Origin of the sequence: Lagierella sp., assembly GCF_029983815.1 — a bacterium.
Lineage (GTDB): Bacteria > Bacillota > Clostridia > Tissierellales > Peptoniphilaceae > Mediannikoviicoccus.
This window is the reverse complement of the sequence record NZ_JASBYU010000004.1, coordinates 1-57,671: the sequence shown is the minus strand read 5'-3', so window position 1 is coordinate 57,671 and position 57,671 is coordinate 1. Positions and strand designations below refer to the sequence as shown.

The 57,671-nt window shown below is 35.9% G+C and carries 50 protein-coding genes (1 of these 50 running past the window's edge); 33 read left to right on the top strand and 17 right to left on the bottom strand.

What is annotated here, in order from left to right:
• A protein-coding gene (locus Q1K37_RS03085) for an ABC transporter ATP-binding protein (protein WP_300409259.1) crosses the window boundary here: on the top strand, positions 1-850 show its 3' portion. It extends 785 nt beyond the left edge of the window; the window shows 850 of its 1,635 coding nt (coding positions 786-1,635); its start codon lies off the left edge, out of view; its stop codon occupies positions 848-850.
• A gap of 60 nt (positions 851-910) precedes the next feature.
• On the opposite strand, the gene Q1K37_RS03080 is transcribed toward Q1K37_RS03085, so the two are convergent.
• The 8 genes from Q1K37_RS03080 to Q1K37_RS03045 form a co-directional block, all read right to left on the bottom strand.
• Positions 911-6,058, bottom strand: coding sequence for a cell wall-binding repeat-containing protein (locus Q1K37_RS03080; RefSeq protein WP_300409257.1), 5,148 nt, complete (start codon positions 6,056-6,058; stop codon positions 911-913).
• Positions 6,059-6,283: 225 nt separating this feature from the next.
• Complete coding sequence (locus tag Q1K37_RS03075; RefSeq protein WP_300409255.1) at positions 6,284-6,541, bottom strand: GlsB/YeaQ/YmgE family stress response membrane protein; 258 nt, start codon at positions 6,539-6,541, stop codon at positions 6,284-6,286.
• A gap of 102 nt (positions 6,542-6,643) precedes the next feature.
• Complete coding sequence (locus Q1K37_RS03070) at positions 6,644-6,868, bottom strand: DUF3343 domain-containing protein (RefSeq protein WP_300409253.1); 225 nt, start codon at positions 6,866-6,868, stop codon at positions 6,644-6,646.
• On the bottom strand, positions 6,868-7,074 hold the full coding sequence (locus tag Q1K37_RS03065) for a sulfurtransferase TusA family protein (protein WP_300409252.1): 207 nt from the start codon (positions 7,072-7,074) through the stop codon (positions 6,868-6,870). The genes Q1K37_RS03070 and Q1K37_RS03065 overlap by 1 nt, the downstream gene beginning before the upstream one ends.
• Complete coding sequence (gene yedE, locus Q1K37_RS03060) at positions 7,075-8,139, bottom strand: YedE family putative selenium transporter (RefSeq protein ID WP_300409250.1); 1,065 nt, start codon at positions 8,137-8,139, stop codon at positions 7,075-7,077.
• A 195-nt stretch (positions 8,140-8,334) separates the two neighbouring features.
• The gene (locus Q1K37_RS03055; RefSeq protein ID WP_300409248.1) at positions 8,335-11,064 is read right to left on the bottom strand and encodes a cation-translocating P-type ATPase; all 2,730 of its coding nucleotides are present in this window, start codon (positions 11,062-11,064) and stop codon (positions 8,335-8,337) included.
• 210 nt (positions 11,065-11,274) lie between these two features.
• Positions 11,275-12,105, bottom strand: a complete 831-nt coding sequence (locus Q1K37_RS03050) for a type II CAAX endopeptidase family protein (RefSeq protein ID WP_300409246.1) — start codon at positions 12,103-12,105, stop codon at positions 11,275-11,277.
• Positions 12,106-12,115: 10 nt separating this feature from the next.
• Positions 12,116-13,291, bottom strand: a complete 1,176-nt coding sequence (locus Q1K37_RS03045; protein WP_300409244.1) for a M20 family metallopeptidase — start codon at positions 13,289-13,291, stop codon at positions 12,116-12,118.
• Positions 13,292-13,423: 132 nt separating this feature from the next.
• On the opposite strand from Q1K37_RS03045, the gene cls reads away from it, so the two are divergent.
• The 4 genes from cls (at position 13,424) to Q1K37_RS03025 (ending at position 17,400) form a co-directional block, all read left to right on the top strand.
• Positions 13,424-14,992, top strand: coding sequence for a cardiolipin synthase (gene cls, locus Q1K37_RS03040; protein WP_300409242.1), 1,569 nt, complete (start codon positions 13,424-13,426; stop codon positions 14,990-14,992).
• A 49-nt stretch (positions 14,993-15,041) separates the two neighbouring features.
• A complete protein-coding gene (locus tag Q1K37_RS03035) occupies positions 15,042-15,419 on the top strand; it encodes a YkvA family protein (RefSeq protein WP_300409240.1) in 378 nt (125 codons plus the stop codon).
• A gap of 150 nt (positions 15,420-15,569) precedes the next feature.
• Positions 15,570-17,015: an FAD/NAD(P)-binding protein gene (locus Q1K37_RS03030; protein ID WP_300409238.1), complete on the top strand. Its 1,446-nt coding sequence runs from the start codon at positions 15,570-15,572 to the stop codon at positions 17,013-17,015.
• Between the two features lie 139 nt (positions 17,016-17,154).
• A complete protein-coding gene (locus tag Q1K37_RS03025) occupies positions 17,155-17,400 on the top strand; it encodes a hypothetical protein (protein WP_300409237.1) in 246 nt (81 codons plus the stop codon).
• A 73-nt stretch (positions 17,401-17,473) separates the two neighbouring features.
• Here Q1K37_RS03025 and Q1K37_RS03020 read toward each other — a convergent pair whose 3' ends face one another.
• Entirely contained in the window at positions 17,474-18,247 is a 774-nt protein-coding gene (locus Q1K37_RS03020; RefSeq protein ID WP_300409235.1) for an MBL fold metallo-hydrolase, read from the bottom strand.
• Between the two features lie 115 nt (positions 18,248-18,362).
• On the opposite strand from Q1K37_RS03020, the gene ybaK reads away from it, so the two are divergent.
• From ybaK to Q1K37_RS03005, 3 genes are read left to right on the top strand one after another with little or no spacing between them, the layout of a single operon-like run.
• A complete protein-coding gene (gene ybaK / locus Q1K37_RS03015; protein ID WP_366524081.1) occupies positions 18,363-18,833 on the top strand; it encodes a Cys-tRNA(Pro) deacylase in 471 nt (156 codons plus the stop codon).
• 8 nt (positions 18,834-18,841) lie between these two features.
• Positions 18,842-20,140: a glutamate-cysteine ligase family protein gene (locus Q1K37_RS03010; protein ID WP_300409232.1), complete on the top strand. Its 1,299-nt coding sequence runs from the start codon at positions 18,842-18,844 to the stop codon at positions 20,138-20,140.
• Between the two features lie 2 nt (positions 20,141-20,142).
• A complete protein-coding gene (locus Q1K37_RS03005; protein WP_300409231.1) occupies positions 20,143-21,471 on the top strand; it encodes a circularly permuted type 2 ATP-grasp protein in 1,329 nt (442 codons plus the stop codon).
• Between the two features lie 93 nt (positions 21,472-21,564).
• On the opposite strand, the gene Q1K37_RS03000 is transcribed toward Q1K37_RS03005, so the two are convergent.
• From Q1K37_RS03000 to Q1K37_RS02990, 3 genes are read right to left on the bottom strand one after another with little or no spacing between them, the layout of a single operon-like run.
• Positions 21,565-22,320: a DUF1287 domain-containing protein gene (locus Q1K37_RS03000; RefSeq protein ID WP_300409229.1), complete on the bottom strand. Its 756-nt coding sequence runs from the start codon at positions 22,318-22,320 to the stop codon at positions 21,565-21,567.
• Positions 22,321-22,331: 11 nt separating this feature from the next.
• Positions 22,332-23,012: a DNA alkylation repair protein gene (locus Q1K37_RS02995; RefSeq protein ID WP_300409227.1), complete on the bottom strand. Its 681-nt coding sequence runs from the start codon at positions 23,010-23,012 to the stop codon at positions 22,332-22,334.
• Between the two features lie 2 nt (positions 23,013-23,014).
• The gene (locus Q1K37_RS02990; protein ID WP_300409226.1) at positions 23,015-24,247 is read right to left on the bottom strand and encodes a glycosyltransferase family 4 protein; all 1,233 of its coding nucleotides are present in this window, start codon (positions 24,245-24,247) and stop codon (positions 23,015-23,017) included.
• A gap of 180 nt (positions 24,248-24,427) precedes the next feature.
• On the opposite strand from Q1K37_RS02990, the gene Q1K37_RS02985 reads away from it, so the two are divergent.
• The 5 genes from Q1K37_RS02985 to Q1K37_RS02965 all read left to right on the top strand — a co-directional run bounded on the left by Q1K37_RS02985 (position 24,428) and on the right by Q1K37_RS02965 (position 28,681).
• Complete coding sequence (locus Q1K37_RS02985) at positions 24,428-25,054, top strand: hypothetical protein (protein ID WP_300409225.1); 627 nt, start codon at positions 24,428-24,430, stop codon at positions 25,052-25,054.
• Entirely contained in the window at positions 25,051-25,506 is a 456-nt protein-coding gene (locus tag Q1K37_RS02980) for a methylated-DNA--[protein]-cysteine S-methyltransferase (protein WP_300409223.1), read from the top strand. Before Q1K37_RS02985 ends, Q1K37_RS02980 begins: the two co-directional genes overlap by 4 nt.
• Positions 25,507-26,331, top strand: coding sequence for a metallophosphoesterase (locus Q1K37_RS02975; protein WP_300409221.1), 825 nt, complete (start codon positions 25,507-25,509; stop codon positions 26,329-26,331).
• 69 nt (positions 26,332-26,400) lie between these two features.
• Positions 26,401-27,099: an ABC transporter ATP-binding protein gene (locus Q1K37_RS02970; RefSeq protein ID WP_300409219.1), complete on the top strand. Its 699-nt coding sequence runs from the start codon at positions 26,401-26,403 to the stop codon at positions 27,097-27,099.
• Positions 27,092-28,681 carry a putative ABC exporter domain-containing protein gene (locus tag Q1K37_RS02965; protein WP_300409217.1) on the top strand — a complete coding sequence of 530 codons (1,590 nt, stop codon included), beginning with the start codon at positions 27,092-27,094 and terminating at the stop codon, positions 28,679-28,681. Before Q1K37_RS02970 ends, Q1K37_RS02965 begins: the two co-directional genes overlap by 8 nt.
• An 85-nt stretch (positions 28,682-28,766) precedes the next feature.
• Here the strand turns inward: Q1K37_RS02965 and Q1K37_RS02960 are convergent, their stop codons facing one another.
• Together Q1K37_RS02960 and pfkB are read right to left on the bottom strand one after the other, a co-directional pair.
• Positions 28,767-30,683 (bottom strand): fructose-specific PTS transporter subunit EIIC, encoded by a 1,917-nt coding sequence (locus Q1K37_RS02960; protein ID WP_300409215.1) that lies wholly within the window; start codon positions 30,681-30,683, stop codon positions 28,767-28,769.
• Position 30,684: 1 nt separating this feature from the next.
• Positions 30,685-31,608 carry a 1-phosphofructokinase gene (gene pfkB / locus Q1K37_RS02955; protein ID WP_300409213.1) on the bottom strand — a complete coding sequence of 308 codons (924 nt, stop codon included), beginning with the start codon at positions 31,606-31,608 and terminating at the stop codon, positions 30,685-30,687.
• 166 nt (positions 31,609-31,774) lie between these two features.
• Here pfkB and Q1K37_RS02950 point away from each other — a divergent pair, with 166 nt between their 5' ends.
• The 4 genes from Q1K37_RS02950 (at position 31,775) to Q1K37_RS02935 (ending at position 38,729) form a co-directional block, all read left to right on the top strand.
• Complete coding sequence (locus Q1K37_RS02950; RefSeq protein ID WP_300409211.1) at positions 31,775-32,467, top strand: DeoR/GlpR family DNA-binding transcription regulator; 693 nt, start codon at positions 31,775-31,777, stop codon at positions 32,465-32,467.
• Positions 32,468-32,534: 67 nt separating this feature from the next.
• The gene (argS, locus tag Q1K37_RS02945; protein ID WP_300409209.1) at positions 32,535-34,244 is read left to right on the top strand and encodes an arginine--tRNA ligase; all 1,710 of its coding nucleotides are present in this window, start codon (positions 32,535-32,537) and stop codon (positions 34,242-34,244) included.
• An 88-nt stretch (positions 34,245-34,332) separates the two neighbouring features.
• Positions 34,333-34,917, top strand: a complete 585-nt coding sequence (locus tag Q1K37_RS02940) for a manganese efflux pump MntP family protein (RefSeq protein WP_300409207.1) — start codon at positions 34,333-34,335, stop codon at positions 34,915-34,917.
• Positions 34,918-35,093: 176 nt separating this feature from the next.
• Positions 35,094-38,729 (top strand): lamin tail domain-containing protein, encoded by a 3,636-nt coding sequence (locus tag Q1K37_RS02935; RefSeq protein ID WP_300409206.1) that lies wholly within the window; start codon positions 35,094-35,096, stop codon positions 38,727-38,729.
• A 63-nt stretch (positions 38,730-38,792) separates the two neighbouring features.
• Here the strand turns inward: Q1K37_RS02935 and Q1K37_RS02930 are convergent, their stop codons facing one another.
• From Q1K37_RS02930 to Q1K37_RS02920, 3 genes are read right to left on the bottom strand one after another with little or no spacing between them, the layout of a single operon-like run.
• Positions 38,793-40,052 (bottom strand): dihydroorotase, encoded by a 1,260-nt coding sequence (locus Q1K37_RS02930; RefSeq protein WP_300409204.1) that lies wholly within the window; start codon positions 40,050-40,052, stop codon positions 38,793-38,795.
• Between the two features lie 19 nt (positions 40,053-40,071).
• Complete coding sequence (locus tag Q1K37_RS02925) at positions 40,072-41,031, bottom strand: biotin--[acetyl-CoA-carboxylase] ligase (protein ID WP_300409202.1); 960 nt, start codon at positions 41,029-41,031, stop codon at positions 40,072-40,074.
• Positions 41,015-41,545, bottom strand: a complete 531-nt coding sequence (locus tag Q1K37_RS02920; RefSeq protein WP_300409200.1) for a biotin transporter BioY — start codon at positions 41,543-41,545, stop codon at positions 41,015-41,017. Before Q1K37_RS02920 ends, Q1K37_RS02925 begins: the two co-directional genes overlap by 17 nt.
• A gap of 332 nt (positions 41,546-41,877) precedes the next feature.
• Between Q1K37_RS02920 and Q1K37_RS02915 the strand changes: the two genes are divergently transcribed.
• From Q1K37_RS02915 to Q1K37_RS02840, 16 genes are all read left to right on the top strand, one after another.
• Positions 41,878-42,492, top strand: a complete 615-nt coding sequence (locus tag Q1K37_RS02915) for a hypothetical protein (protein WP_300409198.1) — start codon at positions 41,878-41,880, stop codon at positions 42,490-42,492.
• A gap of 40 nt (positions 42,493-42,532) precedes the next feature.
• Positions 42,533-43,225, top strand: a complete 693-nt coding sequence (locus Q1K37_RS02910; RefSeq protein ID WP_300409196.1) for a response regulator transcription factor — start codon at positions 42,533-42,535, stop codon at positions 43,223-43,225.
• A 1-nt stretch (position 43,226) separates the two neighbouring features.
• Positions 43,227-45,431, top strand: coding sequence for a HAMP domain-containing sensor histidine kinase (locus Q1K37_RS02905; RefSeq protein ID WP_300409194.1), 2,205 nt, complete (start codon positions 43,227-43,229; stop codon positions 45,429-45,431).
• A 202-nt stretch (positions 45,432-45,633) separates the two neighbouring features.
• Positions 45,634-47,058 (top strand): hypothetical protein, encoded by a 1,425-nt coding sequence (locus Q1K37_RS02900; RefSeq protein WP_300409192.1) that lies wholly within the window; start codon positions 45,634-45,636, stop codon positions 47,056-47,058.
• Positions 47,059-47,098: 40 nt separating this feature from the next.
• Positions 47,099-47,578, top strand: coding sequence for a hypothetical protein (locus Q1K37_RS02895; RefSeq protein WP_300409190.1), 480 nt, complete (start codon positions 47,099-47,101; stop codon positions 47,576-47,578).
• Between the two features lie 218 nt (positions 47,579-47,796).
• Complete coding sequence (locus Q1K37_RS02890) at positions 47,797-48,561, top strand: AAA family ATPase (protein WP_300409188.1); 765 nt, start codon at positions 47,797-47,799, stop codon at positions 48,559-48,561.
• A 4-nt stretch (positions 48,562-48,565) separates the two neighbouring features.
• Positions 48,566-49,402, top strand: coding sequence for a ParB/RepB/Spo0J family partition protein (locus tag Q1K37_RS02885; protein WP_300409186.1), 837 nt, complete (start codon positions 48,566-48,568; stop codon positions 49,400-49,402).
• On the top strand, positions 49,403-50,047 hold the full coding sequence (locus Q1K37_RS02880) for a cyclodeaminase/cyclohydrolase family protein (RefSeq protein WP_300409184.1): 645 nt from the start codon (positions 49,403-49,405) through the stop codon (positions 50,045-50,047).
• On the top strand, positions 50,048-51,205 hold the full coding sequence (locus tag Q1K37_RS02875) for an aminotransferase class V-fold PLP-dependent enzyme (RefSeq protein WP_300409182.1): 1,158 nt from the start codon (positions 50,048-50,050) through the stop codon (positions 51,203-51,205).
• Positions 51,192-51,692: a DUF4446 family protein gene (locus tag Q1K37_RS02870; protein ID WP_300409180.1), complete on the top strand. Its 501-nt coding sequence runs from the start codon at positions 51,192-51,194 to the stop codon at positions 51,690-51,692. Before Q1K37_RS02875 ends, Q1K37_RS02870 begins: the two co-directional genes overlap by 14 nt.
• Before the next feature lie 10 nt (positions 51,693-51,702).
• Positions 51,703-52,677, top strand: a complete 975-nt coding sequence (gene pta, locus Q1K37_RS02865; RefSeq protein ID WP_300409178.1) for a phosphate acetyltransferase — start codon at positions 51,703-51,705, stop codon at positions 52,675-52,677.
• 106 nt (positions 52,678-52,783) lie between these two features.
• Positions 52,784-53,491, top strand: a complete 708-nt coding sequence (locus Q1K37_RS02860; protein ID WP_300409176.1) for a class I SAM-dependent methyltransferase — start codon at positions 52,784-52,786, stop codon at positions 53,489-53,491.
• Positions 53,492-53,498: 7 nt separating this feature from the next.
• Positions 53,499-54,257, top strand: a complete 759-nt coding sequence (locus Q1K37_RS02855) for a nitroreductase family protein (RefSeq protein WP_300409174.1) — start codon at positions 53,499-53,501, stop codon at positions 54,255-54,257.
• A 107-nt stretch (positions 54,258-54,364) separates the two neighbouring features.
• Complete coding sequence (locus Q1K37_RS02850; RefSeq protein WP_300409172.1) at positions 54,365-55,660, top strand: extracellular solute-binding protein; 1,296 nt, start codon at positions 54,365-54,367, stop codon at positions 55,658-55,660.
• Positions 55,661-55,715: 55 nt separating this feature from the next.
• Complete coding sequence (locus tag Q1K37_RS02845) at positions 55,716-56,576, top strand: sugar ABC transporter permease (RefSeq protein ID WP_300409170.1); 861 nt, start codon at positions 55,716-55,718, stop codon at positions 56,574-56,576.
• Entirely contained in the window at positions 56,577-57,419 is an 843-nt protein-coding gene (locus tag Q1K37_RS02840) for a carbohydrate ABC transporter permease (protein WP_300409168.1), read from the top strand.
• Positions 57,420-57,671 lie beyond the last annotated feature (252 nt).

Sequence of the window (57,671 nt, the reverse complement as noted above, 5' to 3'; positions counted from 1 at the left end):
AATAATGTCCATAATAGTTCCTTTTGTTTATATTAGAACCAGGGAAAAAATCATATATCTGATTATTGTTATATTCATCATCAATATTTACTATCCTACTTGTGATTGCATTTTCCAAATTATAAAAAACTTCAGTGTTTTTGATAATGCAAAAATTAGAATTAATAGATTGTTCAAATTGGAAGATGAAAAGATAGGATTGACAAAATTAAAAGAAAGCATTTCTCAAATAAAAAGTACTAATCTTATTTATAAGTACGAAGCCGCTGATAAACCAATTATAAGAGATTTTGATTTTAATTTAAAGAAGGGAAAGCTATATCTAGTAAAGGGAGAAAATGGATCTGGTAAATCTACTTTTTTAAAAATTCTGATGGGAATTTTATACTCAGAAGACACGAAATTCTATGTAAATAATATTCCATCATCTGAAATTGATTTTAAATTTTTAAGAAAAGAGCGTATTTCTTATTGCGAGCAAGAGCCATATATCATTACCGGTACATTCAAAGAAAATATACTATATAATTCAAGCATGAAGGACTTAGATAAATATAGGGAGTTTGTAACTAACTTATTTGATCATTTGAAGATTAAAGAAGACACAATTCTATATGAGACAAACTTGTCTGGTGGAGAGAAACAAAAAATTTCAATTCTTAGAACTTTATATAAAGATGCTGACATGTATATCTTTGATGAGCCTACTGCATCCTTAGATTTTCAGTCCGGCAAAAGATTAAAAAAAATCATTGAAGAATTATTAAAAGAAAATAAATTGGTAATTATTATCTCCCATGATGATACATTTGATGATTTGACTACTGAAATCATTGAGTTTAGTAAATAAAACAACAATCATAACAAAACCCCCGAAGGTTTAACCAATCGGGGGAATTTGTATGTTTTCTTATTTTACTTCAGCAATGCTGCTTCTACCACCTAATATTATAGAGTCTGTAATCTTATTTTCTCTTAGATACTCTTTAACTGAAAGTGGTATTTCATCTTTTTCAATTAATATAATAGGTGCGCTATATTCTTTTGATAGGTGGGAAGCAACCAGTGCATCGGCATAGGTTCTGGAATTTGCAAAGATCACCTTTTCAGGTTTTTCATTTACAAATTTAGCAAGCTCTATTGCAGTTTCAATTCTAGTCTTTCCTGAAATTCTATTTACATTTAAACCATCATTTTTTAGATTGTTTAAAATGCTATCAGAAATTTGGGAATCTCCACCGACAACTATTACATTTTTAATATCCCAGTTTTTAATAGCCTTAGCTGTTGCAGGGTTTAAAGAGCTATCATTCGTTAAAAGAATTGGAATATTTAATTTTGCCGCTAAACTTCCAGCAGTTAGAGCGTCGATAAAGTTATATCCATTTGCCAAGATTATATCAGTCTTGTTACTAGAGTTCTTTCTAACCTCTTCACCTAACTTAACAGCAGTTTCAAACCTGTCTTTACCTGAAATTCTTTCAGTGTCTATTTTAAGGGATTTGATTTTATTTAACACATCCTCAGAAATCACAGAATCTCCACCGGCAAGAACAACCTTTTTAGGATTAAGTCTCTTAATTTCTGCAACTACTTCATCCATTAAACTATCCTTACCAACAAATAGGATAGGAGCGTTGTTTCCTACACCAAAGGAAGAAGCAGTTAAGGAGTCAATCATCTCTTTATTGGACGCTAATACTACTACATCAGCAGATTTAAAAAGTCTCTTACTTACTTCAACGACTGTAAGTTCACGATTTCTTCCGTAGATCCTATTGGAGGATATCTTTTTAAATACTTCTTTGAAAGTATCAGTATCCTTTATTACATTGCTTTCATCCTTATCAGTTGTTGGAGGTAGTCCTGGAGTGTAAGGCTTATTAGGCTTAGTATCCTCAGAAGGTTTAGTTTCTTCAGAAGGCTTGGTTTCCTCAGAAGGTTTAGTTTCTTCAGAAGGTTTAGTTTCTTCAGAAGGCTTAGTTTCTTCGGAAGGCTTAGTTTCCTCGGAAGGCTTAGTTTCTTCAGAAGGTTTAGTTTCTTCGGAAGGTTTAGTTTCCTCAGAAGTTTCAGTTTCTTCTATGGTTTCACTTGGTGTAGTATCTGATGGTTCGTCAGGAGTTTCTGGTTCTTCTACGTCCTTTAACTTATATACTAACACCAATTCGCCGTTTTTATTTAAAAGTTCTGGCAGGTTCATTCCGTCATAATAGAACTTGTTATGACCAAATCCATCTCTACCAAAAACCAACTCATCGGTGTCCTTAACCTTGTAGCCTTGGAATTCTTCTTTAAATTTGCCATTTTCATCAACTAGTGGAAGACCATAGAACAATGTGTTTGGAGGAAGGTGTTTATACCCCTTGATTGCTTTAGGCTCTACAATATCCTTTCCATCTTGATCCACATGTCTTACAGTTAAATCTATTAAATTGTCTCTTAAGTCCTTAGACTTAGGGCTATTGTCGTCAACAACTGTACCTGTAACGGTAACATCTTCATTGAAGTTTACTCCGTCCGGTGCCACTTCATATTTAAATGTTACTCCTGGTAGGAAACCTTCAAGGTCATCTGCCTTATATGCATTTGGCAAAATCACTTCCATTACCATATTGTTACCATGACCGGACATTCCAAAGGTCTCTTTGTCCTTCATAGCATCCATCATGGTCATCATAACCCTATCTGAAGAGTCAAAGACCGCATCATGAATTGGTGACCAGTAGACTCCAAAGGCATCAATAAGTCTAACCCTTGCCTTTGCAGCATCTAAATTGGTTCCATAAATCCATACCAGACTCTTCTTAGAACCCTGTCCAGTTGGTAGATTTGTATGGGTAATGTCCGCTTCTGTTCCGCCACCTTGGGTGCCATAGGATTGAATTTGTATAAAGTCAATCATTATATCATCAGGATTTGATCCTTTAGGAAGAACTGCAAATACCGACTTAATAAATCTATCTTCTAAAGTGGATAGTAGGGAAGAGGTATAGGTTTTTCCATCATCAAGGGAGACTAAGATCATGTAAGTGTCAACCTTATCTCCGGTATTTTCAGGAGCAGTAAAGGAAATTATCTGATCTGTGTCATTTCCCTCTATAGTCAAGTCTTTAATAATATTGTCAGAACTATCAGAATTGTAGAATTCCCTTTTATCTTTACTATTATCTTGAATTTTTAACTTTAAATTGGATTTATCCCTACCCATCAGGTTAAAACCTTTAACTTCGATGGAAACTTTTCCACCCTTATGGTCAAGTTGATAACCTTCCAAGAACTTGAAGGAGTTTACAACAACGGAATTTTTTGTAATCTTATAGTCTTTTACTTCCCTGTTAAGACCTTGGTGGTTGTAGAAGGATCGCTCTTCAATGTTTAGCTTAAACTCAGGATTTTCTGTTTCAGAAATCTTGAACACAGGTTCTTTAAACTTGATTGTCACTCTGGAATTTTCAATTTCTAGAGTATCTTCAGCACCAAGATTTATGGTCTTACTTCCTGTAATGGTAATGGACTCCTTTAATTTACCAGGACTCACTTCACTAATATCATTGTAGAATTTGATAACTAAAGTGTCATCGCCTATTGTGAAGGACTCCTCAGGATAAATCAATTGAAGACCGTTCATAGTTCCTGTTTCACTTTGTTTAAAGAATAGCTCACGGCTAATGTCGTCAACTTTAACGACTACCTTAAACTCCCTTTCAAGGTTTGTGTCCTTAAGAGGAAATCTTACAGATTGAATGGTATCTGTTCCCATAAACTTTGGTGTCTCAGTTAACTCATATGATACAAAAGAACCGTCTACCTTTTCAAATACTTCATAGGATATATCCTTTGCAAGATTTAAATTACTTCCCTTTATATTTAAGGACTGTTCTAAAGATTTTTCCTTAGATCCCTTTAAAGGCATATTTGGATATAGAAGATAGACATCATCAACATTTGCCTTTTCAACAACCGGTGCTGCCTTAACAGTTAAAGTAAATTCTTCATTTTGAAATTCTGTTTCAGAACCAGTGGCATTAAACTTAATCTTGTAGACTATATCGGAATTTGTAGTATTTTCAGGAATTTCTAACTCAACGGTCTTCCTTGCTTTATCTCCGGAAATGGTGTAGGAAAGATCTTCTACTTGTCCGTCTTTCAAGATTTGTAATTTCACCTTTTCTGGAGAAACTATAGGACTAGTAATCACTGATAAGCTTGTATTTCCGACATTGTGTTCAACTGTCTTTTCGGTTTCCATTAAAATAATAGTAGCTGGTGCAGCTTGATCTAAAGCCTTTTGATTAAATATTTCACTTCCAATTTTATTAAAGGAAGTGTCAGAAATTGAAATTTCATACACTCTTTTAGTGGTTCTATTATTTTTTGGAATGTCCACCACATACATAAGGTCGTGTTCAGACTTATCACTTACTTGGAAACTTCCCTCTAAAGCATAATCGAATTTGCCATCTAATTTGATGGAAGCAACTAAGTCCTCAGGTTTATATTCCTTGGTGTCAATGTAGATAATAGCCTTTCCACCATCTGCTTCTATGATGTTATTTTCAACTAAAAGACTTGTAGTAGGCTCCTGTGGAGTATTGGACTTTGGAGCAACTTTTATAGTAAATTCCTTTTTAATAAACTCTGGAGAATCTCCAGTAGGAGTTTTTGTAATTAAAATACTGTAAACTTCTTCAGTTTCAGCTTGATTTTCAGGTAAGACTACCTTACACATATACTTGTCTTTTCCATTGTCGCTGTCACTGAAAGTTCCCTTTATAGTAGTATCAGAAGTACCCTTTTTAACCTTACATCTTAGTGCATTAGTATCAAAGCCTTCACCACTTATATAAAGTGCTACTTCACCACCAGTACTAGGTAGCTCTGTCTTATTTGGAGTTACAGTAAATTCTTCACTACCAGCTTCACCACTTCCTTTAACAGTCAAAGTTACAGTTTGTACTGTATCTGGTTTATCTACAGTGGAGAAGTTTATCTTATAAACCCAGTCAGTGGAAGTTTTATTTTCAGGTGCAGTGATGATAAATGGAATATTCTTTGAGGATTCTGTAATTTTATCTAGCTTGATTACTAGATTTTCAGCATCAGAAACTTCCTTTGTTACAGTGTACTTGATATTTGTGTCAATTAAATTATCTCCATAAATCTTTCCTGTAACATCCCTTCCATCAGTTGCTTCAATAGTATCCTTGTCAAGTCGAACATTATATATTGTACTTTTCACAGGAGCAGGGTCCTCTGGGTTACTTGGCTTTACGTTTACAGTTAAAGTATGTTTATCTTTTTCTTTACCAATTACATAGAAGTCTATATAGTAAACCCAAGTCTTGGAACTGTTATTTTCAGGAACAGCCACTGAGAACATTACCTGTGTTGCATCTAATGAATAATCAATAAGACCAACCTTAGCAGTAATATCAGGAATATCCGTTGTAGCTTTTCTTATCTCATAACCTATGTTATTAGAAGTCAAACCAGTACCAATAATATTAGTTTTCGCAAACCTATTGGAGCTATCAGCTTCTATATAAATATTTTCTTCTTCTAAATTAGATATTACACTTTCACCTAAAGGCTTTACTGTAATTTCTAAAACATTCTTTGTGTCAAAGTTTGTGTCATTTATTTCCTTTACAAAGATATTGTAGACAATTTCCTTATCCGTATCATTTTCAGGAATCATTGCCTTTAGTTCAGCACCTACAACATAGGAACCGGCTTCACTTACACCTATAGTGAAAGCTAAATCTTCTTTAACTCCATCCTTATAGGTTTCTACTTTAATATCTTCTTTTCTTACCCCTTCCTTAGGGTAGTTGATGTTTACAGCGCCACCAGTAGCACCTATGATATATTTACCATCGGTGTTTACCTTAGGCTCTTCTACGTTGATATGGTACTTACTTGCACCATCAACGGGGGTAGGCATTTCTTCTTGAGCCTGGGTTGCAGTAGGTAGGGCCTGTGCCATGGCTTTTGTCCCAGGAACAATAGCAGATAGAACCATAGCTACCGTAAGAAATAAACTCATTAGTTTTTTCATTAAATCATCCTTTCATATTTTTTTAATCTTCCTCAACAAAAGAGTTGGATTTATTCATTACATGATAATTTTATCACAATGGCTGATTAATGTAAACAATAGTTTAATTAATTTGTAAACATTACAATAATAATAGGTTTAAAGAATTAAGAAATAAAGTTCCATAGAAAAAATCACAAAAAAAAGAAGGTATAGCTTTTAACTACTACCTTCTTTCATGATTTTCTATCTATTTTTCTGAACTGCATTGATAATTGCGAGTAATATTACAGCACCTACGACGGATATTAAAATACTATATAGGTTTATACCATCAGGTTTACCTAAGTCAAAGAATCTATTTGCTATAAATCCACCAATTAATGCTCCAATAACTCCAACAACGACGTTTGCAACTCCGCCCATTTGTTCGTTCTTGCCCATTATCATACTAGCAATCCAGCCGGCTAATGCTCCGACTACTATCCAAGAAATAATTCCCATAATATCCTCCTCAAATTTAAATTAGTAGGAAATTGAATCCTTTCAACTCCCTGTATCTTATAGATATCCAATTATGGGAGATCTTAAACAATTATTTAGAAATTAACAATCTTCATCAGAGTAAATTCCATCGTATTTAAGATCTTTTTCTTCGATAACCCTTTGTACATCCTCTAGTTCATCGGTGGAAATAAAGGCACAGTTACCACAGGAACTACTTAATTTACGGGGAACTGGTCGAAGTTTAACATAAAGATTTCTAGATTTTAGTTCTCTTTCCAGTCGAAGCGCCTCACTAATAGTATGAAAAGTTATTATATGGTTCATTACTTATTAGCCTTGATGGTAATGTCGCTACCGGATTCTAAAACTTCTACCTTAAAGTTTTCAGACTCTAAAAATCTTACTATATTTTCCTTAGCGATATTTGTATCAACCACTATTTCTAAACTCTTATCTCCGGATTTAACTGCATTTTGAGTTTTAATTACGGGTTCTGGACATGAAAGTCCTCTTGCGTCTATGTTCTTCATTTAGTCCTCCTTAGCAAACTTAGTAGTCATAAAAGACATTATGAGCATCACTACGATGATTATAATAGTTGCAATCTTACCATTTGGAGTAGCACCTTCAGGGCTTGAAGCAAGTCCAAAGTTATGGGCAAAAGCTGCACCAATTAAAAGTCCCATTACAGTAACTCCAGCGTCAGTGTCACCTTCAGAAGATAGGATGGTCTGTCTAATAGGACATCCACCTAGAAGTACTGCACCAAGTCCAACTATCACCATTCCAAGGAAGTTCCAAAGACCGTCGGAATGAGCAACAGGTTGGTCGGCAAAGCCTATGTGTAAAGCTCCCTTTGTCAAGATTAGATTACCAACAAGAGCTGCAATGAAAATTCCTAAAATACCCCAGATATAGTGGGTGTCTTTGATTAGGAATAGGTCTCTAAAAGCACCACCAGTACAAAGTCTAGTTCTTTGTAAAATTGCTCCAACTATAAGTCCACCGATTAAAGAGTAGATTATAGGAGCGTGCATGGAACCAGGTCCCTTTTCAGAGAAGAATATAAATGCAGGTTTAGCAAGCAATAATACAAATAACATTATTGCAAATGCCGGTAGGATAAACCCTGCAATTTTAGATTCCTTATAATTTCTTCCTAGAGAATAGCCTTGTTTTAAGAAGAAGATACCTATCAATATTCCTACTACAAATCCTGCAAGACCAACAATGGCATTTAAGTCTCCGCCACCAAGTCTAAAGATCATTCTCAAAGGACAACCTAAAAACACCAAGGCACCTATGGACATAAACACACCATAAACAAATCTTATTAGTGCATTTGAACCACCTCGGGATTTAAAATCCTTAAAGATGAAACTGGAAATTGTTCCACCTAGGATAAGTCCTATGATTTCAGGTCTAAGATACTGAACTACCTCAGCCCTATGTAGACCAAGACCGCCGGCAATGTCTCTCCAGAAACATGCAATACAAAATCCCATATTGCCAGGGTTACCTAAGTACATCAGGATAATACCGATTGCACCTATGAGAAGACCGCCAATAAAAACTTTAACATCTTCTTTTTTCATTTCTTTTCTCTCCTTTTCAAAATATTTTTTATAAAGATTAAATAATCCTTGTTATCATTGTATCATATGATTTTAAAATAAAAAAGGAGATTATTCAATAATTCCTACTTAAACCCTAGTATTTATCAATGTTTAAAGATTATTTCCCATAAAAATAGGGCGTCCAATCCCTTGGACACCCATATTGAATATAGTCTATTTTTTTCTTCTAACCAACTTTACAGCCTCTCCCATAATAAATGGCAATAGGGCAAAAGGAATAATGATTATCCAGTCCCTAAGCACTAGTGGGAAAGTTTCAAATAAGTCATTTAAGAAGGGAACATATACCACTATCAAGGTCAATACCAATGATAGGGAAACCCCTTGAACAAGTCTCTTATTTGACAATGGTCCAAGTTCCCAAAGGGTATACTTAGTCGATCTTACAGTAAATGAACGTAATAGTTCACATAGGATAAGGGTAGTAAAGGCGATGGACCTTGGTTCCCTTAATTCTATTGGATCTAAAGTTCCTGCAGAGTGTAGACTTTGCCATCCTTCAGGAGCATAGAATTTAAGAGCTATAAAGTAGGATGCAAGGACAGCTATGGTTATAGCAATTGACTGTAATACTATGGATACAGTCAGTTCCTTGTCGATTATAGGCTCATTAGGTTCCCTAGGTGGTTGGTTCATAATGTCCTTTTCACCGTGTTCCACTCCAAGTGCTAAAGCAGGGAAGGAGTCAGTTACAAGGTTTAACCAAAGAAGTTGAATTGGTACCAAAGGCACTGGCCAGTTGAAGATGATGGCTAAAAATATTACTAGAATTTCACCAACATTACAACTTAATAAGAAGGATACAAATTTTTTAATATTTGAATAGATTATTCTACCTTCTTCCACAGCGTGGACAATAGTTGCAAAGTTATCGTCTGTAAGGATGACCTCAGCAGTATTTTTAGTAACATCCGTTCCAGTAATACCCATGGCTATACCAATATCTGCCTTTTTAATTGCAGGAGCATCGTTGACACCATCCCCTGTCATAGCTGCAATCTCGCCATTTTCCTTTAAGGCTTTAACTATTTGAACCTTGTTTTCAGGCGAAACTCGGGCAAAGACCCTCTTTGTCTTTACAATCTGACGAATCTCTTCATCGGACATATTGTTTAATTCTCCACCCATAATAGCTTGGGAGTCATCATCTGCAATTCCCAGTTCCTTAGCTATGGCAAGGGCAGTTTCTAAATAGTCACCGGTAATCATCACAGGGACAATACCAGCAGACTTACATTCTTTAATAGCAATTTTTACTTCAGGTCTAGCAGGGTCAATCATTCCTGCAAGTCCAACGAATATCATGTCCCGTTCAATATTTTCAGAGGATATATCAGAAGGAAGATCATCATGAACCCTAAAGGCAAAGGATAGGACTCTAAGAGCTTGTCTTGCAAACTCTATATTTTTATCCAGAATATTCTTTCTCATATCCTCTGTAAGTTCTTCAATCTTTCCATCTATTAAAATCTTATTACATCTTTCAATGACAATATCTGGTGCTCCCTTAGTAAAGGAAACCACCTTTGACTTAATAAAGTTGTCGTGGAAAGTAGTCATCATCTTCCTAGTAGAATCAAAAGGAATCTCTTCAATTCTCTTATATTCCTCATTGGCTGACTCCTTGGTAATTCCAAGCTTTCCAGCTAAGGTCAGCAATGAACCTTCAGTGGGATCACCAATCATGGAATAGCCATCGGATTCCTTTTTTAACTTTGCATCATTGGTAAGTGCACAGATGTTTAAGAAGGTGTATAGAGAACCTTCATTTTCCGCAGAGACCTTATTTTCACCTATTAGAAGTTCGCCCTCTGGTGCATATCCAGTACCAGTTATATTTATCTCTTCATTGTCCACAAAGGCCTTAACAACTGTCATTTCATTTTGAGTCAGTGTACCAGTCTTATCAGAACAAATATAGGTAGTGGTTCCAAGGGTTTCAACGGCAAGAAGTTTTTTAACAATGGCATTTCTTTCAGCCATTCTACTCATTCCCAAGGACAACACTATGGTTACAATGGCAGGAAGCCCTTCAGGAATTGCTGCAACTGCCAAGGAAACGGCAGTTAATACCATGTTTAATAGTTCATGGCCATATAGAAGTCCAACTACCAATACAATTATACAAACGGCAACTGTAAGTATACCAAGGACTTTGGAAAGTCCAGCTAGTTTCTTTTGTAGAGGAGTCTGTTCGTCATCAACTGTGGCAAGTTTTGTTGCAATCTTACCAATTTCAGTCTTTTCTCCAGTTTCTACTACAATTCCCTTTCCTCTACCATAGGAGACTATTGTAGAACTAAAGGTCATGTTGCCCCTGTCTCCAATTCCCACCTCTTCATCATAGGTAAGGGAAGCATTTTTTTCCACGGGAACCGACTCTCCAGTAAGAGAAGCCTCTTCCACCTTTAAGTTTATGGATTCTATCAGTCTTAAATCCGCTGGGACAATGTCCCCGGTTTCAAGTTCCACAAGGTCTCCAGGAACCAACTCCTCTGAAGAAATACTCTTCAGTTCGCCATCTCTAAAGACTTTTGCAGTGGGGGAAGCCATCTTCTTTAATGCTGCAATGGCCTCTTCTGCCTTGCCTTCTTGGTAGATGCTAAGGGCAGCATTTAAAACTACAATTGCAATGATGATAACAGCATCAGACCATTCAGATACCACAGCGGAAAGTATGGCTGCGACGATTAGAATTAAGATCATAGGATCCAAAAATTGCTCTTTAAGTTTCTCTCCCAGGCCCTTCTTTTCCCCTTCCTTTAAAGCATTTGGACCATACTTTTCCAAAAGCTGGGAAGCCTGAGAGGAACTTAAACCGGATTTGGAATTGGAATTTAACTCCTTTTCAATCTCTTCCGGTTTTTTGTTATACCAATTCATTTATTACCTCCTGACATTTTAGGTTTCGCTTATAGAGGACTGTGAAAAACTAGAACTCATTACCTAATAAAAAAGACCTTTGCCTTTACATTGTAAAAGCAAAGGTCTTGCTACCTAATAGGTGTTCAGCCGGGATATAATCCGAAATGACGGCTTAAACGTTAAAGCTACTCCCCTTTTCATTTATTATATATGATTAATCAGTTTGAATCAATTGACATTGTTAATATTGTCCCAGTACTTGTCATAATCCTCTAGAGATAGTTCTCCCTTTTTTCGCCTAAAAGTTAAAGCTATACTTGGAATTACAAATAGTAGGCAAATCATCATGATTATATTAAAGGCCATTTCAGAAAAATTGCCCTCGGGAAGACTGTTTATACTATTGTTTAAAATATGCATTCCAATGGGATACCTAAGGTCATTGATCCTAGAGTAAACCATGCCTAAGAAAATTCCAAAAATCGTCGTGTAAACCATCTGTACCGGATCCTTATGCCATATTCCAAATAGGAAAGCTGCAATGATTATGGAAGTCTTTCTTGAAAAGCCAGTGTTTAAAACATTTATTAAAATTCCTCTAAATAGTACTTCTTCAACCAATGGACCTAGGAGGACCACAGAAATAAATATCCATAAATATTCACCAGATAAAAGATTGGACCAGGTTTCACCAAAGTCCTCATACATCTGCCCAATAATTGGTGTATTTAATGCAACAATACTCAAAAGATAAAGCCAAATAAAGGAAATTCCACAACTACCTAGAGTTATTATAAAAGTTTTTAAAAGAGAATAATCTCCCCTTATCCTTGGGATGACTACATGTTTTTTTAAGATATAGTAGTAGATGATTAGTAGAATTAAACATCCAAGACTATCCCAAATCAAATAGTATCTGTCCATTGTCAATTCATAGTCATATCCTAGAAAAGAAGCTGCAAAAGAAATAATCCCTAGGATAAAGGCAAAGATTAGATCATAGGAGAGTACTAGTAAATAGGACTTTATCAATATTAAAATTCTTTTTTTCTTACTCATTGTAATCACTCTAACTTAAATAGTCCAGGCAAACTTGAACAAAAACCCCAACTCCAAGATACATCAAGTCCTCGTCAATATCAAAATCGGACCTATGATGAGAGACAAAGTCTTTTTCACCCTTTGGATTTGAAAGAAAAAAATAGGTCCCGGGAATCTCCTCCAAATAAAAGGACATGTCATCAGAAGCCATTACTGGAACTTTTAATATGTCGATAAGTCTTGGAGCGACCAACTTTTTAGTGGACTCTATAACAAATTTTGTAAAGGCTTCATCATTTTGCACTGCAGGATATTTAAAATCGTAGATATATTCCGTCTTGCCACCGTACCCAGCTGCGATGGCAGAGGAAACTTCTCCAATTCTTTTGTAGATAAAATGTCTAATATCCTCATTGGTGGATCTACAAGTTCCCTCAATTTCAACAATATCTGGGAGAATATTCTGATTAAAACCACCATCGATTCTCGTCACAGACAAGATGGCAGGCTCAGTTGGAGGAATTTGCCTTGCAACTATCTTGTTGAGGGACTGAACTATTTCACATGCAATATTTATAGAGTCTATGGTATCTTCTGGATGGGCACCATGACCGCCTTTCCCAATGACCTTTATCAAAAATCTATCCATAGAAGCCATGATTGGACCAGTTTTAAAACCTATATGTCCCTTTGGAATACTTGGATCAATAATACCTCCATGAAGACCTAAAATTGCAGAAACATCCTTTAAAATGCCCCTCTCAATTAAAGGCTTTGCCCCTCCGGGATATTCCTCTCCACCTTGGAATATCAGTTTTACACTGCCAACAAGTTCACTTTTAAGATCTTGTAATAGCTTTGCTGCACCAAGGAGGATGGCGGTATGGCTGTCGTGGCCGCAGGCGTGCATATTGCCATTTGTTGAAGTAAAGGTGAGGTTTGTGTTTTCTATAATGGGAAGGCCATCCATATCGGCCCTAAGTGAAATGGTTTTACCGGACCTTTCACCTTTGATCACACCTACAATGCAGGAGATGTCTTCAAACTCTTCGTATTCTATGCCTAGTTTTCTAAGTTCCTTTGTCACATACTCCATGGTCAAAGGCAGATTAAGACCAATTTCTGGAATTTTATGAAGATTTCTTCGATGATTTATTATATAGTCGGAGACCGACTTTGCAAGCTCAAGTTTATTCAAATCCATAATCTACGTCCTTTCTAAAGAAATTATACCATTTAATTAAAGAATTTTAGAAATAAAAGTAGATCTATTTCCCAAAAACTAAAGCTTTGTATTAAATTCTGCTATAATTATGGTAATAGTCGAGGTGGAAAGATGAGTAAATTAAATGATAATAAGGTTTTACTTTTAAATAAGGGCAAGAGGGGAGTTTTTAAAGCACTATTTAGTAGAATGGGAATTATACTTTTACTTATAGTGCTACAAGTGCTATTATTAATCTCCATATTTCGTTGGCTAAAGTCCTATAGTTCAATTCTATATATAGTAGGAATAGTAATCTCAGCCATCATAGTCTTTCAGTTGATAAATAAGACCATGGATCCAACATCAAAATTGACTTGGATGTTTTTAATATCCGCATTCCCTCTATTGGGAATAGTCCTATATATTTTTATAACCCACGATTTAGGAAATAAATTTGTCACCAAAAGGGTAAATAGCATTGTCAAAGAGACCAAAAACTACATAGATCAGGACCATGGGTTATTAGAGGAAGTAAAGGAGGAACACCCAGAGCTTTACACATTGGGGAACTATATCCAAAACACCTCAAATTATCCAATATATAGAGAAAGTAACGCAAAATATTTTTCCACAGGAGAAGAGACCTTTAAATATATGATTGAAGAGCTTGAAAAAGCAGAGGACTTTATTTTCATCGAGTACTTTATCATCACAGAAGGATATATGTGGGGCAGAATATTAAATATTTTAGAAGATAAGATAGAACAGGGAGTTGAAGTTCGGGTAATGTATGATGGAACCTGTACATTTTCAAACCTTCCCTACAACTACCCAGAAAAATTAAAGAAAATTGGAATAAAATGTAGGATGTTTTCACCCCTTAAACCCTTTATCTCAACCCATTATAACAATAGGGACCACAGAAAGATTATGGTAATAGATGGTAAAGTGGCATTTACAGGAGGTATCAACCTTTCCGATGAGTACATAAATCTTGTAGAAAGATATGGCCATTGGAAGGACAACGGCATCATGATTAAGGGAAGGGCGGTAAAGTCCTTTACCCTGATGTTTTTACAGATGTGGCATCATATTGATGGAGAAAAGGAATTTGAAGGCTATTTAAAAAATAGCTCTGCAACCTGTGACGACGGATACATCATACCCTATGGGGACATACCCACCGACCATGAAAGGGTTGGCCAGTCCGTCTACATGGATATAATAAATGGAGCAAGAAAGTACCTATACATCATGTCTCCCTACTTTATTGTAGACCATGAAATAGTTAGGGCCTTGGCCTTTGCAGGCAAAAAGGGAGTAGATGTTAGGATTTTACTTCCTCATATTCCAGATAAGAAGACTATCTTTGCAGTAGCTAAAACCTATTATCGTGACTTGATAAAAGCAGGTGTAAAAATCTATGAATACACACCGGGATTTGTCCACAGTAAAGTCTTTTTATCCGACGATAAAATTGGAGTTGTAGGAAGTATCAACCTAGATTATAGATCCTTGTATCATCATTATGAAAATGGGGTATATCTATATAGAACCCAATGTCTTGAGGATATAAAAAATGACTTTTTAAACTCCTTTGAAGTCTCACAGGAGATGACCTTGGAGGATGTAAGAAACGAACCTTTCACAAGAAAAGTTATAGGAAAAGTTCTCAAGATATTTGCACCATTACTATAGGGGACAGATGGCAAGGTTCTACTTGTCCCATAAAAAAGGGGAGGTAATTATGAATCCTAAAAAGATTTTAGATAGCCTTATGGGAAAATCCAGTGGAGTTTTAAATAATAAGAATAGATTTTTTAATCTATTTAAAAAATCCGTTACAAAATCCAATAAAGTTAAGGAATTTTCCGGAATTAAATCGGATTTATCGGCGGTCTTTGGACTAGTTGGAGACTTCCTTACAGGTAAATATAAAGAAGTATCAAAAACATCCCTACTACTAATTATAGGATCCTTTCTATACCTACTAAATCCTATGGATATAGTCCCAGATTTTATAATCGGTATAGGTTTTCTAGACGACTTAGCAATATTTACCTATATGATAAAAAAGATACAAGGCGAATTGGATAAATACAAAATTTGGAAAGAAAAACAATAGGATTGAGAAATGGCTTATTTGACAATAGGCCATTTTTTATTTGGCGTGACACCAAAAACCAAGCCATCTTAAGGTAATTACCCATATACATACCTATTTAAGTTTAAGAAGTATTTATTAGGGTAATCAATCTTAAGGAGGATTGATAAAATGCGAAAAATTGCAATAGTTGGGATGGGGACATCTGGTATGGCCATATTGGCGGCCTATGAAAAGATGTTTTCACCTGAGGAATTAGGTAAGTTTCAGTTTGACTGTTATGACAAAGAGGAGAGTTTTGGTAGGGGTTATCCCTATAGGGAGGACTCCAGGGATTTGATTTTAAATTTAAAGACTGACAAACTTTCCTATGACTATGAAAAGGTAGAGGACTTTAAAGACTGGTATGATGAAAATGATAAAGAATATCCTGGATATTCTCCAAGGGCTGTCTTTGGACAGTACACTAAGGACAGGATGGAGGAGACTGTAAAAAATACTGGTGCCAATAAGATTTTCTCCTTGGTTTCAAGAATTGACAAGCTGGAAGACTCCTGGGAAGTTGAAGACGAAAAAGGTGATGTTAGAGTATATGATGAAGTTCACCTTTGTAACGGAGAACTGGGACAAAAGAGGATTTTTGATTTGAAACCTTCGGATAAATTTATTCAGGATATATATCCGGTAAATGAAAAACTAAAGGACATCCAGGAAGATGATAAGGTTGTTGTGGTAGGAGCTGGTCTAACTGCTGTTGACTTGGTAAGTCATCTGCTTCATACAAAAAATGTTAAAAATGTAGTGATGTTCTCAAGAACTTGTGTAATTCCTACGGTAAGGGTTGCACCTACTCAACTTAAGGTGACCCATCTGACTATGGATTTATTAAAGAAGGAGTTAAAGGAAAATTACAATAGGGTTTCCTTTGAATGGTTCGATGAAAACTTTACTAAAGAGCTTGAAATTCACGATATCAACTATGAAGACTTCCTAAAGACCCATATGCAAGGGGGTATTGAAGGTCTTGTTTACAATATTGAAAATCCAGATGATCTGGCTAGAGTTCAGGCGCTACTGCCACCTATGAATGGAATTTTCAACTTGGTATGGGATAGCATGACTTTAGAGGATAGAAAGAAGTTTAGAGAAAAGTACCATCCATTTATGTGTTTGAACCGTTCACCTCTTCCTATGGAATCTGGTGAAATGTTAATTGAGGCAAAGGAAAAGGGAATTCTTGAAATGCCTAGGGAAGTAACAGAGGTAAAAGAAGCAGAAGGTGGATTTATTCTTGTAGATGAAAAGGGAAATAGAGTGAATGATCAGGTCTATGATTACTGTTTAAACGCTACAGGACTTGACACATCCTTAAGCAGGGTTGAAATTAGAAACCCACTACTACATTCCCTAATAGATAAGAGATACTTGATGGTGGATGACTATGGGGCAATTACAGTGATTCCTGAGACAATGGAGGCCATTTCTCCACGTTATGGAACTTTGAACAATTTCCATGTCTATGGTGTTTTAGCATCAGGGGTTCAATATAGGAACAACTCCACTATGATGATTCAAATGACAGCCCATAAAGTTGCAAAGTTAAAGGCTAATAAATAGTTTGAGGGGAGTAAAACTCCCCTTTAAAATTGTCATAAAACTTTTAGGTAAATTTGCTGTAAAAAAGTTAAATTTCCATTACTGAAAACCTTGTCATAAAAAAACAAATGCTATAATGTACGTAGAAAAGGAGGTCTTTATGGAAAAGCTTAGACGTTTTGTAATCTTTGGAATAATAGTGCTTTACTTTGTGCTATATTTCTTAAAAATTCCAGTACCAAAATACACATTTACAGTAATATTGGCAATAGTTTTACTTAACCATGGATATGAGGAATATAAAATCTATAAAAGGGATGGGGAGAAGGTACATCTGATTATTCCCATTGGAAATTTGATTTTATTATTATTTGCACTTTTCTTATGGATTAAAAATTTCATTTAAAAGAATCAAGCACTCAAACCTTTAATATTGAGTGCTTGATTTGAAAGCTTTATTTTAGTGTCAATTCAATTATCTAGGATTCTATTTCAAGCTCAAAAACTTCTCCATCCTTTTTTATTTCAAAGATTTGACTGTAGGAGTCTTTAAAATCTTCTTTAAATTTTTTCGAAAATTCAAAGTCGTTCCACATATGCATCGGAAAAAGATAGTCAGGAGCTATCTTTTTTATTAAATAGGAAACTCCCAAATCGTAATTTTCCTTCAATCTTGGATCTACAGGAAAGAATGCCACATCCACCTTTGTATGAATCTTGTCTATTTCCTTTTGAAAATCCCTTTTCATCTGTTCTCGTTCCAGCTCAGAATCCTCTGGCCAAACCCAGTTATTTAAATCGCCGGCGTGAAAGAAGGTCATAAAGGGTAGTTCTACTAAAAATGAAACTCCCTTATCTGTAGATCCAAAGGTGTAGAAGTTTATATTGTGATAGGTAAACTTTTCATCTGGCTTCATTGTGAAGATATTGGACGAGCAGAAAAGTTTTTTCTTAGTCTGTAGTTGTTTATTTTCTTCTGTTTCATCGATTAAGTAGATTATTTTATCCTCTTTTTGTAATTCCTTTAAATCTTCTGACAAGATATAGGTGTTTTGTTTAAAGTTTCCATAGTTAAAGATCTCTTTTGAGAAATGATCTTCATGTCCATGGGTTACTAAAAAAATTGTCTTTTTATCCTTTGGGGGCTTTGGAAGTTCTTTTTTAAAATAGTCGATTATAAAAAGGACTTCTTCTGTCTCAATTGTGAAACAACTATGATGTACAAAGGTTATTTTAACTTTATTCTTCTTCATTGCTTCCTCCCATTATTCTTCTATTGTAATAACATTTACCCATTTATAGTACAAAGTTCACTAAAGTCTTTGTGATTTTTATATCTGTTATAATAATATTGAGAAGGTGATTACCATTAAAAAAGTTAAGACCAATGCAATTAGAATTTTAGAAGCCAATAATGTAAATTTTGAATATTTTACTTATGATCCTGGAGAGGACATCGATGGCATATCTGTGGCAAATAAATTAAATGAACCGACAAATAGAGTTTTTAAGACCTTGGTAACCTTAGGAAGAGAAGGAAACTATGTCTTTGTCATTCCCGTAGATAGGGAACTGGACTTGAAAAAGGCTGCAAGTTCAGTTGGGGAAAAGAAGATAGAGATGCTTCATTTAAGGGATTTAAAATTTATCACAGGCTATATCAGGGGAGGCTGTTCTCCCATTGGAATGAAAAAGCAATTTCCTACTGTTGTCGATAAATCAGCCACCCTGCAGGAATATATCTATGTTTCAGGGGGTAAAATTGGGGTACAATTAAAGATAGCGCCAGATGAATTGATAAATTTAATAAATGGTAAATTTGAAGATATAACAAAGTAGGAGATCTTATGAATGAACAAGAGAATATAAATAAAATCCGGGACTATATCAAGTCCGGAGAGAAAAAGAGAGAAGACTTTTCTATTGGAGTTGAAATGGAACATTTTACCATTTCCAATGAAGATGGAAAGTCTATTAGTTATTATGGAGAAAATGGAGTTGGAGAGACTTTGGATTTTCTCAAAGAAAAATATGGATTCAAAGCTGCTCAGGAAAATGGATATACCCTTAGCTTGGATTCGGACCTGGTGGACGTTAGTACAGAACCGGGAAGTCAGTTTGAAATAGCAATCAAAGCCCAAAGGACTGTGGCGGACTTAGAAAAAATTTACTTAGATTTTATGCCTAACGTCCTAGAGCATATAGAAGAGAAGGACCAATCCTTGGTTGCTTTAGGTTATCATCCTGTTACAAAGATTGAGGATATAAAAATACTTCCAAAGAAGAGATATGATCATATGTTCAATTATTTTAAAAGTCAGGGAAATATGGCCCACAATATGATGAAGGGTACAGCTTCTGTTCAAACCACCATCGACTTTGAAAATGAAGAGGATTTTAAACTAAAGTACTATCTTCTAAATGTATTCACTCCAGTATTTTATGGAATGTTTGACAACGCATATATTTTTCAAGGAAATCCTACTAAATTACACACCATTAGACAAAAGATTTGGGAAAACACCGATGTGGAAAGGTCTGGTTTGTTTGAGATAGCCTTTGATGAGGACTTGTCCTATGAAAAGTATGCTAGAAAGATTTGGAATACGCCTATTATCTTTAGACCAGAGGGTAAGAGTACTGTATCGACAGGAAATAAGACCTTAAGGGAAGTGGTAGAAAAAGTAGAGTTGGACGAGGAACTTATCTTTCATGCCCTATCTATAGTTTTTCCAGATATTAGAGTTAAAAAATATATTGAAGTAAGGATGTTTGACGCAGTCCCATTTCCTTTGAACTTTTCAATACCGGCACTTATTAAAGGTCTCTTCTATGATGAAGACAATTTGAAAAAGCTCAAAGAGCTTGGTGGGAAAACTACTTATAAAGAGGCTATAAAGGCAAAATCTGACATTATTGACCAGGGACTAAATGCAAAGTATCTTGGAAAGACTTTAAAGGAGCTTTCTCAAATTTTATTTGAAATGGCATATAATGGTCTCGATGAAATAGACAAGAAGTATTTGGAACCTTTAAGACCCCTTGTGGAAAAGTCCATAACACCTAGGGATGAATTTGAAAAGTTATATAAGAAAGACGGAATTTTAAAAGCAATAGATTTCGTTAAGATAAGACCGGAGGCTTAATATTGTATAATCAGGAATATTTTGATAAGTACCTTGAAATAATAAAAAAAGATGAAGAAAAATACTATAAGGACTATTTGAAGATGTTAGATGAAGTTTCAAAGTCCAACGCCATCTATCATGGAGAGCCAGTTCCTGTCACATATCAAGGATTGTTCTATGATGAAAAGACCAGGGATAACCTGGGAAAGATAGCGGATAAATTGATGAAGATAACTAGAAAGGTGACCAAAAGGTATATAGAAGACGAGGACTACAGAAAATTATTTGATTTTTCACCTAAACTTGAAAAACTCATCCTTCACGACCCCGGTTATGAGATACCAGCTCCAATTTGTCGTTATGATATTTTTTATAATTCTATAGATAAGTTTAAATTTGTTGAGTTTAATACAGACGGTTCTTCTGCAATGAATGAAGACAATGAAGTTGGCCCCATATTGCTTGATACTTTAGCCATGAAGGAGCTTTCAAAGTACTATAATTTAGAGAATGTCGATCTAATCAACTCATGGGTTAAGGCATCCTTGGATATATTTAGGAGAAATAGCAGCATTGAAAAACCTAATATTGCAATTGTGGACTTTTTAGACATTGGAACCCCTTTTGAATTTGAAGCCTTTAAAAAAGCATACTTAAATGCTGAGGTGGACTGTGAAATTATAGATATTAGGGATTTAGAATACTCCAATGGTAAACTTCATAAAGGTGACTTTGACATTGACTTGGTATATAGAAGAGCTGTCACTGTGGAAATCATGGATAAATATGAAGAGGTACAGCCTTTTATCGAGGCTTATTTAGACAATGCCTTTATGATGCTAGGATCTTTTAGATCCCAGTTAATGCACATTAAGCCAATCTTTGAAATCCTATTAAAGGATGAGACAAAGGCCTTTCTTGAAGAAGATGAGATTTTATTTTTAGACAGGGCAATACCAAAGACCTATAAATTTGAAAGTGAAAAAGATTTTAAGAAAGTCTTAGAAAATAAAGACGATTATATACTAAAACCCATAGACTCCTACGCTTCTAAAGGTATTTATACAGGTAGGGAACATAGCAATGAAGAATATGAAAAGATTTTGAAAAAAATCCTAAACAAGGGCTATATATACCAGGAGTACTACGATATGGAGCCTTTGAAATTTGTAGAATTTGATTCACAGGGAAAACTTAAAGTTTCAGATTTTGGTGTAGTCTTGGGAATGTTTATATACGATGAAAAATTTATTGCACCCTACACTAGAATAGGAAAGGAAAGTCTGATATCAGGAGCAAGAAAATATTATACGGTTCCAAATATATTGGTTTCAGACCTTAAAAAGTAAATATCTATATAACCGAATTTAAAAGTATATTATATAACCCCCCAAACAAATCTTTGTTAGGGGGGTAATTTTTAAATCTGTAATTCTCTAATATTATTTTTCTATATATTCACCATCATCCCAGGAAGCTAGCACCTCATCTGGTATATTTTCTCTTTCAAATCTGTAATGTCCGGTGATTTCTGCCCTCTTTAGGTAATTGTCCTCCCTTTTTAACTGTCCCATATTGTGGTAGATAAAGGGAAAACCCTCTTCGTTTCTATTGTCGGAGCACATTCCTATGTGAAAGTCATTTGGGCCAAAGATTAGAATATCTCCAGGCTGAAAATCCTTGGGATCCTTCAATTCGTTGGTCAAAACAGTACAGTATTTTTCGAAAAATGGTCTCAAGGTCTTAACTCTTCTAAAGTCGATATTGTCATCGGGACTTTCCACCATGGGATAATCTTCTGGGAAATTTCTTATATCCTTCATCAACATGGATCTTAAAGAATAGCCTGCTTTCCTAAAGGCTCTCCAAATGACATCGGTACAAACTCCAGAGTACTTGTCTGGATATCCGTTGTTGTTGGCCACATAGTCGGGAACATATTTTGGATGATTTTCTGCATCTTCCTTAGCACCCTTCACAAAGTCTGTATAATCATCGGTTCCGTTTTGATTAAAGTCAGAATTTGAGATGATATTTAACTTTTTAAATTCTTCATTGCCTTTGTCCTCTGATAAAAGTTTTTTAACAATTGGAGCGTTTAGTATAACTCTGCTGTTTTTGCTTTGATATAGGAATAGAATTAAAAGACCTATAACACAGAGTGTAAAAAATATTATGCCTAAAGCTTTGTTTTTCATAATGTGAAGTACTATAGGTACTTACTTGCCTCCCTTATGGATAGATTTGAAAGCAAGTGTCTATTTTCATCGATAAAGCTTTTAACAAAATCTCTATTTGTCTTGGAATACTCCCTTAGTGCCCAACCTATGGCCTTGTTGAGAAAAAATTCCTCTGTATTTAGATTTTGTTTAATTGTATATGTGAGAAGTTCAAGGTCTGTTTCTTCCTTTGCCTTTAGTTGATGAATAATAGAAAGCCTTCTTAACCATATATTATCGGATTTTGACCAGGATTTCATCAACTTTGACGAATTGTAACCTTCTTTTGAATTTGTCTTTGATTTAGTTGAATTGCCGATGGCATATATCACAGAATGAAAGGAGTCCACCGTATCCCACCAGGATCTGTCGGTGATGTATTTTTCCAACCTAGAAAGGTCTTCAAGTTCTAAAGTCCTTTCCTTGGATTTTAGATATTCCAAGGCGATATATTGATATTCTCTTTCTTTTTGATACCAAATCGATTCAAAAATTTCATAGGAAAAGGGAAGTTTTTTAAGAGTCCTAAGGAAGGTCTTCGTTAAAGCTTTTCTTTCAGGACTCTTTAAACCTATAAATTCAAACCTTTCCTTCATATATGCCTTCATTGCCTTAGCATTTTCAGGGTTTCTATTATTTTCTAAGGTGTTTACTAGTTCTTCTATTTTCATAGTCAATTTTCCACAATAATTTTATACATCTTTTCTGCAATATTTTCCCAGGAGTGAACCCTAATCGACTCATATACATCCTCTGGGATTTTTTCTTCTGCTTTTACCCGTTGTACTTGTATGTCGATGGCAGAAGCTAGGTTTTTTACATAATTTGGAACCTCTTCCAAAACTGGAGTATCCACATTTACAAGGTTTGGCAACGGGCAGTACTTGATGGCGTTGGATTTATTTACATTGTCTCCTAAGACTTCCTTTAATGGTTTTAAATCCGAGGACACTATAAAACAACCAGAGGCTAGGGCCTCTATCGCCACAAGACCAAGTCCTTCATAGTAAGAAGGTAGAATAAACACATCGGAGTATCGGAAGAGATTGGCAAGGGATTCTTGGTTTTTTGCGTTAAAAAGTTTTATATTTTTACTGTCTGATATCTTTTCTCCAATCCTTTTGATATCTTCCCCTTGGGGAGTTCCGATTATATTCAATATGATATCCGTTCCATAATTTAGGGATTTAAATGCGTCAATCAGTTCGTAAACACCCTTGGAGTCGGATATTTTTCCTGCATAGACCAGGTTGATAAAGTTGTTGTGAATATCGTATTTATAGATATTGTCCCGGTAGAAAAACTCTTGATTGTACCCACCACCGGTGTAGTGGATCTTTTCAAGGGGTATATTGTATTCTTTTGAAATTTCTTCAATTTGTCTATCGGAAAGGGCAAAAATCATATCAAATCTATTTAAATCCCTTACATAATTTTCCTTCAACTTGGGATTTTGTGCACCTTGACGAAGGTCGGTACCATGGCAGATGCCTACGATTTTTTCAACCTTATCCCTCAGTAAATCCAGTACTAAGGAAGAGAGCATCCAAAGGTGGTGACATATTACGATATCTGGCTTTATCTCTTCGTAGGCTAGCATAATCTGTTTTGTAAACGCCCTTTTCCAATCTTCTATCATATCCCTAGACATATCCTTGTATCTTGTAGACTTATAGGGCATGGTGTCGGACATACCGACTATGTTGAAGTTGAGGGGTTCTTTTCCAAAGATAACAGGGTAGGTGTGATTTTCAGGAAGTTCTTCAAAGGTGTAATCAATTTCCTCATCATAACCAAAAATCCCATAGTTTTCACCGTGTTTTTTAAATTCTCTTATTAAATTTGAAAAGTAAACTCCGCTTCCAGTCTTTGCTGGAAGTTGAGCAATAATGTGAAGTATTTTCATTAAATTCTCCTTAACATGGATAGGGGAAGTTTTGTCATCCCTTTAACTTTCTCTAATTTAACATTAAGATAGGATTTAGTCAAATAGTCAATAATAAAGCAATTAAAATAATAAAAATAGGATACTACCCCTTCAATCTTGTGTTACAATATGCTTGTAATATAAAGACAGGAGGCTTATATGTATAAACTTCTTACAATCATAATGGGAAAAGGCAAGGGGAAAAGGATATTAGAGAAGATGGACAAAAGCCTATATGATGAGGCTTTTATCCTAGAAGGCACTGGTTCATCCTCTGGTGGTGTCCTTTATCTCTTGGAACTTTACGATATTAAAAAGGACATTTTATGCATCATTGCAAGAGATGAAAATGTTGACAGGATTTATTCATGCCTTGTTGAGGAGTATAAAATAGGTAGGGAAAATAAGGGAATTGCCTTCGATATAGATATTAAAAGCTCTAAAGATGGCTTTACTCTTAAGGATAGTAAGGAAGGTAAATTCAAATACGATGCAATTTTTACCAAGGTGCAACAGGGTCAGTCGGATAAAGTCATTCTGGCAGCTGAAAGGGTAGGCTCCTTGGGAGCTACTGTCATATCTGAAGAAGAGACAAAACACGAAAGTATAAATCCTATTTTGGATTTAATAGTTGAACCTAAAAGTGAGACTGTCCTAGTTATAAGTCCTAACAATAAGACCGATGTAATTGTCGAGTCAATTAAAGAGGACTTTGACTTTGCAGATTCAAAAAAGGCTAAGCTTTTTGTAAAGGGCGTAAATAGGGTGGAGGGACTTAGAAGTTGAAGTACTTTTATTTTATGCCATCACCCTTAGGTAAGCTATATATTGGTGAAGAAGAGGGAAAAGTTATCTATGTTGGCTGTAGGGAAAAAATTCATGGAAAGATTTTAAAAACCCCTACAATCTCCACGGCCATAGACCAATTAGAGGAATATTTTGCAGGAAAGAGAAAGGAATTCACCCTTCCTATCCATGTGGAGGGAGGGGATTTTCAAAAAAGAGTTCTACATCATATAATGGACATCCCCTATGGAAAGGCTGTTGATTATACAGAAGTAGCACAGGCTATAAATTGTCCTAATGGGGCTAGAGTCGTTGGAAATGCCCTAGGGAACAATCCCATCCTGATTTTAATTCCCTGCCATAGGGTGATTAGAAGGGATAAGAAACTGGGAGGATATAGGGGAGGAAGTCAAAAGAAGAGCTTTCTTTTAAAGCTAGAGGGGTACTTGTAGATGAATACAATACAGAGGATAAAGATAATGATAGTCCTGATAGTTCTTGCTATTATCGCCTACAATATCTATATCTATTTCAATATCAATATAAATAAAAAGGTATATAGAAGCTCTAAAGTCCCAAGTGATTTTGAAGACTTTAGGATTTTGCAAATAACTGACTTTCATAACAAAAAGTTCTTTAGAAAAGAGTTTTTTATAAAGACGGTTATCAAGGAGAGGCCGGATGTAATCTTTCTTACGGGAGATTTTTTAGACTCTAGAAAAACCGACTTTAAGGTTGGCATAAACACCATAAGTGAATTGGTTAAGGTCTGTGATGTGTACTATATTTTAGGAAATCATGAAGCTAGGATTTCTAGGGTTGAGAATTTTTTAAAGGAATGTGAAGAACTGGGAGTAAAGGTTCTAAGAAATAGTAGAGTAGATTTTCAAAGAAAAAACTCAACCATTAATATTGTCGGTGTGGACGATCCAAGTGTAGGTGGAGTTTTTAACTTAATAGAAGAGTTAAAGACATTAAAAGAAGAAGGATCTTTAAACCTGCTCCTATCCCATAGGCCAGAACTCTTTGAGGAATATGTGGATGCTGGATATGACCTTGTGTTTACAGGACATACCCATGGTGGACAGATTAGAATACCTCTTATTGGTGCATTATTTGTACCAAATCAGGGGATTTTCCCCCAATATGATAAGGGAGAGTATACAAAAAAAGAAACTACCATGATCGTTTCTTCCGGCATAGGAACTTCCATCCTTCCCATTAGAATATTCAACAAACCGGAGATGGTATTGGTCCAATTGAAGAGGAATAATTGATAATTATTAGTAAGTTAATCTTCTTTATTTCTCATTTCAATTGAGTTATACTGTACTAAGGAGGTAGTTATGTTAGAAGTAAACGGATTGACAAAAAAATACAATAAGGTGGTTGCCGCCGACAATGTTTCCTTTACCATTGCAGATGGGCAGATTGGCGTTATCATGGGACCAAATGGTTCTGGTAAGTCCACCACCATCAAGTCCATTGCAGGACTCCTTAGACATAGTGGAGAAATTACCATACAGGGTTATGACAATAAAAGTGTTGAAGCAAAGAAGGTATTTGGCTATGTGCCAGAAATTCCTTCCATGTTTTCCCTACTAACTGTTAGAGAACACCTTATCTACACTTTAAAGGCCTATGGTAAAAAGATAGATGAAGAAAAGATTACAAGTCTTCTTAAAACCTTTGAACTGGAGGATAAACAGGACAAGCTTGGAGACGAACTCTCCAAGGGGATGATGCAAAAGGTATCCATCTGCTGTGCCCTGGTAATCGAACCTAAGGTGTTGATGCTAGACGAACCGATGGTTGGATTGGACCCTAAGGCGATAAAAGAGCTTAAGAAGGTGGTCCTAGAGTTAAAGGAAAAGGGAACTACTATTCTAATTTCCACCCATATGCTGGACATGGTTGAGGGACTTTGGGACACCATAGTAATTCTTAAAAATGGAAAGGTCCTTGGCCAATTTGACAAGGATATGGCGGAAGGTAAGAACTTAGATGAGATATTCTTCAAAGTGACAGGTGACCTGGATGCTTAACTCAACATTATATTTTATACGAAGAAGTATGGTAAATAGGATAAAACAACTGAGGTATAAACCCTTAAAGGTCATAGGAAAGCTTTTGGTGTTAATTTACTTTATATACTTGCCTATTCTCTTTAAATCTCAAATTACTGATATAAAATTTAACAATCCTGCTGGATTTATTGCAATTTATGCGGTTTTTTCCATTTATCTTTCTTTGCCATCAACTTTGACCTATTTAAAGAGAAAGGGTGTCATCTTTAAACCGGAAAATGTAAACTTTGAATTTACAGCTCCCTTTACCCCTAAGGAAGTATTATTTAAAGGGTTTTTATTAAACTTTTCCTATGGGATCATCTTTGAATTGGCATTTTTTGTAGCAGGACTCGTTATTTTTAAAATAGACCTTTGGAAGATGATAGCCATCTTGATACTGGGACTTAGTCTTTCCATGGTCAGAGACTTTTCCATCTGTGTAATAATGTATACTTCCGAGGACATTAGTGAAAAGCAAAAGTCGATAATTAAATATATCACCTTTGCAATTTTAGCGGCTGTTGCAGTCTATATCATTGCAATGGTATTCAGATCTACAAAGGTTTTAAATATGAGATTTTTGGACATACTAAATTCAGATGTGTTGATCTTTGTGCCGGTTTTTGGGTTTGAATTGGGGCTTATTTCACTGATTATAAAGGGATTTACAATTCCAAGGCTAATCTCTTCTATACTTTATTTTCTTACAGTGCTACTTCTATTCCTATTTGCAAAGACGACTAGGACTACAGGAGAGTACTATGAAGATGCTATAAAGTTTTCTGAAGAATATTCTGTTGCCATAAAAAAAGCAAAGAAGACTGGAAAAGCACAACGGGTTGGAAAGAAGAAAAAGGTATTAAATAAAATAAACTTTGATATTAAAGGAAATTATGCCAGCGCTATATTTTATAAACAGCTGAATGAGTTTAAGAAGTTCTCCTTAGTGGATAAGTTTAAAATGCAGAGAATTGCACTATTGGCCTCCTTTGTAATAGGATATTTCTTGAATAAAGCAGATATTCCATTGGAGGGATTTACGACTATCGTTGGAGCGCTTTCGATTTATATCTGTCTTTTAACCTATAGATATTTTAGTGGAGAAGAGGATTATAACCACTACTTTTTCTATTTGATTCCAGACTCCATGAGTAAAAAGATTTTTTATTCTGGTCTTTTGGGAAATTTAAGGACCTTAGCACTAGGAATTTGTCTTTTCACTCCAGCTCTTATTATGTTGGGTCTTGGAGTTTTTAATATTGTTGGTGCAATTTTAACCTTTACCTCAATTTCCATCCTATTCAACTATATTCACAAGGGAATTGGGAAAATCTTAGAAAGTAGGCTTGGTAATACCTTTGGGGCGATATTAACCATAACAATCACCCTACTACTAGGAGGACTTGCCATTTTAAGTGGAACCTTGGTGGAAGTGGCATCAAATATGCATGGAATAGGACTTTTCATAATAACTGCCATGGCACTACTGATAAGCCTATTGTTTATCTTTATAAATGGAAAACTATATAGGAACATGGAATTTATAACAGAAGAATAGAAATTATATAAAAGATTTGATTCTTATAAATAGTTACACCCAGGATAAAAATCCTGGGTGTTTTAAATATGATAAATTAAAGTAACTAGTTGACCCTTTTCTTCAACAGTCCAAGTAATATGGTTGAAACTGCAGTTCCCACTGCTAAGGCCACAAGGTACATAAGTGGATTTCCTATAACTGGTACTACGAAGATTCCACCATGGGGAGCCATCAACGTGCATTTAAATAGCATGGACAGTGCGCCTGCAACTCCCGATCCTATGATACAGGATGGAAGAACCCTTGCTGGGTCTGCTGCTGCAAAGGGGATTGCACCTTCTGTTATAAAGGAAAGTCCCATTATTATATTTGCAGGGGCAGACTTTCTGTCTGTGTCAGTATATTTATTTCTAAATATTAAAGAGGATAGCGCAATTGCAATTGGAGGAACCATCCCACCAATCATAACTGCCGCCATAATATTGTAATTTCCTGCAGCTATGGATGCAGTACCAAATACATAGGATGCTTTGTTAAATGGTCCACCCATGTCAACTGCCATCATTCCTGCAACTATAAATCCAAGTATTAAAGAACTAGTGCCCTGTAAGCTGGACAACCAGTTGTTTAGTCCAGTGTTGATACTTCCAACGACTGGTTCTATGGCCAAGGTCATAACAAGCCCTGTAAAGAGTACTCCAAAAACTGGATATATCAAAATTGCCCTAATTCCATCAATGGCCTTTGGCAATGGTTCAGTGATTTTAATGAGTCCCTTTACAATATAACCTGCAAGAAAACCTGCAACTAGCGCACCAAGGAAACCAGAAGTGCCTTGGGCTGCAATTACACCGCCTACAAAGCCTGCCACAAGACCTGGTCTATCGGCAATACTCATGGCGATAAAACCTGCCAGTACCGGTAGCATAAAGGAGAAGGAAAGTCCACCAATGGAGTTTAACATCTGTGCTGTTGGGGTGATGGAACCAAGACTTCCCCGCTGTTCTAGGGTAAGACTTCCCAAGTCCACAGAGAAACTGTCTATTAAGAAGGATAGTGCAATGAGAATTCCTCCCCCTACGACAAAGGGTAGCATATGGGAGACACCGTTCATCAAATGCCTATAGAACTTGTGTCCAGAGCTTTCCTCTTTGACTACATCCTTTTTGTCCCTTTGACCGCTTCCCTTATATATTGGTGCATTTTCCGCAAGGACTCTATCTATTAGAACTTCTGGTTTTGATATCCCATCGGAAACCTGTGTCTCTACTAGTTTTTTGCCGCTGAACCTGTCCATAGGTACATTGGTGTCGGAGGCTACAATGACTCCGTCTGCATTTTCTATTTCTTCATCGGTTAAGACGTTTTTTGCACCGCCGGATCCTCTAGTTTCAACCTTTATTTCATAGCCTAATTCCCTTGCCTTTTTCTCCAAGGCCTCTGCTGCCATATAGGTATGGGCAATTCCAGTTGGACAACCTGTTACTGCAACCAGTCTTTTTTTACCAGCTGGCTTTTCTTCTGTAGTAGCAGGGGGAACTTCCAATTCCTCATCTTTAAACCTTTCTTTTTCCGCTCTATCGATAATCGCTAGGAACTCCTCCTTGCTCTTTGCTCCAACTAGAGAGTCGATAAAGTTTTTATCCATAAGTAGTGTGGCAAGTCTCGAAAGTATGGTTAGATGGACATTGGAGTCGGATTCTGGTGCCGCTATAAGAAATAGCAGTTTTACAGGTTCGCCATCCAAGGATTCAAAGTCCACACCCTCTGGAATGGTTATGGCAGAAAGTCCAGGTTTTGTAACAGAACTAGACTTTCCATGGGGTATGGCAACTCCTTCTCCAACTCCTGTAGAGCCTTGAGCTTCTCTAGCATAGACCTTATCCTTAAAATCCTGAGGGTTTGAAAGATTGCCTAAGTTTTGCATCAACTTTACAGCGGTTTCAATTGCGTCCTTCTTGTCCTTTAAACTTTGACCAATTAAAATGCTGTCTTTTTTAATTAAGTCCGTTATATTCATTTTACTCCTCCAAAGTATTTATATCTATTTCTCTAACGAGATTTAAAACCTCGTCTTTAGTTGCCAGTTCTTCAGAAAAAGCAGAGGCAGATCCACAAGCTATCCCGTAGCGAAGAGCTTCTTTTAAGGAGTCTTTTTTCAAATAGCCATAGAGAAAACCAGCTACCATGGAGTCTCCTGCTCCAACGGAGTTTACTAGCTTTCCCTTAGGAGAATTTCCTTGAAAGATTTTTTTATCTTCGGTTATAAGAATTCCTCCCTTTGCTCCAAGGGAAATAAGTATATTTCTTGCTCCTCTTTCCTGCAATTTCTTACCGTAGTAGATGGCATCAGATTCCTTTGTAATCTCAACATTAAAAAGGCTTCCCAGCTCTTCATTATTTGGTTTAATGAGAAATGGTCTATTTTGAATTGTCCTCTCCAGCTGCTCTCCTTCTGCATCTACCACGATCTCAACGCCTCTACCCCTTAACTTGTCCATGATCTGTCTATAAAAATCCTTTGGAAGGGCAGGGGGAATCTTCCCAGCTAGAACTAAAAAATCCTTTGAGTTAAGCTCTTCTATTTGATGAAGTAGCTTTTCTTTGGTCTCTTTTGAAATCTTTGGACCAATGCCGTTGATGGCTGTTTCCTCCTGGGACCTTACTTTGATATTTACCCTTGTTAGGGCCTGAGGTTCATGTATTAGATCCTGATTTACATTTCTTTCTTTAAGTAGTTCAACCAGTTGTCCACCTGTAAACCCTCCTACAATTCCCAAGGCTAAGTTGTTGATTCCAAGGTTTGTCAACACTTGGCTTACATTGAGTCCCTTACCACCGGGAAGGTACTTTTCATCCTTGGTTCTATTGATATTTCCTAAAGAGAAATTGTCAATCTCTACAATATAATCTAAGGAAGGGTTTAGTGTTACAGTTGCAATCATCTAAGACTCCTTTCTAATAAAAAAATTGGTTTCTAATTGATATATTATTACCCTTTTTGGACAATCTTAAAACTAAAGTGATTTATTTTGATTGTTTTTGAAAGTACTAATCAAAAACACGCAATTATGATAGAATATGACATATATATGACCGAGGTGATGGATTTTGATAGCGCAAAGGCATAAATGTATATTGAGAGAGTTGGAAATAAAGAGTCCTATTAAAGTAGAAGAGCTTTCGGAAAAATTAAAAGTGTCCGTCTCTACAATTAGAAGGGATTTAAATACTTTAGACAGGCAAGGGGCATTGATAAAGGTCCATGGTGGCGCCATTAGAATAGAGGACCAAATTACAGAAGATGTGGAAAGGGCCATCAGAAAAGAGCTGAATGTAGCACAAAAAGAAGTTATTGCAAAAAAGGCTTCTACTATGATCAGGCCAGGAGATGTGGTTTATCTAGATGCTGGTTCAACGGTTTCTTCAATGGTGAAGTATGATATCCCTAAGGATGTTACCTTTGTAACAAATGATTTGATAACAGGAGTGGAACTTTCCCTAAGGGGTTATAGGGTTCATGTGCCTGCAGGAAATATCAAGGCCTCTACTGGAGCTTTAATAGGGGAGGAATGTATTTCATCATTGTCTAAATTCGTCTTTGACATTGGTTTTTTTGGTGCCAATGGCATATCCGAGGAAAAGGGATTTACTACTCCAGACATATCTGAAGGGGAAGTTAAGAAAAAGGCCTTGGAAAGATGTAAGAAAAAGTTTATCCTTGCAGACAAATCCAAAGTTAACAAGGTCTGTACTTATATGTTTTGTGAATACGATAGAGATATTTTAATCACTGAGAATTAGTTTTCCTTTAGGGGAGTTTCATTATATAATGTAAGGTAATTAGTAGAATTTGAGATTGGAGAATATTATGATAGATTTTAAAGATGAGATTGGTAAAATTTTAAGTGAAAAGATTAGTGAAATCTCCAAAGAAGAGATTTTAAAGAACATTGAAGTGCCACCAACCTATGATTTAGGAGACTTTGCCTTTCCAACATTTCCATTGGCAAAGGTGTTTAGAAAAAATCCTGCTGTAATAGCAGAGGAACTAAAGGATTCTATTGACTCTCCGCTTTTTGAAAAGATAGAGACGAAGGGTGCTTACTTAAACTTTTTTATAGACAAGGGACAGCTTGCAAAGACCATCATAGACGAGTCCTTGGATAAAAAGGAAGACTTTGGAAAGGTTGATATTGGGGAAGGTAAAAATGTTATAGTAGAATATTCTTCACCTAATATTGCTAAGCCCTTTCATATTGGACATATTAGAACCACTATCATAGGGGATTCTCTAAAGAGGATTTTTACCTTTTTAGGCTATAACGCCATTGGCTACAACCACCTTGGAGACTATGGTACCCAATTTGGAATGTTGATAGTGGCAATAAAAAAATGGGGTAACCTAGCGGAAATTGAAAATAACCCTATACCCGAACTACTTAAATTATATGTAAAGATAAATAACGAAGTTGAAGATGATGAAAAACTTCTACGAGAATGTCGAGATGCCTTTGTGGACTTGGAAAAAGGGGATCCAGAGGCGGTTAAGATGTGGGAATGGATTAGAAAGATTTCCCTAGAGGAGTTTAACAGGGTCTATAAAATGTTGGACATCGACTTTGATTCCTACAAGGGTGAACACTTCTACTCCGACAAGATGCAGGCTCAGGTGGATAGACTTGAAGAGTCCGGTGCCTTGGTGGACTCTGAAGGGGCAAAGATTGTGGACTTGGAAAAATACAATCTTCCACCGGCACTTATAATAAAGTCTGACGGTTCCACCATCTATATCACTAGAGACATTGCAGCTGCAAAATATCGACATGACACCTACAAGCCTTACAAGAATATATATGTTGTAGCTTCTCAACAAAATCTACACTTCCAACAACTTAAGTACGTTTTAAAGGAAATGGGTTATGATTGGTATGAAGAAGTGGTTCATGTTCCCTTTGGGATGGTATCTCTAGAGGAGGGAACTCTTTCTACAAGAAAGGGAAGGGTTGTGTACCTAGAGGATGTTTTAAACCGTGCCATCGACAAAGTCGACGACATCCTTACCCAGAGGGAAGAAGAAAAGGGAATCAAGATTGAAGACAAGGACCAACTTGCAAAGGACATAGGAATTGGAGCAGTAAAATTTCAAGAGCTATTTAATCAACGTATTAAGGACTATGTCTTCTCATGGGATAAGACCCTATCCTTCGAAGGAGAGACTGGACCATATGTCCAATATGTACACGCAAGGATCTGTTCTCTACTTAAAAAGGGAGAATTTAGTTTAGAGGATAAATTTGACTCAAGTCTTCTAACTACACAAGAGGAGATAAATATCCTAAGGGTTTTATATAACTTCAGTTCTACAGTCATAGACGCCCATGAAAAGTTGGAGCCATTTTTCATTACACGATATGTTGTGGAACTTTCCAAGGAGTTTAATAAGTTCTACAATAAGGTGCAGATATTAGATGAAGATGAAATGTTGAAAAATACTAGGCTTTTACTTTGCTACACCGTTAAGAATGTAATAAAAGAGGGCTTGGATTTACTAGGCATTAAAGCACCAGAAAAGATGTAAGATAATTTTAGATTAATCGGATATATGATAATATGATTGAGCAGTCTATTGGACTGCTTGATTATATTTTAATAGTGAGGAGAAAATTATGTCCATAGTAGATATATTGCTGCTGGGGGTAGGAGTTTCTGCCGATGCCTTTGCAGTGTCAATTTGTAAGGGGCTTTGCTTAGATGAATTCGATGGAAAATACGCCTTGAAAATAGCCCTATTATTTGGATTTTTCCAAGGGGCAATGACTTTTATAGGATATTACTTAGGTTTTTCCTTTATAAATCTAATACAGAATATCGACCATTGGATAGCCTTTGTTCTACTTGCCTTTATTGGAGGGAAGATGGTATATGAGGCTATAAAATCCAGCAATGATGGGGAATGTCAATGTTGTGCCATCATAGAATTCAATCTAAAGGAAATGATAGTCCTAGCCATTGCTACAAGTATTGATGCACTAGCTGTAGGAATTTCTCTAGCCGCCATAAGGGTACATATTTTAGAGCCTTCTACGATTATTGGGCTTATGACCTTTGGTTTTTCTACAATGGCTGTGTATATTGGCTATAGATTTGGAGATAAGTTCAAAAGGGGATCTGAGATTTTAGGAGGAAGCATCCTAATGCTCATAGGAGTAAAGATCTTGCTTGAGCATTTGTTAAGCCATGGTGGATTTTAATTACAATTGCAATTACTAATACAAATTGAATAAAGGGTATTAAAAAGCGCCTATCGATTAGTATCAACGACTGATTGAGGGTGCTTAATTTATATTATCTTAATCAATATTTTACAATCTGCTTACATTATGATGTTACAATTAGCCTTGATTAGGACAAAATCGAGGAGGATGTAATGAAACGTAATTTTTCAAAAATTTTACTTTCCCTATTATTGGTACTATCTTTTTTACCAATAAACAATATATCCCTGGCTAACACCAGTGATGTGGTTATAAACGAGATAGAATCCAGTGCTCCAAATAAGGGCAAGGACTGGGTTGAAATCTATAATAAGGGAAAGCAGCCTGTAGACATTTCAGGTTGGTTTTTAACGGATGATGGTGAATTAGGCAGACTAGATAACAATGAAACCACACCATTTCCAGAAGGTACCATTTTGGAACCGGGAAAATTCATTGTCTTAAAGGAAGGCTCGGAATTTACCTTTGGAATTGGAAAGGAAGATGCTGTAATTCTATATGATTACAATAAGTCCTTAGTGGATAATTTCTCATGGGCAAGCCATGCTCAAGGAACCTATTCCAGATATCCTGATGGAATTGGAGAATTTGTTGACATGGATGCAACAGAGGGACTTCCAAATTCAAAAAAAGAGGAAGAGACTAAACCTTCTGTATTGATAAATGAGATAAATTCTGCTCCCGATGACTGGGTAGAATTTGTATTGACAGAAGGGGAATCCATAGACATCTCTGGATATGAAATCAGAGACAACTCCGATGACCATAGATGGAAGTTTCCTGAGGGTACAATTTTAAATAAATCCGACTATCTTGTGGTTGACGCAAAGACCCAAGGGCTAATCTATGACGACAAGGCAAAGGAATATGTTCCTGGAAGCTTTGAAGAAGCCATAGGCATAGGCTCTGGGGACTCCATTAGGTTTTATGACAGAGATGAAAATTTACTAGATAGCCATAGCTGGACAGAACATGCAGCCTATGAAGGTGACGAATCAAAGGCTTCCCTAGGTAGATACGAAGATGGTAAGGGAAACTTTATCCTAATGCCTGAAACCAAGGGAATGACAAATAGTTGGTACAAACCAGAAGTTGTAATAAATGAAATTGAATCCAATGGCGATACCACTGACTGGGTTGAAATATTAAATATTGGAACTACACCGGTAGACATTTCCGGTTGGAAGATATTAGATAATGATCCAAGTCATTTAAAAGATAGTAGGGGTCTTGATGCTAATACCATTTTAAAGCCAGGGGAATACTTTGTATTTGAGGAAAATACTCATTTTAACTTTGGCCTTGGCAAGAATGACGAAGTAAATCTACTTATAGCAAGTGATGCTGTGGTTGAGACCTATAAGTGGACAGGACATGCGGCTGGCGTATTGGCAAGAATTCCAGATGGAACTGGTGAATTTATAGATTTTGATACTCCTACTAAAAATGCACCAAATTTAAAGACCAATCCTGTGGTATTAAATGAAATTCAGTCCAATGACCCAAATAAAGGGCCAGACTGGATAGAACTTGCCAATCCAACGGATAGTAAGCTTGATATTTCAGGACTTATTATAAAGGATAACGACGACAGCCACGAATATACAATCCCAGAGGGAACTGTAATTGAAGCAAATGGATTTTTAGTTTTGACCGATGAGGACTTTGGATTTGGTCTTGGAAAATCTGATATGGTGAGAATTTACCAGGGAAATCTTTTAATTCAAAGTGCTAAATGGGAGGGCCATACCAACCCTACTTGGGGACTTTATCCCGATGTAAATGGGATGGAATATAGAAATACCCTTGTTGAAACAAAGGGTAGTGCCAACAAATTCCCTGGAATTCCAGAAAAGTACGATGCCCTTGAAACATGCCCTGTTGTAGTTTTAGATAAGACCAAAACCTTCTTAGAGGACTCCTCAGGACTGGACTTTCACGATGGAAAGCTTTATGCAGTGGACAATGGTACAGGAATTTTCTGGATTGTAGAACTGGGAGAAGACAATAGCATCAACGTATTGAGTCAAAAGAGGGTTCGATTTAAAAAGGATGCTGAAAACCCTGATGCAAAGGGGCCTGACACCGAAGGCATTGCCGTAGACGGCAGGGGAATGGTCTATGTGGCTTCAGAAAGGGACAACTCAAACAAGGGTGTAAATTACAATACAATTTTAATGGTGGATCCAGGTGCAAAGGAAAAGGACTTAGTTTCCATAAAAGAATGGGATATTACCAGTCTATTACCGCAAGTAAGTGCAAATACTGGAATTGAAGCTATTGAATGGATTCCTAGAAACCATATTGAAAATATGGTTGTAGACATGAACACCAAGGAATTGTTGGATTTAAATAACTATCCTAATGCTGTGGGAGATGGAATTTTCACTGTGGCATTAGAGGACAATGGACATGTCTATGGTTTTGTACTAAATGAAGATGAAACTGCCAATATGGTATTTGATATAGACTCTAAATTAGGCGGAGCCATGAGTTTAAACTACGACGATGAGGAAAGACTTCTTTGGATCTCTGCTGATGATGGATTTAACAATATGAGGGCTGTCCTTGAATTTGACAAAACCGAATCGGGAAAGATCTCCCATGTAAATCCACCAAAAGACCTTCCTGTAAATAACTTTGAAGGTTTTGCAATTGGAGAAAGTGACAAGGACGGCGTTAGAAAAGTGCTTTGGTTTGAAGACGGGGTTGCTTCAGGTGCCTTGAGGATGTCCTGCATTGTAGGAAGTTATAGGGAAAGACTTGGATTTGATAAGTTAGAAAGTCCAGAAAAACCAAACCCACCAAAACCAAACCCAGATAAGCCTACTCCTTCTGTTCCCGTTACTCCTCCAGTGGAAGATGATTCAGATAATATTAAAGTAGAGTCATTTGGAGATATTTATAGATCTTTTGAAATTGAAAGAATTTTTGGAAAAGACCGATATGAAACTGCAGTTGCCATAAGTAAGAAGTACTTTGAAAGTTCAGATACTGTAATTCTTGCTTCTGGAAGGGAGTTTGTAGATGCCTTGACGGTTTCTCCACTTGCTTCCCTTGAGAAAGCTCCAATACTTTTAACGAGAAATTCAGAAATTCCAAAGGCTACTTTAGAAGAGATAATTAGACTAAAGGCAAAAAATATAATTATTGCTGGAGGAAGAAGTACGGTTTCTAAAGAAGTAGAAGATGAATTAAAGGGCGTAGGCTATGATCTTACAAGGCTTTATGGAAAAGACCGTTATGAAACTGCCATTAGAATTGGTGAAGAGATCAGAAAGAAATCAGGAAACCAAAATGAAGTGGTTCTTACAAGTGGAGTAGAGTTGGTGGATGCTTTAACTGGAAATAATATTGCCGGTAAAAGGGATATTCCAATTCTATTGACCCAAAAGGACAGACTTAATTCAAAGACAAGTGAAGCTTTGAACATGTGGAATATAAAAACTTCAATTATTGTAGGGGGAAGGTCTTCTGTTGGCGAAGGTGTTAAAGATGACTTGGAAGGACTTGGAATAGATACTCTACGTCTATTTGGAAAAGACCGATATGAAACTGCAATTAAGGTGGCGGATTACTCCTATCCAAATTCTAAGGAAATCTTTTTGGCAAGTGGAACTAACTATATCGATGCACTAGTTGGAGGAGCTGTAACAAAAAGGGCAAATTCACCTCTTCTCCTTGTGAAATACGATGAACTTCCGGCTTCATTAAAGGATTATCTAAATTCTAATGAGGTTGATAAGATTACTCTATTAGGTGGAAGTTCAAGCATAAAAACAAAATAAAACCACAAAGGTATAAAAGGATAAAACCTCCTTACTAATATCAGTAGGGAGGTTTTAATGTGCCTAAATATCTCTATACACGATTTTACCATTATGGATTGTGTATTTAACAACGCCAAAAAGCTCTTTATCTCTATAGGGAGAGTTTTCTGATTTTGATAAAAAGTCTGTATAGACTTGTTTTTCATCTGGGTTAAAGATTACTAGGTCTGCCACATTTCCCTTAGTAATTCCAGTTTCAAAATCATACAACTTTGCAGGATTTGTGGACATTTTTTCTATTAACTTCATCAAAGTTAAATGCCCTGGTTTAACTAAATTGGTGATTCCTAAAGAAAGGGCAGTTTCTAGGCCAAGGATTCCGCTTGGAGCCCTGGATATATCCCTTTCCTTTTCCTTTGTGGTATGGGGTGCATGGTCTGTTGCTATCATGTCTATGGTATCGTCCTTAAGGCCTTGGATTAGAGCTTGTCTATCCTCTTCTTTTCGTATAGGAGGGTTTATTCTACCTAAAGATCCAATTTCCAAAAGGTCAGTATCTACTAATGAAAAGTGGTTTGGGGTGACTTCACAGGTCACTTTTACACCTAAACTTTTAAAAAATTTGATTATTTCTACGGATTCCCTACAGGAGATATGTTGTATGTGTAGGTGGCCCTTTGTGTTTTGCCCGATGGCCAAGTCCTTGGAGATTTGGGCATATTCAGAAACCTTTGGCGCTCCTTTAACCCCTAAAGTCTTGGAAACATCACCCTGATTTACACCGGGGGAGCCTATAAGGTCTGTGTCTTCTTCGTGAAGGCTTATGGGAACATTTAATTTACTAGCTCGATCCAATGCCTCCAGCAGGAATTTTCCATCTTTAATGACAACGCCGTCATCGCTAAGACCTACTGCACCTAATGAAATTAGTCTTTCAAAGTCGGTAAATTCAGTTCCGTTCAACTTTTTACTCACTGTGGCAATGGTCTTAACATTAATAGGACAGGACTTTGCCCTTTCTAAAAAGTCCTTTAAGGTCTCTTCGTTGTCCATGGTCGGGTTTGTGTTTCCCATGCATACAACGGTTGTAAAACCTCCCCTTGCAGCAGCCTTTGACCCGGAGAGTAAATCTTCCTTATAGGTAAATCCAGGATCTCTAAAATGTACATGAACATCCACTAGTCCTGGAGAAAGGACTAGACCCTTTGCTTCGATTACTTCATCCTCATTTGAAGTCAAGCCCTTACCAATTTCCGCAATTTTTTCTCCGCTAATTCTAATATCTAAAACTTCATCTATATTATTTTTTGGGTCTATTACACGACCGTTTTTAATTAACATAATTACCTCCCTCTAATCCTTACACTACATTAACAGATCCTGTATAAAGTGAAAGAACTTTATTGTTTGTCGATATGACCAGGAAAAAATCCTTATCAATATCTAAAACCCTTCCTCTTAAAAGTTTACCGTTATATAAAAATTCAACAACCCTACCCTTTAAATAAGACTTTTCTCTATAGTACTCATATATTTCTTTGGAATCCAAATGTCTATAATGGTAGATTATGGAGTCTATAAGTTCGCCGATGAACTTTTCTTTAAACTTTGCATCATAATCCTCTAAGATATAACCTGCCTTGTCATTAATGTCCTTTGGGAAATTGGACTTAGGTTTAAAGAGATTAACCCCTACACCTAGGACCACATGGGACAGGTTTCTAGTTTCTAAGTCCATGGCCCCTTCTGTTAGAATCCCACTAACCTTTCTATCTCCAATGAACACATCGTTAACCCATTTGATACTGGTTTTTTTCAAAGTTGTCTTTTCAATGGTCTTAGATACTGCAACCGCCGTTGCCGTTGTTATATTCAGTGACTTTTCTAGACCGAAACTTGGACGAAGGAGCATGGAAAGATAAACTCCAGTATTTTTTGGAGAATGAAAGGATTTGCCATTTCTTCCTTTACCGCTACTTTGTCTATGGGCGATGATTGTATAAAATTCACTCTCACCCTTAAGGGCTAGTGCTTTTAAATATTCATTTGTCGAAGGGGTTTCATCTAAAACTTCAAGGGTTACATTCTTTTCCTTTACATATTTCAATATGTCTTGGGAAGATATTGGATAATTGTTGTCTAACAATTTATATCCAAGGGGGTTGTTGGACTCTATATTATAACCCTCCATTTGAAGCTTCTTTATGGTTTTCCAAATTGCATTTCTACTGACATTTAGAACCTGGGCCATTTCAGCTCCCGAGGAAAAAGAGTTAAAATTATCTTTTAAAATATCCAAAACTTTACTTTTGATAGACATTCTTTAGATATCCTCCCAAGTATTCTGCTAGAACTATTTTGATTAAATCGGGAATAATAAAGGGAAATACACATAGGGCCAAGGCGTTAACAAAGGTCATTGACTCCTTACCAGTATACATATAGACAAACCAAAGGGTACCAAAGATGTAACATACTATAAGGCCTATAATCATTGATAGGTAGCTATAGACCCTTCCTTTTGGGAAAACCTCCATCAGCTTTCCTGCTATTAAAGTGGAAAATAAAAATCCTAGAATATAACCACCCGTTGGACCTAAGATAACTCCAATTCCACCTTTAAAACCTGAAAACACCGGAAGACCAATAAGGCCTAAAAGAAGGTACCCAAGGACTGTTAGAAGACTTCCCCAAGTGTCTAAAACCATAACTGCTAAAAAGATGCCGAAGGTTTGCAGTGTAAAGGGAATGGTAAAGGGAATTGAAATCCAGGAGCATATTACTATTACTGCGAGTAAAATCCCCATAAATGCAATTCTTTTAGTACTGTTCAAAATATCACCACCAATTTATTCTTACATACCATATACTAGTCTAATTTCTCATTAGAAAATTGCAGCTAGAATATAGTAAATAATTTTCCTTACTATCTTATCTTTACCCTAATGGACTTGTCAACTGGATATTTTACTTTGGTTGACAAACCAGATTTTTATTTAAAAATGTTAAAACTTGCCTATATTCCTGGAAATTATCAAAAAATGACGAATATTTCGCCAAATATTGAAAATGTAAGAATTTTGTAATAGTTTCGTAATAAATTTGAAATAATTGGGTTGTATACTAGAGATAAAGGAAGAACTATTAAAAACAAATGGAGGTTGTTATGAAAAAATTATTAATGCTAATACTAATAATAGGATCTGCCCTTACTGGGTCATATCTACTATATGGTTCTGAATATGAAAAACCACAGGAGAGCAATATTGTACTGAATAATAGATCTTCAATGGAATTTCAAAACATTGGAATGTTCAATGGAAATTGGGCAACTATTTTGTCCGATGTAAGGGAGACCAAGATAGACAGCACTAAGGACTACTATTTTAATCTAAAGGATTTGGAAAGTAAAAATATTTGGTGTATAAAGGCCATAGACTTAAAGGGCAACGAATACTCATCATATATAGATATAAAACCCGGTGACACTTTGATTATAGAAGATGTTAAAAAGGGTAATCTTATCACCAATAAAGATAGTGGCGATAAACATGGCATCAAGGATTTTGATTTGGCAAACGCCGTTTCAAAGTGGGAGTATAGGATTGACAAAGACAAGATAATCTCGCGATTTGTATGTAAATATAAGCATAGAACTAAAGTTATGGGCAAAGATCTTACCATCAAAAGTTCAAAATTGACTTCACCTAATAAAAAATCTGAAGCCTATGTAGAAAAGGGTCAAAAGAATCTGTCCTGGGTCGAGATTGTGTATAATTAAAGATAGAAGGATAATATTACACATAGACAGAGGGGAGATTATGAATATTTACAATATTTTAGTTTGTGAAGACGACATTACAATTGGGAAATCTATAAAGATATTTTTGGAGAACAATGGATATAAAGTTTTTAATGCATTAAATGGCAAGGAAGCTATAGATATATTTAAAGAAGAAAAGATACACTTGGTTCTTATGGACTTGATGATGCCAAAGCTTTCAGGCGAGGAGGCCATTGTGGAACTTAGAAAGGAAAGCTATGTTCCAATTATAATATTGTCTGCTAAGTCTGAGGAAGAGGACATGGTAAACGGTCTAAATATCGGAGCGGATGACTACATTACTAAACCCTTCAACTCCAATGAGTTGGTGGCTCGAGTAAACTCTGCTATAAGAAGGTTTTACAGATATATTGACGAGGACATCCAGGGGGACAAGATTGAAGTCAACGGTGTGTTTTTAGACTTAAATAAGAAGTTAATAGAGATAAATGGAAAAGAGATTCCATTGACCTCATTGGAGTTTGAGATTTTAAAATTATTGATGAATAATCCGGGAAGAATTTTTTCTATGGATGAAATCTATGAAAGAGTTTGGAACGAACCGGCAATCGAGTCTAAAACAGTATCCGTTCACATTAGAAGGATTAGGGAAAAGATAGAAATCGACCCAAAAAACCCAAGATATCTAAAGGTTGCATGGGGTGTAGGATATAAATTTGAAGGAAATTGATATGGAAGAAAAGAAAAATTATAGAATAGATACTAGGGTAATCTACAAGAGACTTGTAATAAATTTGATTATAATCTTTTTAAGTGTCTTAACGGGTTTCATTTGTTACAAGAGCTTTGGACAGTTAAAAGAAGATCAGATAATTCCCTTCTACTTAAAAAATAGTTTTGGCAGGTACAATTCCAGTAGCTACTACAATGATGCTGTTGGAAACATCGACACATCCGATGCCTTTATAGACTACTATTTTAAATATGGGGACTATTATGAATCGGACTCTGTTGGCCACCCACTAAACGATAAGAGCCCCCTAGAGGACTTAGAAGAGGAAAGGGCAGCGGACTATTCTGTCGTAAGTAACATTCGGGACAAGACCTTGGAAGGTACGGAAGCCTATTACAAGGACAATGACTTTGTGTTTTTTGCCAAGGGTAAAATTGAAAATGGAAAGGTAGTCTTTGACCAAAAGGATTTGACCAAGGAATATAAAAAAGCGCTTATTCCCATAATAAACGACTATTTAATAAACACCATATTCGAAAATCAAACTAGATATATTCCAGTTTCAAGCCCCGACTATGACCAAGGTAAGTTTGAAGCCTTGCAAAGAAGTGGAAAAGCCGAGATCCAATATATCTATGACGATAAAACCGACGATGGTATTGCTGGGGTCAATATAGTTACACCACAGTATAAGACCGCAGACTTAGAAAGTTTTAGCATAGGGCTTACAAGGGATAAATTTGAAGGAAATCCCCATCTACATCATCCGATAACTTTAGTATTTTTATATGGATTTTTACCAGGGCTAATAGCTATGGGCTTTTTATTTCTGATTTTTGACTCCTTTTCAAACTTCGATAACTACAAGGACACACCGGTTGTGGTGGCATTTAGAAAGACGCCTATAGAGTTAAAGGTAGCATCCTGGTTTTTATTGGTATTAATTTCCTCCCTGGGAATTAATTATCCTGGCATGTTAATAGATAGTGATTTTAGTCAGTTTAATTATATGACTGCATTTATCTCCATTACACTATTTTCCCTAGCCCTTATATTCATAGAAAGATCTCTAATACTTCAGATTAAGTTGATTTATAGATTTGGTTTTAAAAAGACCTTTATCCAAAACTCCCTAATTTTAAAAATATGTAGATGGCTATGGGCAATGGGAAAAGATGGAGTAAAAGCATTTAAAAACTGGATTATAAAATCCCAGGGAGACATCGGTAAATATTCCCTTACTAGAATTTTACTCATAGTTGGAGCCTATTTGCTGGTCATGTCCATAGCCCATGCGGCAAAGATTGAGTTTTTGGTGATTCCCCTAACGGGTTATCTATTGGGTAGGATTTTATTTTCTGTCTCAAAGAATGTGGAGAAGATAAATTCCCAAAGTACCTTGATAGCCAAGGGCAATTTTGATGAAAAGGTGGATGAAAACCTGCCTCACTTCAATACCATTGCCAACAACTTCAACACCATTGGAGACAATATCAATAGATCCGTTGAAGAAAAGCTAAAGGCTGAAAGGCTTAAAACCGACCTTATTACCAATGTAAGCCACGACTTAAAGACTCCTTTGACATCCATCATCTCCTATTCATCACTATTAAAAGAAAAGGACACTCCTGATGAGATAAAGGATCAATATGTGGATGTAATCTTTGAAAAGGCTACAAAACTAAACAACCTAATAGAAGATTTATTTCAAATCAGTAAAATTTCCAGCAACTCCATTGAATTTCACAAGGAAAAGATTGACATTGTGGCCTTTATGGAACAAGTTGTAGGAGAATTTAGAGACGAACTTGAGAAAAAGAATATGAAAGTGGTATTAAATGTTCCCGACTATCCAATATACTGCAACTTAGATGGTCAGAAGACCTATAGGGTGTTTGAAAACTTGATTACCAATATTTTAAAATATGCACAAACAAATACTCGTGTATATATGACAGTGGATGACGGTGGAGATAAGGTTAGGATTACCATCAAGAATATTTCTAAATATGAATTAAATATCTCGCCTCAAGAGTTACAGGAGAGATTTATTCGTGCAGACAAATCAAGAAACACAGAAGGCAATGGCCTAGGACTTTCTATAGCTTCATCCTTTGTAGAAGGACAGGGTGGAAGTTTTTCAATGGAAATAGATGGGGATTTATTTAAGACCATATTGATATTTAAAAAGACGGAGAATTAGTAGTAGATTTATGATTGAAAAATAAGCAAATCAACAACTGTAAATGATTTTTACGCAACTGTCAAATTATTGGTTTATATTTATATAAATTGGGTATAGTTAGAAATGACATAAAAGCAAAAGGGGGGGTTGAATTTTTAACAGAGAAATATTGTTGAATTAGGGGAAAAGGGATTTTAAATTGTAGAAAAAGGAGGATAAAATGAATTTTAAAAGGCTAAAATTATTGCTACTTATTTTAGTGTTGATGTTGTTTTGTGGAAATAAAACTGTTCTTGCAAGAGAAGCTAATGATGAGTCAAAAAAACTTCTGAAGGAAAATAATATTAATTTAGATTTAAAAAAGTTCATTCCTTTAAATGAGAAAGATTCAAATTCAATTAAAGAACTTGACCGATTAGATAATGATTTAGAATTACAAGAATATGATGGTAACTATATAGGAATTGGAAAAGAAGGAGTTATTGAGTATTTAGATTTGCTTGATGGAATAGGTAAACAGCAGACTATACCTTTAAGAAAGCCTCTAGGAACTCATAAAATTAATGCTGAAAATTTAAAAGAGGATATAATAAAAGAATTAAAAGCTAGTAAAATGGTAGACGATGACTATGTATTATATGAAACATATCCCATATTTGAACAATATACTCAGATGATTTTGACAAAAGAGAGTAGGATAAATAACATATTCGATAATACATCTATAATTGTGGATAATCTAACGGGGCAAATCATTCATTTTTCTAAACAAAAAGATTTTGTTTTAGATGACATAGCAATTAACGAAATTGAAAATAAAGAAAAAGAAGTTCGAGAAATTGTAAATAGATTTCTTCTCGAGAACTCCAAGCCTGGACTAAAAATTAGTGAGATAACTCTTAAAGTAATAAAGTTAGATCACCCGTACTTAATGGAGAACAAAGAGAAAATTTCACGCATTTACAATAATGAATATTTTATTGGGTATGACGTGGAGCTTACTAATGGTATTAGGATTTATGTTGATGGAGAAACTTTGAATCTGGTATATTTGGATGACGTTGAAAACTCCACTTCTTTTTATGATAGAGAGAAGGGGAGATATAGATGGGAGAGGGCAAAAAACATTGCAGCAGTAATGGGGTTAAAAGGTCTTCCAGGGGGTCAAGTTGGGGTAAGTTCAAATGGAACACACAATAAGTCTAGTATTTTATATAATATAAACACAAATACTAACCAAAGAGGATTTTCGTTCACTGGTTATTCTACTAATAATGGAAACGCAATGTTTTTAACCTCATCTTCACAAAATGGATCGACTCCCCACGTGATAATAAAGAGTTCGGAATGTAGGACAAATTCACGTTGGAAACTGGTTTTCATGGATATGTGTCAATCAGAAGCGGCAAATACTTGGGCTAGTGTATTTAATATTTGGAGTAGTAGTAAAGGAAAGGTATTACTAGGCTGGAGAGGGAATGTTGGAGTTTCAACTAGTTATGTTTACACAACAAACTTAAAAAATAATTGTGAACGATATAGAAGCAATTCGTTATATAGCAATAGTGTTCGAGCGGTGAAGCAAACAAACTCAGCTGGCTATAATGCATCTATATTAAATTATAGAGGTGATCAGAATTTTTAAGAAGACTTTTAAGTACTTTATATTTCCATTGGTAATAGTTATGTTAATTGGTTGTGATAAAAAAAGTTCGGTAGATAAACCTACTGCTGAAATTGGAAATAACCGTATAATAAGTGAAAATAAAATTGAGTTTAAATTCAACTTTATCGGCGCCGATATGGGATATATTGGGATGGGAGTTTATTATGACGGTTCTGAGAAGGACTTGAAAGAGCTTATATCTGAACTGGACAAGGTTAAGAAGGATGGTTCTTATGAGGCTAAGTTTAATATAGAACTGGTATATGAAAACTTGATTCTATCTTTCGACCCACCAAAGGATAAGGAAAAGTTATATATCAATTATGATGAATATGACAAGGGAGAAAAGGAAACCTATATTATTGAAGCAAACCCAGGGGATAAGAGCTATGAATCTATGATGAATATCTATGAGAAGGCCCTAAAGGACAACGGCTTATCTCCTGAGGCCATTGAAAAAGCCTATGATGAGAACTTTAGCCTAAACAATTTAAAATAGAAGATTAAAATACTTGCCAAAATTTTACTGTAAGTTTTGAGAAAGTCGAGGGACTAGATTTTAGGCCTTCGACTTTTTTATACATAAAATATCCGGTTATAGGTAAGCTCGATTGTTAAAGATTATAAATCCTTAAACTTCTTTGCGACTTTACAGACCCTGGATACCCTCAAAAAACCTCCTGTCTATGTTATAATAATCTAAGAAAGGAAGGTATTATGAAAACTATTAGTATATTTAATCAAAAGGGTGGAGTTGGTAAGACCACTACTGTGGTAAATCTATCCTGTGGGCTTGGTTTAAAGGGAAAGAAAGTTCTAGTAATCGACTTGGATCCCCAAGGAAACACCTCCTCTGGCCTTGGAATAAATAAAAATGAATTGTCATCTACGGTATATGATTTGTTTGTTGGAGAAAGTAAGAGCACAAGGGATTTAATCCTTGAAACCTCCAGTAAAAATGTGGATATAATACCTTCAAATATAGATTTATCCGGTGTAGAAATCGAACTTATTAATCTTGATGAAAGGGAGTTTTTTGTAAGAAAGGCATTGGAATCTGTTAAAGCTGACTATGACTTTATCATAATAGATTGCCCTCCGTCTTTAGGGCTTTTAAGTATAAATGCTCTAGTTGCTTCCGATTCCGTTATTATACCTATTCAAAGTGAATACTATGCCCTTGAAGGGCTAAGCCTTATTATTGAGACTATTAATTTAGTTAAGAAATCTTTAAATAAGTCTTTGGAGATTGAAGGGGTTCTAATTACCATGTATGATGGTAGAAACAACCTTTCTAGTGAAGTGGAAAGGGAAGTTAAGAGATATTTTAAGGATAAGGTTTTTAATTCTGTAATCCCTAGAAATGTTAGATTAGCTGAAGCGCCTAGTTTTGGCGAATCGATTTTTACTTATGATAAAAATTCGCTGGGAGCAGCTGCATTTAAAGATTTGACTAAAGAGATAATTAATAATAATAGGTGATAAAATGACGAAGAAAAAAGGTTTAGGAAGAGGCCTCGGTTCACTTATCCCGCAAGATAGCATTGAAGAATCCTTGATGGACTCCAAAAATGAGTCTGAAATATTGGAGATGGAGATAGATCGGTTATATCCAAGACATGATCAGCCTAGAAAGGAATTTGACGAAGATGGTCTTAATGAGCTAAAGGAATCCATTGAGGAATTTGGGATTATACAGCCTATAATAGTGAGACCGGTAGGGTCAGAATATGAGATTGTCGCTGGGGAGAGAAGGTATAGGGCTTCTCTTTTGGCAAAGCTTGAAACTGTGCCAGTAAGGATTATCGAGGCAAGTGACAAGGAAATAATGGAAATCTCCATAATAGAAAATATTCAAAGGGAGGACTTAAATCCCTATGAAGAAGCTACGGCCTATGAGGAGTTGATGAGAAGTTATAACTACACTCAAAAGGAATTGGCTGAAAGAATTGGCAAGTCCAGATCTTATATTGCCAACACAGTTAGGCTATTGAAGCTAGACCCGGAGATTATTGCAGAACTTAAAGAAGGTAATATCACTTCTACTCAAGCAAGGACTCTTTTATCCATTGGAGATAAGAGGGAACGTTTTAAAATGCTTGAAAAATTACTTATGAAAAAGTCTTCTGTTAGAGAAGTGGAAAAGAGAACTACTAATAAAAGGCCAAAGGATATCTATAAGATTGAGATTGAGGAAAGATTGGTGGATTTCTTTGGGACCAAGGTCAATCTAAAACCTAAGAAAAAAGGTGGTAAGATTGAAATTCTCTATATGAGCAATGAAGATTTGGAAAGAATTTTAGAAATATTGGGGGGAATGTAAATGTTTATCGATTTAGATTTAATAAGTTTCTTGGAAAAGACTAAGAGCAAGGAAATGCCTGGTGGAGGTGCAGTGGTTGCATATACTGGAGCGTTGGGAGCTGCCCTTACCCTTATGGTTGGGAACTTAAGTTTTGGGAAAAAATCCTTTGAATCCTTAGATGAAGAAGCTAAAAAAGAAGTGAAGGCTGATTATAATAAGCTTGAAAGTCTAATAGAGGACTTGAAGCTTATGGTAGATGAGGATGCGAAGTCCTTCGATAAGGTTTTAGATTCCTTTAAATTGCCAAAGGATACACCTGAAGAAAAGAAATTTAGAGATCAAAAAATGCAAGAGGGTTATAAAATTGCCCTAGATGTTCCAATGAGAACCTGCGAACTTATCATAGAATGTATGAAGCTTCAACGATCCTTTGCGAAATATGGAAATATTTGGGCGATAACAGACCAGGGAACAGGTACTGCTTTGCTTCATGGAAGTGGTGAAGCGGTATTATTAAATGTAATAATCAACCTTCAGGCCATCAATGAAGGACCATATAAGGATGAAGTCATTGAAAAGCTTGGTAGATACCAAAAGGAATTAAAGGAATTATATGACGAATTGATGGGAAGTTGTTATAAAAGATTGGAAGAGATGAAGTAGATGATTTATTTTGACAACGGTGCTACCACTTGGCCAAAGCCTGAAATAGTCTATGAAAAGACTATGGAAGCTATGAGAAAGTTTGGCGCCAATCCAGGAAGAAGTGGTCATTCCATGTCTTTAAAGATGGACAGGGAGATCTTTAATTCCAGGGCCAAGATAGCGGAATTTGTTGGAGGAGACAATCCTCTAAATTTGATTTTTACCAAAAATTGTACAGATGCTTTGAATATAGCAATCAAAGGTGCCTTTAAAGAAAAAAGTCATGTAATAACTTCTTCCATGGAACATAATTCGGTTTTAAGACCTCTTTTTCATCTTGAAGAAGAGGGGAAAATTGAGCTTACTGTGGTGGATGCTGACAATAGGGGCGTTTTAAATCCTGAGGATTTTAAGGAGGCCATAAGGGACAATACAGATATGTGTGTGATTACTGGTATGTCCAATCTTGTTGGAACAATCACACCTTTAGATGAAATCATAAAGATATTAAAAGAAAGGGATATATTTGTAATTGTCGATGCAGCCCAGTGTCTAGGATATCTAGATATAGATGTTAAAAGACAAAATATTGATATACTGTGTTTTCCAGGACATAAATCCCTTTTCGGGCCAATGGGAACAGGTGGACTTTATATAAACACTGAAAGAACCCTTCGAACTGTGGAGGAAGGGGGAACTGGATCTTTTTCCCAAGTTTTAAAAATGCCTGAAATCTATCCGGATAGGTTAGAGGGAGGTACATTAAATGGTCCATCCATAGTAGGCCTTGGCGCAGGGATTGACTACATCAATGAAATTGGACTTGAAAAGATAAGAGAGCATGAAAATGATTTAAGGGATTATTTTATCAACAAGGCTAAAGAGATTGACAATATAATAATGTATGGGCCCTTGGATCATAATCAAGGTCCTGTCATATCCATGAACATGGAGGGTTTGGACTCTTCAGCCCTTGCCTACACTTTGGATCAAGACTATGGAATTGCCACAAGGGCAGGTTTTCACTGTGCTCCTTTGGCCCATAAATCCATTGGTACGGAGAAAAAGGGGGCTGTAAGGTTTAGTTTCTCCTACTTGAACAATAAAGAGGAGATCGATGAGTCCATAGAAGCCTTGAAAAAAATATCACAAGGGGTAAAAAGTGGAAACATTTAAGACTATAGTACAGACGGGAAGTTTTTTTCTGTTTATCTTACTTGCATTCTTGATGTTTGTTGCATTTTCCAATATGTTTAAGCTAAATAGGAAGGTTAACAGACTAAAAAGAAGATATGACAATATATTAAAGGGAAGGGGAGAGTTAAATCTGGAAGAGATTTTACTTGCCCATTCTGAAGACATAGAAAAGATAGTTATAAGCCAGGGGCAAATTAAATCGAGACAGGAACAATTGGAGGATGTTATAAAAAATTCCATTCAAAAGGTTGGGTATCATAAGTATGATGCTTTTCCTGAACTGAGGAATAAATTATCCTTTACATTGGTATTGATGGATAGAGATGACACAGGGCTTATGTTGACTAGTATATACGGTAGGGACAGTTCTGTTACATTCTCAAAGAGGATAGAACGTGGCAAGGTAACAGAGGAGATTTCTCAAGAAGAACAGATAGCTCTGGAAAGGGCTTTGAAAACAAAGTAAAGGAGTTTCTATGGATATTATAAAAAATGTTAGAGAGCAAATTGAAGGAAAGAATATCAATATAGTATTTCCTGAAGGGGAGGATATTAGGATTCTAAAGGCCTGTACAAGACTACAAGAAGAGGGAATACTACATCCAATAGTCCTTGGAAATATTGTGGAGATTAACAAAACTGCAGCGGATAATGGACTTAATATTGAAAACTTAGAAATATTGGATATGGAAAATTATCCAGAGAGGGATATGCTTTTAGAAGCCTTTGAAGAAAGGAGAAAAGGTAAGAACACCAGGGAAGAATGTAGTGAGATGTTAATGATACCAAACTATTTCGGAACTGTGTTGGTGCATACTGGAAAAGCTGCAGGCCTTGTAAGTGGTGCTGTCAACTCTACAGGAGATACTGTTAGACCGGCATTACAAATAATTAAAACCAAACCGGGAATTTCAAGGACAAGCGGCGCCATGCTAATGCTTGGACCGAATGAAGAACTATATGTATTTGCAGATATTGCAATAAATATTGAGTTGGAAGCAGCCCAATTGGCGGAAGTTGCACTATGTTCAGCAAAAACTGCAAAATTATTTGGCTTAGACCCTAAAGTTGCAATGCTTTCCTTCTCAACAAAGGGGTCAGCAAAACATGATTTGGCAACAAAGATGGAAGAAGCTACTAAACTTGCAAAAGAATTGGACAAGGACTTGGTAGTTGACGGAGAAATGCAATTTGATGCTGCAATCTCTCCAGTAGTAGCAAAGAAAAAAGCGCCAGACTCCAATGTTGCAGGTCAGGCAAATGTATTTGTATTCCCTGACTTACAAGCTGGTAACATAGGCTACAAAATAGCGCAAAGACTTGGAGGTTACGAGGCGATTGGACCAATCCTTCAAGGACTTAACAAACCGATCTCCGACCTATCAAGGGGATGCGTAGAAGAGGATGTATACAAAATAGCCCTAATAACAGCGGCTCAATCATTACAATAGATAGAAGGCCTACGACTGAAGAGTTGTAGGTTTTTTTATTTCCTTAAAAACGACATAATCCTAATAACTAGCCAATAAAGGGGTAAATGTATTAGGAGGTGAGAGTATGAGTAAATTTTATAGTTCCATTGTAGATTATTATGAAAAAATTTTTGAAGTGAATTCACAACAGATTGATTTTCTTTTAGAAAACAATCCTAAGACTGCTTTGGACATCGCTTGTGCAACGGGCAGCACTATGGAGTTGTTAAGAAAAGGCGGAGTTGAAGTAACTGGCATTGACCTGGACCCTATGTTTGTGGAAAGGGCTAAAGAAAAGGGTTTAGATGTGAAAGTCTTAAATATGCTTGACCTTGAAGAAGAGGAAAGGACCTTTGATCTTGTTTACTGTATTGGAAATTCCATTGCCCATTTGGAGGGTCACAATCAATTGGAGATATTTTTAAGAAAGGCCTATAACAAGGTGAAAGAAGGCGGCGAATTGGTAATTTCTTTTATTAACTTTGAACCCTTTTTAAAGAGTAAACCTGACGAACAAGGTCTACTTGGAAATCTTCCAACTATAGAAAAAGAGGGTTTAAGTTTTGTAAGAGAATATTATAAGGAAGAAGACCATATTAGATTTCATACCATCCTAAAGACAAATGATAGGGAAATAGAAAATAACGAAAGGTTATTTCCTTTTTCCAAGGAAGAGGTATTGAAACAATTTGAAGAAAAGGGCTTTAATAAAATTGAAGTTTATGGAAGTTTCAATAAAGAAGAATTAGATATTTCAAAAAGTCAATCTGTAATAATAAGAGGAGTAAAGTAGGGATATAATGACACAGACAATTGAAAAACAGCTTAACCATCGTTCCATAAGGGAATTTGAAGACAGAGGAGTCTCTAGTGAGGACCTTGAACTTTTCAAAAGGGTTATTCAAAGAACTGCTACAAGTACCGGCATACAGTCCTATTCTGTTATTAGGGTAAGGGACGAAGAAAAGAGAAGGGCAATATCTGAGGTTTGTAACCAGGACTATGTTAGAAGGGCGCCAGAGCTTTTTATCTTTATAGTGGACTGCTATAGAAATGAAAAAATAGCAAAGGAGTTGACAGGTGAAAACCTAGAGCAGGCCTATGACATGGAAAAGTTTTTCCAAGGTTTTTCAGATTCTATTTTGGCTGCACAAAATTTGATGACTGCAATAGAATCAAAGGAGATGGGAGGAGTTTTCCTAGGATCTATCCTAAATGACAGTCAAAGGATAGTAGAAATATTAAACCTACCTAAATATACCTTTCCATCATTAGGTGTAGCCTTTGGATATCCAAATCAAAGTCCCATGCTAAAGCCTAGGATGGATATGAAGCTTAGGTTTTTTGAAGATGAGTATCAGACTTTTGACAATTATTTAGATGAAATCAAGGACTATGATGAAGAGATGAAAAGATACTATGACCTTAGGCAGGCGGATAAGCCTTTGGATAGTTTTAGCGAGCAAGTAGTAAGTCGTTTTAAAAACACCTTAGAAAAGAGGGCTTCTATGTTAAATGTTGTGAGGAGTCAGGGCTTTGACCTTAAACTAAGGGACTAGAAGAAAAACCTTCAATTATATATTTATGTTTTTAATAAGTTGAAAGATGGAGTTTTTGATAGTATAATATCAATGTAGTTAAAAACAAAATATATATGGAGGTAAAAATGAGAAAACACTTAAAGTATTTAGGAATACTTCTTTGTATGGTAGTTTTTCTTGTGGCTTGTGATAATAAGAACCAAAACACAGACACAACTGAAGCGGCCAATACAACTGAACAATCTCAAGAAAAGACAGAAGAGACAGAAATAACATTTATGATACCTGATTGGGGCGCTCCAACAGACGAAATGTTAGAAGAGTTTAAAAATGAAACTGGAATTACAGTAAATGTATTGCCTACAAGTTGGGATGACATTAGGGACAAGATAGCTACAGCTGCTGCAGGTAAGCAGGTTGCTGCGGATGTCTTTGAAGTTGACTGGTCATGGACTGGAGAGTTCCACGCAGCAGACTGGTTAATGCCAATTGATATGTCCGATGAGGACAAAGAGGATATGCCAACTATAAAGAGCTTTACCATAGGCGATGAGGTTTTAGCTGTACCTTATGCAAATGACTTTAGAATCGCATTTTACAATAAGGAAATGTTTGACAAGGTTGGGGCTGATGCACCAAAGACTTGGGATGAGCTTATAGATGCTTGTAAGAAATTAAAGGAACAAGGAATATGTGAATATCCAATTGGATTGCCACTTAAAGCAGATGAAAGTACAAGTACAACTTTAATGTGGTTGGCTTATAGTAGAAACAATAAATTCTTCAACGATGATGATACTATAAATAAGGAAGCTGTAAAGGATGGACTAACTGTAATTGAAAAAATTGTAAAAGAAGGTCTAGTAGACCCTGCAAATGCTGAAAACACAGGTCAAATGGCATATGCGAAAATTTTATCCGAAGAAGCTGCATTTATGATAGGACCTTCATCCTATGTTACAAGAGTTAACGATCCTGAAAAGAGTAAGGTAGTTGATAAGATTATGCCAATTTTATTACCTGGTATAGAAAAAGAAGCGGATGTAACAGTTCCATTTGCAGAAGCTGTAGGTATTTCAAAATATACTAAGAATCCAGAAGCTGCAGAGAAGTGGGTTAAATGGTATACATCAAAGGAAAATCAACTAAAGATGTTCAATGACTTATCAGCTTTACCAACTAGAAACTCAGTGCTTAACGGTTTGATTGAAGATGGAACGATTAAGAATTCAGGGGCTATGGTGGATTTAGCTAAGATGATAGAGTCACCTTTCCCAAATGGTGTTCCTAAGTACTACACAAAGATGAGTACAGAAATATTTAACACCGTAAATCAAATGACTTCTGGAAAGTTGACAGCTGATGAAGCGGCAAATAAGATAGAAGAAAATGTTAATAAAATAGTAGAAGAAAATAAATAATCTAGGCGACCAGTGATGGTCGCTTTACATAATATTGTCGAATAGAGGGATGATTATGGAAAAGGGCAATAGGAATTACTGGATTTTATTGATGCCGGGTTTGATTATAATGGTAGGAACGGTTCTAATTCCGATACTTAGAACATTTATGTTTAGCTTGCAAAAATATAATTTAACGGAGCCTTGGGATAAAAAATTCGTCGGTTTAAAAAACTATAGCAAGGTGTTAACATCAGAAGACTTTAGATTAGCACTAAAAAACAGTCTAATAATAATGGCTTTTGTAGTTGTATTTGTAATGGTATCAAGCATATTGGTTGCCCTATTGTTAAATAAAAAGACAAAGGTTACTCCAGTTCTTACAGCAGTTGCAATAATACCATGGGCTCTACCTCCCTTGGTAAATGGAATAATGTGGAAATTCATATTCTATCCAGGCTATGGATTTGTCAATAAGTTGTTATTAAAAGGTGGGCTGGTGGATAGTCCCATCTCCTTTACAAACAATTTAATATTGTTGATGATTGCAATAGCGGTAGCTGTTTCATGGCGTGTGGTACCCTTTTGTTCCATTATAATACTTGCTAATTTACAAAGTATCCCTAAGGACTTGTACGAAGCGGCCCAAGTTGACGGAAGCAGTAGATTGCAAGAATTTACCAAGATAACTATGCCACTGATCTTACCTTCCCTTTCAATCGTATTTATAAAGATAATGATGGCTGCTATAAATATATTTGACGAGGTAATTGCCATGGTTGGTTATCGATTGGACAGTCAAACCCTTTTGGTCAACAACTACTTGCATACATTTAACTATCTGGACTTTGGATATGGATCTGCAATAACCTATGTAATAATGATCTTATCTGCAGTAATCGGATACTTTTATATTAAGGACATGGTGAGGGATTAAATGAATAAAGATAGAGGACGGATATCATATTATATTGTGGTTTTTATATTTTTATGTTTGACATTGGCGCCGATAATATGGCTTGTATCCATGAGCTTAACAGAAGAAACGGAACTTTTAGCAAAAAACACAGATATATTTCCAAAAAAGATATTTATGGGGAACTATCAAAAATTACTGGATTTTAATACAAAGGAAAGTAAGACCCTATTTCAAGGATTGAAAAATTCGGTTATTTCATCAGGATTTACACTGCTTATAGGACTGCCCTCATCAGTATTAACGGCGTATGCCTTTACACGATATAGATTCAAAGGAAGAAAAATACTTATATTAGGACTATTGATTTCAATAACCATACCGGTGTTTACCACCTTGATACCCATATATTCGATGTTTGCAGCGCTTGGAATACTGGACAACCTATTTTATATAAGCGTCATATATGTTTCATCCCTACTTCCAGTAAACACTTGGATGATGATGAATTATTATAAAAATATACCCCAGGACATATGGGAAGCGGCGACAATAGACGGATGTGACGAGAAACAACTTTTTTTAAAAGTGGCACTTCCGATTTCAAAGCCAATAATAATAACCTCTGGGCTGATGATTATCCTGATGAGCTGGAGTCAGTTTCAAATACCGCTTATTCTTACAAGCTCACAAAAAAACAAAGTAGTAACCCTAATTCTATCAGAATTTATTACTAGAGACACCATTAGCTATGGAATAATTGCCGCTTGTGGAGTAATTACAGTACTGCCACCAGCGCTATTGGCCATAATATTTAGAAAATTGTTAGTGGATGGTATGGTGCAAGGATCAGTAAAAGGATAATCAGCACAGGGCTTTAAAACTATATATATAAGAAGACAAATGAAAAAATAAAAAAACTTTTTAAAAAAGTTGACAAAGCATTAAGGGATTTGGTATTATAATTAGGCACTCACGAAGTGCCTTTTTAAATTCCCTGTTTTAAACAAGAAAATTTAAAAAGTGCTTGACAAAGATTTATATACGTGTTATTATATAAAAGTTGTCACTCGAAAAAAGAGTGCATAGAACCTAAACAATTAAAAAAGTGTAAAA

Excerpts from the sequence above, each read along its gene's own strand:
- Q1K37_RS03080 (WP_300409257.1), bottom strand. The coding sequence starts at position 6,058 with ATGAAAAAACTAATGAGTTTATTTCTTACGGTAGCTATGGTTCTATCT.
- Q1K37_RS03075 (WP_300409255.1), bottom strand. The coding sequence starts at position 6,541 with ATGGGAATTATTTCTTGGATAGTAGTCGGAGCATTAGCCGGCTGGATT.
- Q1K37_RS03070 (WP_300409253.1), bottom strand. The coding sequence starts at position 6,868 with ATGAACCATATAATAACTTTTCATACTATTAGTGAGGCGCTTCGACTG.
- Q1K37_RS03065 (WP_300409252.1), bottom strand. The coding sequence starts at position 7,074 with ATGAAGAACATAGACGCAAGAGGACTTTCATGTCCAGAACCCGTAATT.
- yedE (WP_300409250.1), bottom strand. The coding sequence starts at position 8,139 with ATGAAAAAAGAAGATGTTAAAGTTTTTATTGGCGGTCTTCTCATAGGT.
- Q1K37_RS03055 (WP_300409248.1), bottom strand. The coding sequence starts at position 11,064 with ATGAATTGGTATAACAAAAAACCGGAAGAGATTGAAAAGGAGTTAAAT.
- Q1K37_RS03050 (WP_300409246.1), bottom strand. The coding sequence starts at position 12,105 with ATGAGTAAGAAAAAAAGAATTTTAATATTGATAAAGTCCTATTTACTA.
- Q1K37_RS03045 (WP_300409244.1), bottom strand. The coding sequence starts at position 13,291 with ATGGATTTGAATAAACTTGAGCTTGCAAAGTCGGTCTCCGACTATATA.
- cls (WP_300409242.1), top strand. The coding sequence starts at position 13,424 with ATGAGTAAATTAAATGATAATAAGGTTTTACTTTTAAATAAGGGCAAG.
- Q1K37_RS03035 (WP_300409240.1), top strand. The coding sequence starts at position 15,042 with ATGAATCCTAAAAAGATTTTAGATAGCCTTATGGGAAAATCCAGTGGA.
- Q1K37_RS03030 (WP_300409238.1), top strand. The coding sequence starts at position 15,570 with ATGCGAAAAATTGCAATAGTTGGGATGGGGACATCTGGTATGGCCATA.
- Q1K37_RS03025 (WP_300409237.1), top strand. The coding sequence starts at position 17,155 with ATGGAAAAGCTTAGACGTTTTGTAATCTTTGGAATAATAGTGCTTTAC.
- Q1K37_RS03020 (WP_300409235.1), bottom strand. The coding sequence starts at position 18,247 with ATGAAGAAGAATAAAGTTAAAATAACCTTTGTACATCATAGTTGTTTC.
- Q1K37_RS03010 (WP_300409232.1), top strand. The coding sequence starts at position 18,842 with ATGAATGAACAAGAGAATATAAATAAAATCCGGGACTATATCAAGTCC.
- Q1K37_RS03000 (WP_300409229.1), bottom strand. The coding sequence starts at position 22,320 with ATGAAAAACAAAGCTTTAGGCATAATATTTTTTACACTCTGTGTTATA.
- Q1K37_RS02995 (WP_300409227.1), bottom strand. The coding sequence starts at position 23,012 with ATGAAAATAGAAGAACTAGTAAACACCTTAGAAAATAATAGAAACCCT.
- Q1K37_RS02990 (WP_300409226.1), bottom strand. The coding sequence starts at position 24,247 with ATGAAAATACTTCACATTATTGCTCAACTTCCAGCAAAGACTGGAAGC.
- Q1K37_RS02985 (WP_300409225.1), top strand. The coding sequence starts at position 24,428 with ATGTATAAACTTCTTACAATCATAATGGGAAAAGGCAAGGGGAAAAGG.
- Q1K37_RS02975 (WP_300409221.1), top strand. The coding sequence starts at position 25,507 with ATGAATACAATACAGAGGATAAAGATAATGATAGTCCTGATAGTTCTT.
- Q1K37_RS02970 (WP_300409219.1), top strand. The coding sequence starts at position 26,401 with ATGTTAGAAGTAAACGGATTGACAAAAAAATACAATAAGGTGGTTGCC.
- Q1K37_RS02965 (WP_300409217.1), top strand. The coding sequence starts at position 27,092 with ATGCTTAACTCAACATTATATTTTATACGAAGAAGTATGGTAAATAGG.
- Q1K37_RS02960 (WP_300409215.1), bottom strand. The coding sequence starts at position 30,683 with ATGAATATAACGGACTTAATTAAAAAAGACAGCATTTTAATTGGTCAA.
- pfkB (WP_300409213.1), bottom strand. The coding sequence starts at position 31,608 with ATGATTGCAACTGTAACACTAAACCCTTCCTTAGATTATATTGTAGAG.
- argS (WP_300409209.1), top strand. The coding sequence starts at position 32,535 with ATGATAGATTTTAAAGATGAGATTGGTAAAATTTTAAGTGAAAAGATT.
- Q1K37_RS02940 (WP_300409207.1), top strand. The coding sequence starts at position 34,333 with ATGTCCATAGTAGATATATTGCTGCTGGGGGTAGGAGTTTCTGCCGAT.
- Q1K37_RS02935 (WP_300409206.1), top strand. The coding sequence starts at position 35,094 with ATGAAACGTAATTTTTCAAAAATTTTACTTTCCCTATTATTGGTACTA.
- Q1K37_RS02930 (WP_300409204.1), bottom strand. The coding sequence starts at position 40,052 with ATGTTAATTAAAAACGGTCGTGTAATAGACCCAAAAAATAATATAGAT.
- Q1K37_RS02925 (WP_300409202.1), bottom strand. The coding sequence starts at position 41,031 with ATGTCTATCAAAAGTAAAGTTTTGGATATTTTAAAAGATAATTTTAAC.
- Q1K37_RS02915 (WP_300409198.1), top strand. The coding sequence starts at position 41,878 with ATGAAAAAATTATTAATGCTAATACTAATAATAGGATCTGCCCTTACT.
- Q1K37_RS02910 (WP_300409196.1), top strand. The coding sequence starts at position 42,533 with ATGAATATTTACAATATTTTAGTTTGTGAAGACGACATTACAATTGGG.
- Q1K37_RS02905 (WP_300409194.1), top strand. The coding sequence starts at position 43,227 with ATGGAAGAAAAGAAAAATTATAGAATAGATACTAGGGTAATCTACAAG.
- Q1K37_RS02900 (WP_300409192.1), top strand. The coding sequence starts at position 45,634 with ATGAATTTTAAAAGGCTAAAATTATTGCTACTTATTTTAGTGTTGATG.
- Q1K37_RS02895 (WP_300409190.1), top strand. The coding sequence starts at position 47,099 with ATGTTAATTGGTTGTGATAAAAAAAGTTCGGTAGATAAACCTACTGCT.
- Q1K37_RS02890 (WP_300409188.1), top strand. The coding sequence starts at position 47,797 with ATGAAAACTATTAGTATATTTAATCAAAAGGGTGGAGTTGGTAAGACC.
- Q1K37_RS02885 (WP_300409186.1), top strand. The coding sequence starts at position 48,566 with ATGACGAAGAAAAAAGGTTTAGGAAGAGGCCTCGGTTCACTTATCCCG.
- Q1K37_RS02880 (WP_300409184.1), top strand. The coding sequence starts at position 49,403 with ATGTTTATCGATTTAGATTTAATAAGTTTCTTGGAAAAGACTAAGAGC.
- Q1K37_RS02875 (WP_300409182.1), top strand. The coding sequence starts at position 50,048 with ATGATTTATTTTGACAACGGTGCTACCACTTGGCCAAAGCCTGAAATA.
- pta (WP_300409178.1), top strand. The coding sequence starts at position 51,703 with ATGGATATTATAAAAAATGTTAGAGAGCAAATTGAAGGAAAGAATATC.
- Q1K37_RS02860 (WP_300409176.1), top strand. The coding sequence starts at position 52,784 with ATGAGTAAATTTTATAGTTCCATTGTAGATTATTATGAAAAAATTTTT.
- Q1K37_RS02855 (WP_300409174.1), top strand. The coding sequence starts at position 53,499 with ATGACACAGACAATTGAAAAACAGCTTAACCATCGTTCCATAAGGGAA.
- Q1K37_RS02850 (WP_300409172.1), top strand. The coding sequence starts at position 54,365 with ATGAGAAAACACTTAAAGTATTTAGGAATACTTCTTTGTATGGTAGTT.
- Q1K37_RS02845 (WP_300409170.1), top strand. The coding sequence starts at position 55,716 with ATGGAAAAGGGCAATAGGAATTACTGGATTTTATTGATGCCGGGTTTG.
- Q1K37_RS02840 (WP_300409168.1), top strand. The coding sequence starts at position 56,577 with ATGAATAAAGATAGAGGACGGATATCATATTATATTGTGGTTTTTATA.